The organism is Aliagarivorans taiwanensis DSM 22990, assembly GCF_000429505.1.
GTDB classification, from domain to species: domain Bacteria; phylum Pseudomonadota; class Gammaproteobacteria; order Enterobacterales; family Celerinatantimonadaceae; genus Aliagarivorans; species Aliagarivorans taiwanensis.
Genome location: NZ_AUBZ01000029.1, coordinates 1 through 53,961 on the forward strand (window position 1 = coordinate 1; position 53,961 = coordinate 53,961).

Annotated in this window: 63 protein-coding genes, 1 tRNA gene and 2 rRNA genes; 41 read left to right on the top strand and 25 right to left on the bottom strand. The window is 53.5% G+C overall.

The features are described 5' to 3' along the window. The 20 genes from G462_RS0114105 to rplQ all read left to right on the top strand — a co-directional run. A 23S ribosomal RNA gene (locus G462_RS0114105) occupies nucleotides 1–135 on the top strand; the annotation flags it as partial. A 105-nt stretch (nucleotides 136–240) separates the two neighbouring features. Beyond that, nucleotides 241–356: ribosomal RNA gene (gene rrf / locus G462_RS0114110) — 5S ribosomal RNA — on the top strand. Between the two features lie 44 nt (nucleotides 357–400). Further along, nucleotides 401–476 (top strand) — tRNA-Thr (locus tag G462_RS0114115). 297 nt (nucleotides 477–773) lie between these two features. Beyond that, nucleotides 774–1,142: a 50S ribosomal protein L14 gene (gene rplN / locus G462_RS0114120; protein ID WP_026959568.1), complete on the top strand. Its 369-nt coding sequence runs from the start codon at nucleotides 774–776 to the stop codon at nucleotides 1,140–1,142. A 10-nt stretch (nucleotides 1,143–1,152) separates the two neighbouring features. Beyond that, a complete protein-coding gene (rplX, locus tag G462_RS0114125; RefSeq protein ID WP_026959569.1) occupies nucleotides 1,153–1,467 on the top strand; it encodes a 50S ribosomal protein L24 in 315 nt (104 codons plus the stop codon). A gap of 12 nt (nucleotides 1,468–1,479) precedes the next feature. After that, nucleotides 1,480–2,019 (top strand): 50S ribosomal protein L5, encoded by a 540-nt coding sequence (gene rplE, locus G462_RS0114130; protein ID WP_026959570.1) that lies wholly within the window; start codon nucleotides 1,480–1,482, stop codon nucleotides 2,017–2,019. A gap of 11 nt (nucleotides 2,020–2,030) precedes the next feature. After that, nucleotides 2,031–2,336 carry a 30S ribosomal protein S14 gene (gene rpsN / locus G462_RS0114135; RefSeq protein ID WP_026959571.1) on the top strand — a complete coding sequence of 102 codons (306 nt, stop codon included), beginning with the start codon at nucleotides 2,031–2,033 and terminating at the stop codon, nucleotides 2,334–2,336. Nucleotides 2,337–2,362: 26 nt separating this feature from the next. Further along, complete coding sequence (rpsH, locus tag G462_RS0114140; RefSeq protein WP_026959572.1) at nucleotides 2,363–2,755, top strand: 30S ribosomal protein S8; 393 nt, start codon at nucleotides 2,363–2,365, stop codon at nucleotides 2,753–2,755. A 14-nt stretch (nucleotides 2,756–2,769) separates the two neighbouring features. Continuing rightward, a complete protein-coding gene (rplF, locus tag G462_RS0114145) occupies nucleotides 2,770–3,297 on the top strand; it encodes a 50S ribosomal protein L6 (protein ID WP_026959573.1) in 528 nt (175 codons plus the stop codon). Nucleotides 3,298–3,306: 9 nt separating this feature from the next. Then, nucleotides 3,307–3,657: a 50S ribosomal protein L18 gene (rplR, locus tag G462_RS0114150; RefSeq protein WP_026959574.1), complete on the top strand. Its 351-nt coding sequence runs from the start codon at nucleotides 3,307–3,309 to the stop codon at nucleotides 3,655–3,657. 10 nt (nucleotides 3,658–3,667) lie between these two features. Beyond that, on the top strand, nucleotides 3,668–4,171 hold the full coding sequence (gene rpsE / locus G462_RS0114155) for a 30S ribosomal protein S5 (RefSeq protein WP_026959575.1): 504 nt from the start codon (nucleotides 3,668–3,670) through the stop codon (nucleotides 4,169–4,171). A 6-nt stretch (nucleotides 4,172–4,177) separates the two neighbouring features. After that, nucleotides 4,178–4,360, top strand: coding sequence for a 50S ribosomal protein L30 (gene rpmD / locus G462_RS0114160; RefSeq protein WP_026959576.1), 183 nt, complete (start codon nucleotides 4,178–4,180; stop codon nucleotides 4,358–4,360). Between the two features lie 2 nt (nucleotides 4,361–4,362). Further along, the gene (rplO, locus tag G462_RS0114165) at nucleotides 4,363–4,797 is read left to right on the top strand and encodes a 50S ribosomal protein L15 (RefSeq protein WP_026959577.1); all 435 of its coding nucleotides are present in this window, start codon (nucleotides 4,363–4,365) and stop codon (nucleotides 4,795–4,797) included. Between the two features lie 8 nt (nucleotides 4,798–4,805). Further along, nucleotides 4,806–6,131 carry a preprotein translocase subunit SecY gene (gene secY / locus G462_RS0114170; RefSeq protein ID WP_026959578.1) on the top strand — a complete coding sequence of 442 codons (1,326 nt, stop codon included), beginning with the start codon at nucleotides 4,806–4,808 and terminating at the stop codon, nucleotides 6,129–6,131. A 36-nt stretch (nucleotides 6,132–6,167) separates the two neighbouring features. Beyond that, nucleotides 6,168–6,281 carry a 50S ribosomal protein L36 gene (gene rpmJ, locus G462_RS0114175; protein ID WP_000868186.1) on the top strand — a complete coding sequence of 38 codons (114 nt, stop codon included), beginning with the start codon at nucleotides 6,168–6,170 and terminating at the stop codon, nucleotides 6,279–6,281. A gap of 110 nt (nucleotides 6,282–6,391) precedes the next feature. Further along, complete coding sequence (rpsM, locus tag G462_RS0114180; protein ID WP_026959579.1) at nucleotides 6,392–6,748, top strand: 30S ribosomal protein S13; 357 nt, start codon at nucleotides 6,392–6,394, stop codon at nucleotides 6,746–6,748. 12 nt (nucleotides 6,749–6,760) lie between these two features. Beyond that, nucleotides 6,761–7,150, top strand: a complete 390-nt coding sequence (gene rpsK / locus G462_RS0114185; RefSeq protein ID WP_026959580.1) for a 30S ribosomal protein S11 — start codon at nucleotides 6,761–6,763, stop codon at nucleotides 7,148–7,150. Between the two features lie 26 nt (nucleotides 7,151–7,176). Continuing rightward, the gene (rpsD, locus tag G462_RS0114190) at nucleotides 7,177–7,797 is read left to right on the top strand and encodes a 30S ribosomal protein S4 (RefSeq protein ID WP_026959581.1); all 621 of its coding nucleotides are present in this window, start codon (nucleotides 7,177–7,179) and stop codon (nucleotides 7,795–7,797) included. A 24-nt stretch (nucleotides 7,798–7,821) separates the two neighbouring features. Then, the gene (locus tag G462_RS0114195) at nucleotides 7,822–8,808 is read left to right on the top strand and encodes a DNA-directed RNA polymerase subunit alpha (RefSeq protein WP_026959582.1); all 987 of its coding nucleotides are present in this window, start codon (nucleotides 7,822–7,824) and stop codon (nucleotides 8,806–8,808) included. Between the two features lie 40 nt (nucleotides 8,809–8,848). Beyond that, entirely contained in the window at nucleotides 8,849–9,244 is a 396-nt protein-coding gene (gene rplQ, locus G462_RS0114200; RefSeq protein WP_026959583.1) for a 50S ribosomal protein L17, read from the top strand. An 84-nt stretch (nucleotides 9,245–9,328) separates the two neighbouring features. Here rplQ and G462_RS0114205 read toward each other — a convergent pair whose 3' ends face one another. Next, the gene (locus tag G462_RS0114205) at nucleotides 9,329–10,585 is read right to left on the bottom strand and encodes a cyclic di-GMP phosphodiesterase (protein ID WP_026959584.1); all 1,257 of its coding nucleotides are present in this window, start codon (nucleotides 10,583–10,585) and stop codon (nucleotides 9,329–9,331) included. A 144-nt stretch (nucleotides 10,586–10,729) separates the two neighbouring features. Here G462_RS0114205 and metA point away from each other — a divergent pair, with 144 nt between their 5' ends. The 3 genes from metA (at nucleotide 10,730) to mgtE (ending at nucleotide 16,982) form a co-directional block, all read left to right on the top strand. Further along, on the top strand, nucleotides 10,730–11,671 hold the full coding sequence (gene metA / locus G462_RS0114210) for a homoserine O-acetyltransferase MetA (RefSeq protein WP_026959585.1): 942 nt from the start codon (nucleotides 10,730–10,732) through the stop codon (nucleotides 11,669–11,671). An 81-nt stretch (nucleotides 11,672–11,752) separates the two neighbouring features. Then, nucleotides 11,753–15,415, top strand: a complete 3,663-nt coding sequence (gene metH / locus G462_RS0114215; RefSeq protein ID WP_051326758.1) for a methionine synthase — start codon at nucleotides 11,753–11,755, stop codon at nucleotides 15,413–15,415. 229 nt (nucleotides 15,416–15,644) lie between these two features. Beyond that, entirely contained in the window at nucleotides 15,645–16,982 is a 1,338-nt protein-coding gene (gene mgtE / locus G462_RS0114220) for a magnesium transporter (protein ID WP_026959587.1), read from the top strand. A 5-nt stretch (nucleotides 16,983–16,987) separates the two neighbouring features. Here the strand turns inward: mgtE and G462_RS0114225 are convergent, their stop codons facing one another. Both G462_RS0114225 and G462_RS0114230 read right to left on the bottom strand, forming a co-directional pair. Beyond that, complete coding sequence (locus G462_RS0114225) at nucleotides 16,988–17,335, bottom strand: hypothetical protein (protein ID WP_026959588.1); 348 nt, start codon at nucleotides 17,333–17,335, stop codon at nucleotides 16,988–16,990. A 329-nt stretch (nucleotides 17,336–17,664) separates the two neighbouring features. After that, a complete protein-coding gene (locus tag G462_RS0114230) occupies nucleotides 17,665–19,584 on the bottom strand; it encodes an ABC transporter ATP-binding protein (protein WP_026959589.1) in 1,920 nt (639 codons plus the stop codon). 79 nt (nucleotides 19,585–19,663) lie between these two features. Here G462_RS0114230 and G462_RS0114235 point away from each other — a divergent pair, with 79 nt between their 5' ends. Continuing rightward, entirely contained in the window at nucleotides 19,664–19,846 is a 183-nt protein-coding gene (locus G462_RS0114235) for a YheV family putative zinc ribbon protein (protein ID WP_026959590.1), read from the top strand. A 31-nt stretch (nucleotides 19,847–19,877) separates the two neighbouring features. Here the strand turns inward: G462_RS0114235 and G462_RS0114240 are convergent, their stop codons facing one another. Together G462_RS0114240 and G462_RS0114245 are read right to left on the bottom strand one after the other, a co-directional pair. After that, the gene (locus G462_RS0114240) at nucleotides 19,878–20,081 is read right to left on the bottom strand and encodes a SlyX family protein (protein WP_245579575.1); all 204 of its coding nucleotides are present in this window, start codon (nucleotides 20,079–20,081) and stop codon (nucleotides 19,878–19,880) included. A gap of 8 nt (nucleotides 20,082–20,089) precedes the next feature. After that, nucleotides 20,090–20,989: a WD40 repeat domain-containing protein gene (locus tag G462_RS0114245; protein ID WP_245579576.1), complete on the bottom strand. Its 900-nt coding sequence runs from the start codon at nucleotides 20,987–20,989 to the stop codon at nucleotides 20,090–20,092. Nucleotides 20,990–21,196: 207 nt separating this feature from the next. On the opposite strand from G462_RS0114245, the gene fkpA reads away from it, so the two are divergent. Then, nucleotides 21,197–21,952 (top strand): FKBP-type peptidyl-prolyl cis-trans isomerase, encoded by a 756-nt coding sequence (gene fkpA, locus G462_RS0114250; protein WP_026959593.1) that lies wholly within the window; start codon nucleotides 21,197–21,199, stop codon nucleotides 21,950–21,952. 60 nt (nucleotides 21,953–22,012) lie between these two features. Here the strand turns inward: fkpA and G462_RS0114255 are convergent, their stop codons facing one another. Continuing rightward, a complete protein-coding gene (locus tag G462_RS0114255) occupies nucleotides 22,013–22,477 on the bottom strand; it encodes an Rsd/AlgQ family anti-sigma factor (protein WP_026959594.1) in 465 nt (154 codons plus the stop codon). A gap of 219 nt (nucleotides 22,478–22,696) precedes the next feature. Between G462_RS0114255 and nudC the strand changes: the two genes are divergently transcribed. The 7 genes from nudC (at nucleotide 22,697) to G462_RS0114290 (ending at nucleotide 26,778) form a co-directional block, all read left to right on the top strand. After that, a complete protein-coding gene (nudC, locus tag G462_RS0114260) occupies nucleotides 22,697–23,467 on the top strand; it encodes an NAD(+) diphosphatase (protein WP_026959595.1) in 771 nt (256 codons plus the stop codon). A gap of 224 nt (nucleotides 23,468–23,691) precedes the next feature. Further along, nucleotides 23,692–24,756 (top strand): uroporphyrinogen decarboxylase, encoded by a 1,065-nt coding sequence (gene hemE, locus G462_RS0114265; protein ID WP_026959596.1) that lies wholly within the window; start codon nucleotides 23,692–23,694, stop codon nucleotides 24,754–24,756. Between the two features lie 123 nt (nucleotides 24,757–24,879). Continuing rightward, nucleotides 24,880–25,020, top strand: coding sequence for a hypothetical protein (locus tag G462_RS24525; protein ID WP_157360314.1), 141 nt, complete (start codon nucleotides 24,880–24,882; stop codon nucleotides 25,018–25,020). Between the two features lie 5 nt (nucleotides 25,021–25,025). Further along, a complete protein-coding gene (locus G462_RS0114275; protein ID WP_026959597.1) occupies nucleotides 25,026–25,814 on the top strand; it encodes a sulfite exporter TauE/SafE family protein in 789 nt (262 codons plus the stop codon). Between the two features lie 2 nt (nucleotides 25,815–25,816). Continuing rightward, nucleotides 25,817–26,167, top strand: a complete 351-nt coding sequence (locus G462_RS0114280) for a hypothetical protein (protein ID WP_035477781.1) — start codon at nucleotides 25,817–25,819, stop codon at nucleotides 26,165–26,167. Between the two features lie 28 nt (nucleotides 26,168–26,195). Beyond that, nucleotides 26,196–26,363: a PLDc N-terminal domain-containing protein gene (locus G462_RS24320; RefSeq protein WP_084405077.1), complete on the top strand. Its 168-nt coding sequence runs from the start codon at nucleotides 26,196–26,198 to the stop codon at nucleotides 26,361–26,363. A 178-nt stretch (nucleotides 26,364–26,541) separates the two neighbouring features. Beyond that, entirely contained in the window at nucleotides 26,542–26,778 is a 237-nt protein-coding gene (locus tag G462_RS0114290) for a TIGR02922 family protein (RefSeq protein ID WP_026959599.1), read from the top strand. Here G462_RS0114290 and G462_RS0114295 read toward each other — a convergent pair whose 3' ends face one another. Further along, a complete protein-coding gene (locus G462_RS0114295; RefSeq protein WP_035477784.1) occupies nucleotides 26,779–27,714 on the bottom strand; it encodes a D-2-hydroxyacid dehydrogenase in 936 nt (311 codons plus the stop codon). It lies immediately after the preceding gene. Nucleotides 27,715–27,815: 101 nt separating this feature from the next. Between G462_RS0114295 and G462_RS0114300 the strand changes: the two genes are divergently transcribed. From G462_RS0114300 to G462_RS22875, 4 genes are all read left to right on the top strand, one after another. Next, nucleotides 27,816–28,394 carry a DUF416 family protein gene (locus G462_RS0114300; RefSeq protein ID WP_026959601.1) on the top strand — a complete coding sequence of 193 codons (579 nt, stop codon included), beginning with the start codon at nucleotides 27,816–27,818 and terminating at the stop codon, nucleotides 28,392–28,394. Between the two features lie 162 nt (nucleotides 28,395–28,556). Continuing rightward, the gene (gene hupA, locus G462_RS0114305) at nucleotides 28,557–28,829 is read left to right on the top strand and encodes a nucleoid-associated protein HU-alpha (protein ID WP_026959602.1); all 273 of its coding nucleotides are present in this window, start codon (nucleotides 28,557–28,559) and stop codon (nucleotides 28,827–28,829) included. 61 nt (nucleotides 28,830–28,890) lie between these two features. Next, nucleotides 28,891–29,556: a Dph6-related ATP pyrophosphatase gene (locus G462_RS0114310; protein ID WP_026959603.1), complete on the top strand. Its 666-nt coding sequence runs from the start codon at nucleotides 28,891–28,893 to the stop codon at nucleotides 29,554–29,556. Continuing rightward, nucleotides 29,549–29,917, top strand: a complete 369-nt coding sequence (locus G462_RS22875) for a sirohydrochlorin chelatase (RefSeq protein ID WP_035477786.1) — start codon at nucleotides 29,549–29,551, stop codon at nucleotides 29,915–29,917. Before G462_RS0114310 ends, G462_RS22875 begins: the two co-directional genes overlap by 8 nt. Nucleotides 29,918–29,940: 23 nt before the next feature. Here G462_RS22875 and leuA read toward each other — a convergent pair whose 3' ends face one another. The 8 genes from leuA to G462_RS0114355 form a co-directional block, all read right to left on the bottom strand. Beyond that, nucleotides 29,941–31,608: a 2-isopropylmalate synthase gene (leuA, locus tag G462_RS0114320; RefSeq protein WP_026959604.1), complete on the bottom strand. Its 1,668-nt coding sequence runs from the start codon at nucleotides 31,606–31,608 to the stop codon at nucleotides 29,941–29,943. A 202-nt stretch (nucleotides 31,609–31,810) separates the two neighbouring features. After that, nucleotides 31,811–32,347 (bottom strand): YfaZ family outer membrane protein, encoded by a 537-nt coding sequence (locus tag G462_RS0114325; RefSeq protein WP_026959605.1) that lies wholly within the window; start codon nucleotides 32,345–32,347, stop codon nucleotides 31,811–31,813. Between the two features lie 118 nt (nucleotides 32,348–32,465). Next, the gene (locus tag G462_RS0114330; RefSeq protein ID WP_026959606.1) at nucleotides 32,466–33,404 is read right to left on the bottom strand and encodes a 2Fe-2S iron-sulfur cluster-binding protein; all 939 of its coding nucleotides are present in this window, start codon (nucleotides 33,402–33,404) and stop codon (nucleotides 32,466–32,468) included. A gap of 27 nt (nucleotides 33,405–33,431) precedes the next feature. Then, nucleotides 33,432–33,788 carry a group I truncated hemoglobin gene (locus G462_RS0114335; RefSeq protein ID WP_026959607.1) on the bottom strand — a complete coding sequence of 119 codons (357 nt, stop codon included), beginning with the start codon at nucleotides 33,786–33,788 and terminating at the stop codon, nucleotides 33,432–33,434. Between the two features lie 29 nt (nucleotides 33,789–33,817). Beyond that, complete coding sequence (locus tag G462_RS0114340; RefSeq protein WP_026959608.1) at nucleotides 33,818–34,120, bottom strand: c-type cytochrome; 303 nt, start codon at nucleotides 34,118–34,120, stop codon at nucleotides 33,818–33,820. A 4-nt stretch (nucleotides 34,121–34,124) separates the two neighbouring features. Continuing rightward, nucleotides 34,125–34,706, bottom strand: a complete 582-nt coding sequence (locus tag G462_RS0114345) for a Tll0287-like domain-containing protein (RefSeq protein ID WP_026959609.1) — start codon at nucleotides 34,704–34,706, stop codon at nucleotides 34,125–34,127. Next, entirely contained in the window at nucleotides 34,706–36,049 is a 1,344-nt protein-coding gene (locus G462_RS0114350) for a cytochrome c3 family protein (protein ID WP_026959610.1), read from the bottom strand. The genes G462_RS0114345 and G462_RS0114350 overlap by 1 nt, the downstream gene beginning before the upstream one ends. 10 nt (nucleotides 36,050–36,059) lie before the next feature. Then, the gene (locus G462_RS0114355) at nucleotides 36,060–38,021 is read right to left on the bottom strand and encodes an FAD-dependent oxidoreductase (protein WP_157378629.1); all 1,962 of its coding nucleotides are present in this window, start codon (nucleotides 38,019–38,021) and stop codon (nucleotides 36,060–36,062) included. A 273-nt stretch (nucleotides 38,022–38,294) separates the two neighbouring features. On the opposite strand from G462_RS0114355, the gene G462_RS0114360 reads away from it, so the two are divergent. The 3 genes from G462_RS0114360 (at nucleotide 38,295) to acuI (ending at nucleotide 41,496) form a co-directional block, all read left to right on the top strand. Beyond that, nucleotides 38,295–39,368, top strand: a complete 1,074-nt coding sequence (locus G462_RS0114360; RefSeq protein WP_026959612.1) for a TRAP transporter substrate-binding protein — start codon at nucleotides 38,295–38,297, stop codon at nucleotides 39,366–39,368. A gap of 87 nt (nucleotides 39,369–39,455) precedes the next feature. Continuing rightward, entirely contained in the window at nucleotides 39,456–40,397 is a 942-nt protein-coding gene (locus G462_RS0114365; RefSeq protein WP_026959613.1) for a LysR family transcriptional regulator, read from the top strand. Nucleotides 40,398–40,512: 115 nt separating this feature from the next. Then, nucleotides 40,513–41,496 carry an acrylyl-CoA reductase (NADPH) gene (gene acuI / locus G462_RS0114370; protein ID WP_026959614.1) on the top strand — a complete coding sequence of 328 codons (984 nt, stop codon included), beginning with the start codon at nucleotides 40,513–40,515 and terminating at the stop codon, nucleotides 41,494–41,496. 71 nt (nucleotides 41,497–41,567) lie between these two features. On the opposite strand, the gene G462_RS0114375 is transcribed toward acuI, so the two are convergent. The 9 genes from G462_RS0114375 to G462_RS0114425 form a co-directional block, all read right to left on the bottom strand. Further along, on the bottom strand, nucleotides 41,568–42,530 hold the full coding sequence (locus tag G462_RS0114375) for an NADPH:quinone reductase (RefSeq protein WP_026959615.1): 963 nt from the start codon (nucleotides 42,528–42,530) through the stop codon (nucleotides 41,568–41,570). Nucleotides 42,531–43,196: 666 nt separating this feature from the next. Beyond that, nucleotides 43,197–43,775, bottom strand: coding sequence for a DNA-3-methyladenine glycosylase I (locus tag G462_RS0114390; protein ID WP_026959616.1), 579 nt, complete (start codon nucleotides 43,773–43,775; stop codon nucleotides 43,197–43,199). Nucleotides 43,776–43,789: 14 nt separating this feature from the next. Then, a complete protein-coding gene (locus tag G462_RS23990) occupies nucleotides 43,790–45,211 on the bottom strand; it encodes a succinylglutamate desuccinylase/aspartoacylase family protein (RefSeq protein ID WP_051326761.1) in 1,422 nt (473 codons plus the stop codon). A 51-nt stretch (nucleotides 45,212–45,262) separates the two neighbouring features. After that, nucleotides 45,263–46,471, bottom strand: a complete 1,209-nt coding sequence (locus G462_RS0114400) for a methyltransferase (RefSeq protein ID WP_051326762.1) — start codon at nucleotides 46,469–46,471, stop codon at nucleotides 45,263–45,265. A gap of 132 nt (nucleotides 46,472–46,603) precedes the next feature. Further along, nucleotides 46,604–47,203: a YitT family protein gene (locus G462_RS0114405; RefSeq protein WP_026959618.1), complete on the bottom strand. Its 600-nt coding sequence runs from the start codon at nucleotides 47,201–47,203 to the stop codon at nucleotides 46,604–46,606. 160 nt (nucleotides 47,204–47,363) lie between these two features. Next, nucleotides 47,364–48,650, bottom strand: coding sequence for a phosphoribosylamine--glycine ligase (purD, locus tag G462_RS0114410; RefSeq protein ID WP_026959619.1), 1,287 nt, complete (start codon nucleotides 48,648–48,650; stop codon nucleotides 47,364–47,366). A gap of 63 nt (nucleotides 48,651–48,713) precedes the next feature. Continuing rightward, nucleotides 48,714–50,321 carry a bifunctional phosphoribosylaminoimidazolecarboxamide formyltransferase/IMP cyclohydrolase gene (gene purH / locus G462_RS0114415; RefSeq protein ID WP_026959620.1) on the bottom strand — a complete coding sequence of 536 codons (1,608 nt, stop codon included), beginning with the start codon at nucleotides 50,319–50,321 and terminating at the stop codon, nucleotides 48,714–48,716. A gap of 253 nt (nucleotides 50,322–50,574) precedes the next feature. Further along, the gene (locus G462_RS0114420; RefSeq protein ID WP_035477792.1) at nucleotides 50,575–51,249 is read right to left on the bottom strand and encodes an LrgB family protein; all 675 of its coding nucleotides are present in this window, start codon (nucleotides 51,247–51,249) and stop codon (nucleotides 50,575–50,577) included. Next, the gene (locus G462_RS0114425) at nucleotides 51,246–51,611 is read right to left on the bottom strand and encodes a CidA/LrgA family protein (protein WP_026959622.1); all 366 of its coding nucleotides are present in this window, start codon (nucleotides 51,609–51,611) and stop codon (nucleotides 51,246–51,248) included. Before G462_RS0114425 ends, G462_RS0114420 begins: the two co-directional genes overlap by 4 nt. 137 nt (nucleotides 51,612–51,748) lie before the next feature. Between G462_RS0114425 and G462_RS0114430 the strand changes: the two genes are divergently transcribed. Continuing rightward, complete coding sequence (locus tag G462_RS0114430) at nucleotides 51,749–52,738, top strand: 2-hydroxyacid dehydrogenase (protein ID WP_026959623.1); 990 nt, start codon at nucleotides 51,749–51,751, stop codon at nucleotides 52,736–52,738. 62 nt (nucleotides 52,739–52,800) lie between these two features. Here G462_RS0114430 and G462_RS22885 read toward each other — a convergent pair whose 3' ends face one another. Further along, on the bottom strand, nucleotides 52,801–53,211 hold the full coding sequence (locus G462_RS22885; protein WP_035477795.1) for an META domain-containing protein: 411 nt from the start codon (nucleotides 53,209–53,211) through the stop codon (nucleotides 52,801–52,803). Nucleotides 53,212–53,399: 188 nt separating this feature from the next. On the opposite strand from G462_RS22885, the gene G462_RS22890 reads away from it, so the two are divergent. Further along, nucleotides 53,400–53,870, top strand: a complete 471-nt coding sequence (locus tag G462_RS22890) for a LysR substrate-binding domain-containing protein (RefSeq protein ID WP_051326763.1) — start codon at nucleotides 53,400–53,402, stop codon at nucleotides 53,868–53,870. The last annotated feature ends 91 nt before the right edge of the window (nucleotides 53,871–53,961 follow it).

Below are 53,961 nucleotides of genomic sequence, written 5' to 3' on the forward strand. Positions count from 1 at the left end.
GCCTCGAGATGAATTCTCACTAGACCTTTAAGGTCTCTGAAGGGCCGTCGAAGACTACGACGTTGATAGGCAGGGTGTGTAAGCGTTGTGAGGCGTTGAGCTAACCTGTACTAATTACCCGTGAGGCTTAACCATACAACACCTAAGGGGTGTTGTTGTTCACCTAAACAAGAAATGCTTGTTTGAACTCCAGATTTAAAATCTTATCCTTATCCGAATTGCTAAAGACACCGTTTTTTGCCTGGTGGCAATAGCGTTGTGGAACCACCTGACTCCATGCCGAACTCAGAAGTGAAACGCAACTGCGCCGATGATAGTGTGGGGCTTCCCCATGTGAAAGTAGGTCACTGCCAGGCTCTCAATTTCGTGTTTACCTATATATAGGTGAAGACAAGAGTCCGCTGATATAGCTCAGTTGGTAGAGCGCACCCTTGGTAAGGGTGAGGTCGGCAGTTCAAATCTGCCTATCAGCACCAGTATCGAGAAAGCCCGGCTAACGCCGGGCTTTTTTGTTTGTATTTCACGCTAAATGGAGGAGGCTGCATCCCTTAGCGTGAACGGTGGAGGCCGAAATAGCACCTCTTCGCTTCGAAAGTGCTCTGTTCAAAATTGTTAAGCTACTGTTTTTTATATAAAAACAAATTAAATTAAACAAATTTTAGACAGTTCTACCATTTCCAAAATCGGGGTGGTATAATTTCGCGCCTTTTAAGGGCAGCCAGAGCTTTTGACAGCGTGTCAAAGGCAGTTTTAGTAAAAAGCGGAGCATTCAAATGATCCAAATGCAATCTACTATGGACGTAGCGGATAACTCCGGTGCGCGCCGTGTACAGTGTATTAAGGTCTTAGGTGGTTCGCACCGCCGCTACGCGCGCATTGGCGACATCGTTAAAGTTACCGTTAAGGAAGCAATTCCTCGCGGTAAAGTTAAAAAAGGTGACGTGATGAACGCAGTGGTTGTGCGCACTCGTAAAGGCGTTCGTCGTCCTGATGGTTCGGTAATTCGTTTTGACCGCAATGCAGCGGTTATCCTGAATGCCAACAACCAGCCAGTGGGAACTCGTATCTTCGGCCCAGTGACTCGTGAATTGCGTAATGAGCAGTTCATGAAGATCGTTTCTCTAGCGCCAGAAGTACTGTAAGGGGTTCATAATGGCTAACAAAATCAGAAAAGGCGATGAAGTAATCGTACTTGCAGGTAAAGACAAAGGTAAGCGCGGTAGCGTGACCAAAGTTCTTCCTACCGGCAAGGTTTTCGTTGAAGGCGTTAACTTAGTCAAGAAGCACCAAAAGCCTAACCCACACCTGGGTCAAGCTGGCGGCATCATTGAAAAAGAAGCGGCTATCGACGTATCTAACGTTGCGTTGTTCAACTCTGCCACTGGCAAAGCTGATCGCGTAGGTTTCCGATTTGAAGACGGCAAAAAAGTTCGTTTCTTCAAATCTAACAATGAACTAGTTAAGTAATTGGAGTAAACGATGGCGAAACTGCATGACCTATACAAGGAAACTGTGACGCCTGAGCTCGCTAAAGAGTTCGGTTACAAATCCATCATGCAAGTCCCTCGGATTGAGAAAATCACCCTGAACATGGGTGTTGGCGAAGCGATCAACGATAAGAAGGTTCTAGAGCACGCTATTGCAGATCTTACTGCAATCTCTGGCCAGAAGCCGTTGACCACTAAAGCCCGTAAATCTGTAGCAGGCTTCAAAATCCGTGAAGGATACCCTATTGGTTGTAAAGTAACTCTGCGCGGCGAGCGCATGTGGGAGTTCTTGGAGCGCTTGATTTCAATCGCAATCCCTCGTGTACGTGACTTCCGTGGTCTGAGCGCTAAGTCGTTCGACGGCCGTGGTAACTACAGCATGGGTGTGCGTGAGCAAATCATCTTCCCAGAAATCGACTACGACAAAGTCGATAAGGTACGTGGTCTGGATATTACCATCACCACTACTGCTCAAACTGACGAAGAAGGCCGCGCTCTGCTGGCTGCCTTTAACTTCCCATTTCGCAAGTAAGGTGAAGAGTTATGGCTAAACAATCAATGAAAGCTCGCGAAGCGAAGCGTACTAAATTAGTTGCTCGTTACGCCGAGAAGCGCGCTGCGCTTAAAACTGTTATTAACGACGTTAACTCTTCTGAAGAAGAGCGTTGGGATGCAGTGCTCAAGCTACAATCGTTGCCTCGTGATTCATCACGTAGCCGTCAGCGTAACCGTTGTAACGTAACTGGCCGTCCACACGGCTACCTACGTAAATTCGGTGTTAGCCGCATCAAACTGCGTGAAGCGATGATGCGTGGTGAGGTTCCTGGCCTTAAGAAAGCCAGTTGGTAATCCACTTTATTTCGGAGTAAACGATTATGAGCATGCAAGATCCTATTGCGGACATGTTGACTCGCATCCGCAACGGTCAAGCGGCAAGTAAGGTGTCTGTAGTTATGCCTTCGTCAAAAGTTAAAGTGGCTATTGCTAACTTGCTTAAAGAAGAAGGTTACATCACCGACTATGCCGTTTCTGGTGACACTAAAAAATCACTGGAAGTTACCCTGAAGTATTTCGAGGGTAAAAAAGTTATTGAGAAGATTGAACGTGTAAGCCGTCCTGGTCTGCGTATCTATAAAGGTGCTAAAGACCTACCTAAAGTAATGGGTGGCCTAGGCGTTGCAATCGTGTCTACTTCAAAAGGCGTTATGACCGACCGTGCAGCACGTAAAGCTGGCATGGGCGGTGAGATCGTCTGTTACGTAGCTTAATTGGAGGTAGGAAAATGTCTCGAGTAGCAAAAGCTCCCGTAGCGATTCCTGCCGGCGTTGAGGTTAACCTTAACGGCCAAGAGCTAACGGTAAAAGGTAGCAACGGTGCATTGACTCGCGTTTTCAACGACGCAGTTGTTGTAACCAAAGAAGAAAACGAACTTAAGTTCGCCGTAGTTGAAGGTGGCGCAACTGCTCAAGCAGGTACTGCACGCGCTCTTACCAACAACATGGTACTTGGTGTAACTAAAGGCTTTGAGAAGAAACTTGTACTGCAAGGTGTAGGTTACCGTGCTGCTGTTAAAGGCAAGGTAGTTGACCTGACTCTAGGTTTCTCACACCCAGTAAACTACAACCTTCCTGAAGGTGTAACTGCTGAGTGTCCTTCACAGACTGAGATCGTGCTGAAAAGTGCTGATAAGCAGTTGTTGGGTCAAGTTGCCGCTGACATTCGTGCTTACCGTCGTCCGGAGCCTTACAAAGGTAAGGGTATCCGTTACGCTGATGAGTACGTGCGTCGTAAAGAGGCTAAGAAGAAGTAAGGTAACACTATGGATAAGAAAATTGCTCGTCTACGTCGCGCGACTCGCGTACGTAAAGCTATGCAAGAGTTGGCTAAGACTCGCCTGGTGATTCACCGTACTCCGCGCCACATTTACGCGCAGGTGATCGCAGCTGACGCTTCAGTAGTTGCTACTGCATCTACTGTTGATAAAGCGATTCGCGAACAGGTTGGTACTACCAGCAATGTTGACGCTGCTAAAGCGGTAGGTAAGGCAATTGCCGAGCGTGCTGCTGAGAAAGGCGTAACCACTGTTGCATTTGACCGCTCTGGTTTTAAATACCACGGCCGTGTTGCTGCATTAGCTGATGCTGCACGCGAAGCTGGTCTTCAGTTCTAAGGGGTGACTCATGTCTAAATTTGAAGCACAAACCGGTAGTGATCTGAACGAAAAGCTTATCGCTGTAAACCGCGTTTCTAAAGTAGTTAAAGGTGGTCGTATCTTCAGCTTCACTGCATTGACTGTAGTGGGTGACGGTAACGGTCGCGTAGGTTTTGGTTACGGTAAAGCTCGTGAAGTTCCAGCTGCTATTCAAAAAGCAATGGAAAAAGCACGCCGCAACTTGGTTAACGTTCGTCTGAACGGTAGCACTCTGCAGCACCCTATTAAGGGCCGTCACTCAGGTTCGCGTGTTTACATGCAGCCTGCCTCTGAAGGTACCGGTATTATTGGCGGTGGTGCGATGCGTGCTGTTCTGGAAGTAGCAGGCGTACAAAACGTACTGTCTAAAGCTTACGGTTCAACCAACCCAATTAACATCGTTCGCGCTACCATCGACGCTCTAGAGAATATGCATTCTCCTCAGGACGTAGCTGCTAAGCGTGGCCTAAGCGTAGAAGAAATTCTGGGGTAATAAGCCATGGCGAACAAAATTAAAGTAACTCAGACCAAAAGTGCAATCGGCCGTCTGCCTAAGCACAAAGCGACCTTAACTGGCCTTGGTCTACGTAAGATCAACCACACCGTAGAGCTGGAAGACACTCCTGCTGTACGTGGCATGATCAACAAAGTTTCTTACATGGTTAAGGTAGAGGGAGAATAATCATGCGTTTGAATACTCTTTCTCCAGCGGCTGGTTCTAAGCCTGCTGCGAAACGTGTAGGACGTGGTATCGGTTCTGGTTTGGGCAAAACCGGTGGTCGTGGTCACAAAGGTCAGAAGTCTCGTTCTGGCGGTGGCGTACGCCCAGGTTTCGAAGGCGGTCAAATGCCTTTGAAACAGCGTTTGCCTAAATTTGGTTTTACTTCTCGTAAATCACTTGTTTCTGCTGAAGTTCGCACTAGCGAGCTAGCAAAAGTGAAGGCTGACGTGGTAGATTTGAACGCTTTGAAGGAAGCTGGCATCATCTCTCGCAACATTAAGTTCGCGAAAGTTGTTCTGTCTGGCGATGTTAAAGCGGCTGTAACCCTGAAAGGCATTAAAGCCACCAAGGGTGCTATCGCAGCAATTGAAGCCGCTGGCGGTAAAATCGAGGAATAGTACAAACCATGGCTAAGAATCCAGGAATAGCATCAGCAAATGCGCAAGGTGGCTTGAGTGAACTCAAGAGCCGTTTACTCTTTGTGTTCGGAGCACTTATCGTGTTTCGAGCGGGCTCCTTCGTGCCGCTTCCTGGTATTGATGCCGCTGTACTAGCTGCGTTGTTCGAGCAACAGCAGGGCACCATCCTAGAGATGTTTAACATGTTCTCGGGTGGTGCGATGGAGCGTGCTTCCATCTTTGCACTAGGTATCATGCCGTATATCTCGGCATCGATTATCGTGCAGCTTCTGTCTGTTGTTCATCCGACTCTTGCTGAATTGAAAAAAGAAGGCGAGTCAGGACGACGCAAACTAAACCAATACACTCGTTGGGGGACCTTAGGTCTGGCTACCGTACAAGCGTTCGGTATCGCGACTGGTCTGCCTAACATGATGGAAGGCTTGGTGGTTAACACCGGCCCTGCATTTACCTTCACTGCTATGGTAAGCCTGGTAACCGGAACAATGTTCCTGATGTGGCTGGGTGAACAAATTACCGAGCGTGGTATTGGTAACGGGATTTCGATCCTAATTTTTGCTGGTATTGTAGCGGGATTGCCTTCTGCTATTGGTCAAACAGCTGAGCAGGCTCGCCAAGGCGAACTGCATCTGTTGTTGCTGTTGTTCATCGTTGCATTGGTATTCGCGGTGACCTTCTTTGTGGTGTTTGTTGAACGTGGTCAACGTCGTATCGTCGTTAACTACGCTAAACGCCAGCAGGGTCGTAAAGTGTTTGCAGCGCAAAGTACACATTTACCACTTAAAGTGAACATGGCGGGTGTAATCCCAGCGATCTTCGCTTCAAGTATTATTCTGTTCCCTGGCACGCTTGCTCAGTGGTTCGGGCAAAATGAGAGTCTCTCATTCTTGTCTGATATTTCTCTGACATTGCAGCCCGGACAGCCACTTTATGTGTTACTATACGCCGCTGCCATCATCTTCTTCTGCTTCTTCTATACTGCGTTGGTGTTTAACCCTCGCGAAACAGCAGATAACCTGAAGAAGAGTGGTGCGTTCATTCCGGGTATTCGCCCTGGTGAACAAACCTCGCGCTACATTGACAAAGTGATGACTCGATTGACCTTAGCTGGTGCTTTGTACATCACGTTTGTATGTTTAATTCCTGAGTTCATGATGATCGGAATGAACGTCCAGTTCTATTTCGGTGGCACCTCACTGCTTATCGTAGTGGTGGTTATCATGGACTTTATGGCTCAGGTCCAGACCCATTTGATGTCTCATCAATATGAGTCGGTTCTGAAAAAAGCTAACCTCAAGAGCTACGGCCGCTAGGCCCGCTCTGGTTAGTCAACAACTACGGAGATAGCAATGAAAGTTCGTGCTTCCGTTAAGAAAATCTGCCGTAACTGTAAAGTTATCAAGCGCAACGGTGTTGTGCGCGTAATTTGCAGTGAGCCAAAGCACAAACAGCGCCAAGGCTAATCTAGTAGATTTCAAGACATAGTATTTGCAAACCGGTCATCTGTTGAGTATCCTTACGGGCTTTTCGCAGATGGCCTTCGTTTTACGAAAAAATTATAGGAGTGTGCCTAATGGCCCGTATAGCCGGCATTAACATTCCTGATCAGAAACACGCAGTTATCGCATTGACTGCCATCTACGGCATCGGTAAGACCCGTTCACAAGAAATTTGTGCGGCTGCTGGTATCGCAGAAGATGTGAAGATCAGAGAACTTGACGAAACACAAATTGATAAGCTTCGTGACGAAGTAGCTAAATTCACCGTTGAAGGTGATCTACGTCGTGAAGTATCTATGAACATTAAGCGTTTGATGGACCTCGGTTGTTACCGTGGTTTGCGCCATCGTCGCAGTTTGCCCCTTCGCGGTCAGCGTACTAAAACCAACGCTCGTACCCGCAAAGGTCCACGCAAACCTATTAAGAAATAGAGGTGAGCAGAAATGGCTAAAACTCCGACTCGCGCTCGTAAACGCGTTAAAAAGCAAGTTGTCGATGGCATGGCCCACATCCATGCATCTTTCAACAATACTATCGTGACTATCACCGACCGCCAAGGTAATGCTCTTTCTTGGGCAACTGCCGGTGGTTCAGGCTTCCGTGGTTCACGTAAATCTACTCCGTTCGCAGCTCAGGTTGCAGCAGAGCGCGCAGCTGAAGCTGCCAAAGATTACGGCGTGAAAAACGTTGAAGTATTTGTGAACGGACCTGGTCCAGGTCGTGAGTCTTCAATCCGCGCGCTTAACGCAGCGGGTTTCAAAGTGACTAACATCACTGACGTGACTCCGATCCCTCACAATGGTTGTCGTCCACCTAAGAAACGCCGCGTGTAGTTTCTGGATAGATTGGAGAAAGAATAATGGCAAGATATTTAGGTCCTAAGCTTAAACTTAGCCGTCGTGAAGGTACCGATCTTTTCCTAAAGAGCGGTGTTCGTGCGATTGATTCTAAGTGTAAGCTAGAAACTGCCCCTGGTCAGCACGGTGCGCGTAAGCCACGTCTGTCTGACTACGGTCTACAGCTTCGCGAGAAGCAAAAAGTACGTCGTTTGTACGGCATTTTGGAAAAGCAATTCCGCAACTACTACAAAGCCGCTGCTCGCCTGAAAGGCAACACCGGTGAGAACTTGCTGCAATTGCTTGAAAGCCGTCTGGATAACGTTGTTTATCGTCTAGGTTTCGGTGCTACCCGCGCTGAAGCTCGCCAGCTGGTTAGCCACAAAGCTATCCTGGTTAACGGTAAAGTGGTAAACATTCCTTCTTATAAGGTTTTACCAGAAGATGTTATCAGCGTTCGTGAAAAGTCTAAGAAGCAAGCACGTATTTCTGCTGCTCTTGAGATTGCTGCTCAACGTGAAGCGGCTAGCTGGATTGAAGTTGATGCGTCTAAAATGGAAGGTGTGTTCAAGCGCCTGCCTGAGCGCAGCGACTTGTCTGCAGACATTAACGAACAGCTGATCGTCGAGCTTTACTCTAAGTAAGGCTTAATATAAAGAGAGGACACAATGCAGGGTTCTGTAACAGAGTTTCTAAAACCACGGCTAGTTGAAATTGAACAAGTTAGCCCAACTCGTGCAAAGGTAACGTTAGAGCCTCTAGAGCGTGGCTTCGGTCATACTTTGGGAAATGCTCTTCGTCGCATTTTGCTGTCATCTATGCCTGGTTGCGCTGTAACCGAAGTAGAGATCGACGGTGTATTGCACGAGTACAGCAGCAAAGAAGGTGTACAAGAAGACATCCTTGAGATCCTTCTTAACCTGAAAGGCATCGCTGTTAAATTAGAAGGTAAGGACGAGGTCACTCTAAATCTTACTAAATCTGGCGCAGGTCCTGTTGTTGCAGGCGACATCGTCCACGACGGCGATGTCGAAATCGCTAACCCTGAACACGTTATTTGTCACCTAAGTGCCGGTGCTGACATCAGCATGCGCATTAAGGTTGAACGTGGTCGCGGTTACGTTCCAGCTTCTGTTCGCGTTCACGCCGAAGATGAAGAGCGTCCGATTGGTCGTCTGCTTGTCGATGCAGCTTACAGCCCAGTAGCGCGTATTGCCTACAACGTTGAAGCTGCTCGTGTTGAGCAACGTACTGACCTGGACAAGTTGGTTATCGATATGGAAACCAACGGTACTCTAGACCCTGAAGAAGCAATCCGTCGCTCTGCCACTATCCTGGCTGAGCAACTCGATGCCTTCGTGGATCTTCGTGATGTAAGTGAGCCTGAAGAGAAAGAAGAGAAGCCAGAGTTTGATCCAATCCTGCTTCGTCCTGTCGATGATCTCGAGTTGACTGTTCGCTCTGCTAACTGTTTGAAGGCAGAAGCGATTCACTACATTGGTGACTTGGTACAGCGTACTGAGGTTGAGCTACTTAAAACCCCTAACCTGGGTAAAAAGTCGCTTACCGAAATCAAAGACGTACTGGCGTCACGTGGACTGTCTCTGGGCATGCGCCTAGAAAACTGGCCACCTGCGAGTATTGCTGAGAAGTAAGAGTCATCGGTTTTAACGACTAAATTAGAAGGATAAGGTCATGCGCCATCGTAAGAGTGGTCGTCAATTGAACCGGAACAGCAGCCACCGTCAGGCAATGTTCCGCAATATGGCCAGTTCATTGGTTCGCCATGAAGTTATCAAGACAACACTGCCCAAAGCTAAAGAGCTTCGTCGCGTTGTTGAGCCTCTGATCACCTTGGCTAAGAATGACAGCGTAGCTAACCGTCGTCTAGCTTTTGCTCGCACCCGCGATGCAGAAGTAGTGGCTAAGCTATTTGCTGAGCTGGGCCCACGTTTCCAAGAGCGCGCCGGTGGTTACACCCGCATTCTTAAGTGTGGTTTCCGTGCTGGCGATAACGCTCCAATGGCTTACATCGAGCTGTTGGATCGTCCAGAAGTTGAAGAAGTTGCTGAAGAAGCAGCTGCTGAGTAAGCTTCTGAATGATAAAAAGACCGGGCTTCTAGCCCGGTTTTTTTATGCCTGAATTTCGTGTGCCGAGTTAAGAACACCAAACGTTTATAGCGCTTTACTGTGATCGTAGTAAAACGAGATGCGGGTTCGTGGATTCAAGTATTCAAATACTTCCGGCGGCAAGGCCTTAGGCTTAAGCGCCCGTTCGATGGTGATTTGAGCGGCTTCTAAATCGATGATCGGTGCTTCATTTCGTGGAATAGCGGGGTCATAAACCTGCACCGCTGGAAACAGCAAACGCTCCGAGTTGACCGACATCACCAGACCTATCTGACCGTTACTCAACTGAACCACACTTCCCGGAGGATAGATCCCCAGTAAGCGGATCAGCACACCAAGGTGCTGCGAGTTAAGCTGCTTCTTGCGCTGTTTGTACAGATAGGAGATCACCGTAAACGGGATCCGTGTTTGCTTGGGGTCGGGCGGATGGCAAAGCGAGTCATAGTCGTTTACCAGAGTAATCACTTGGGTGAGCGGGTCAATCTGATTACCCTTTAGGCCAGCCGGATAGCCCGAACCATCAAGATACTCATGGTGCTGAGCGGCGATGGTCTTAACCTGTGCCGGAACCGAGTCGGACAGATTTAGAAACTTCTCTCCGTACTTGGTATGCATCTTTAACAGATTGCTTTCTTGCTGGGTCAGCTTACCCGTCTTGCGCAGGATAGGATCAGGGATCTGCATCTTACCCACATCATGGAATAGTCCACCAAGGCCTAGCGTTTTGATATCACGCTCAGACAGGCCGACGGCCTTGCCCAGCATCATCGCCAGAATCGAGACGTTGAGGCTGTGGTAGTAAAAGTTATCAGCTTCTTTACCATCACTCATCAGATGAAGTACTACGTTCTCGCCATTGATCATGTCGTCGGCAATGGTGGAAATCAGGGTAGTCGCGTCTTGCAGTGCGTTTAATGGTCGGCTCTTTATCTTGCTCATTACCGCGCGCACCTGCGCTACGGAGCGACCGAACTCTTTCTCGATCTTTTGAAGGTTGCGGCGGTACTGTTTAAGTTCTTCGATACGCTGGCGCTTTTCGTCCCACAGCTTGTGTTCGATCTTTGTATCTGCAGCCTCTTGCGGTGCAGGAGAGTCGCCATTAGTCGGAGGCAGCGGTGGCGAGGTGCTCTTATCAGGAACGACGATGACGTGCTTAAGCCCGAGACTGCGGATGACCGCGATTTGCTCGTTGCTCTTGATCTTAAAGCTGGTGAACATAAAGGGGTGCTCGCCCCACTTCACCGGGAGCTTCACAAACACCCCTGGCTGCAAGCGCTCAACGCTTAATTTTAACTCGGCCATACTTCCTTTTGGTGGCTGGGTAAACCCTTTGATTATGAATAAGCTACGGGTGATCTCCAAGTGATTTTTATCAGATCTAGACTTGTAGCAACAACCAACTAAAATAGACCTCTAGATGTCTAAATGGATTAGTTAGGTCAGATCATGCCAATTCGTATACCCGACCAATTGCCTGCAGCGGAAGTTCTGCGCAATGAAAATATCTTCGTCATGCCTGAGTCGCGCGCAGTTAATCAGGATATTCGCCCACTGCAGGTGGTGCTGCTCAATCTAATGCCCAAGAAGATCGAGACCGAAAACCAGCTGCTACGTTTGCTCTCTAACTCCCCCTTGCAGGTGAATGTGGAACTGCTGCGCATCGATCATCGTCCGTCTAAGAACACGCCGCAGGAGCATATCGATAGCTTTTATGCCGACTTCGAGAAGATCCGTGAGCGTAACTTCGATGGCCTGATCATCACCGGTGCGCCATTGGGGCAGGTGCCGTTTGAGGATGTGTACTATTGGGAGCAAATCAAGGAGATCATCGACTGGTCGACGACCCATGTGAACTCCACCCTGTTCTTGTGTTGGGCAGCGCAAGCCGCGCTCTACCACTTATATGGTTTGCAGCGCCAAACTCGTGAAGATAAGTTATCCGGTGTGTACTGGCATCAAACCAAGCACCGCCATAACCCGCTGGTGCGCGGATTTGATGATCGATTTCTGGCCCCGTTGTCTCGCTACGCCCACTTCGACAGCAAGCTAATCGAGCAGGAAACCGACCTGTTGGTGCTGGGCGACAGCAAACATGCCGGCAGCTACCTATTGTGCAGCGAGGACTTCCGTCAGGTGTTTATCACCGGGCACCCCGAGTATGACGCCTGCACCCTACACAACGAATATCAGCGGGACTTGGCGGAAGGAATGGAGCCCCAGCTACCGAGTAACTACTATCCTGACGACGATATCGAGCAGATGCCGTGTGCAACCTGGCGCAGCCATGGTCACTTACTTTATAGCAATTGGCTGAACTACTGCGTGTACCAGACCACGCCGTACGATCTGCAAAAACTGCAGCCTAAATCAGACAATATATTGAAATAATTTCATACAGGGCAGGGTTGGAGATTCCCTGAATAAGGCTATGCTAAACTGCCCGCTCGCAAGACCTAGAAGGAAATAAAGGTGTCACAGATCCAGCAACAACTCGCCGAACGCATTTTGATCATCGATGGCGGTATGGGAACGATGATCCAAGGCCACAAGCTGCAAGAGCAGGACTACCGTGGAGAACGCTTCGCCGACTGGCATTGTGACGTAAAGGGAAACAATGACCTGCTGTCGCTGACTCAGCCCGAGCTAATTAAGGATATTCATCGCGAGTATCTGCAAGCGGGTGCCGATATCATCGAGACCAACACCTTTAACGCCACCACCATTGCGATGGCCGATTACGATATGCAGGAACTCTCTGCTGAGATTAACCTACAATCGGCACGCATCGCCAAACAGGTTGCGCAGGAGCTTAGCGATGCTGAGCCCCATAAGCCACGCTATGTGGCCGGTGTGTTAGGGCCCACTAACCGCACCTGTTCCATCTCGCCCGACGTTAACGATCCTGGCTACCGGAATGTCTCCTTTAATGAGCTAGTTGAAGCCTACAAAGAGTCCACCAATGCCTTGATTGAAGGCGGTGCCGATCTGATTTTGATTGAAACCATCTTCGATACCCTCAACGCCAAAGCAGCGGTGTTTGCGGTTAAAACCGTGTTCGAGGAGATTGGCCGTGAGCTGCCCATTATGATCTCCGGCACCATTACCGACGCATCCGGCCGTACCTTGAGTGGCCAGACGACGGAAGCTTTTTACAACTCGCTGCGCCATGCTGAGCCACTGAGCATGGGCCTGAACTGTGCTCTCGGCCCCGATGAGCTGCGCCAATACGTCGAAGAGATGAGCCGTATCTCCGAGGGCTTTGTAAGCGTACACCCCAACGCCGGTCTGCCTAACGCCTTCGGTGAGTATGACTTGGGCGCGGACGAGATGGCGGCGCAAATGAAGGAGTGGGCCGAGGCTGGCTTTGTTAACCTAATTGGTGGTTGCTGTGGCACCACCCCTGCTCACATCAAAGCGATGGCCGATGCGGTGGCCGAACTGCCACCTCGCAAGTTGCCAGAGATCGAGGTCGCATGTCGCCTTTCTGGTCTTGAGCCACTCAATATTCAAGACGACACGCTGTTTGTGAATGTCGGCGAGCGTAACAACGTGACCGGCTCAGCCATCTTTAAGCGCTTGATCAAAGAAGAGAACTACGACAAAGCCATCGAGATTGCGCTGCAGCAAGTGGAGAACGGCGCTCAGATCATCGATATCAACATGGACGAGGGGATGCTCGACTCCAAGGCCGCGATGGTGCGCTTCTTGAACCTGATTGCCTCAGAGCCGGATATCGCCAAGGTGCCGGTGATGATCGATTCTTCCAAGTGGGACATCCTGGAAGCCGGTCTGCAATGTGTGCAGGGTAAGCCCATCGTTAACTCTATCTCGATGAAAGAGGGCGTTGAGCCGTTTATCCAGCAAGCTAAGTTGCTACGTCGCTACGGCGCTGCGGTGATCGTGATGGCCTTCGACGAGGTGGGTCAGGCCGATACCCGCGAGCGTAAATTCGAGATCTGTAGCAAATCCTACGACATCTTGGTCAATCAAGTGGGCTTCCCACCGGAAGACATTATCTTCGACCCGAACATCTTTGCGGTCGCCACCGGGATTGATGAGCACAACAACTACGCCGTCGACTTTATCGAGGCGGTGAAAGACATCAAAGACAACCTGCCCCATGCGATGATCTCCGGCGGTGTGTCTAACGTGAGCTTCTCGTTCCGTGGTAACAACCCAGTGCGTGAAGCCATTCACGCGGTATTCCTCTACCACGCCATTAAAAATGGCATGGATATGGGGATCGTGAATGCCGGGCAGCTGGCGATCTACGAAGATATCCCGAGCGATCTCAAAGAAAAAGTGGAAGCGGTGGTGCTCAACAGCCACGCCGATGCCACCGATGATCTGTTGGCTATCGCTGAAGACTACCGTGGCGACGGTAAGGCTCAAGAAAACACCCAAGACCTAGAGTGGCGCAGCTGGCCGGTGGCCAAACGACTGGAGCACGCCCTGGTTAAAGGTATTACCGAGTTTATCGAGGATGATACCGAGCTGGCCCGTCAAGAAGCCGACCGTCCGCTACACGTGATTGAAGGCCCGTTGATGGACGGCATGAACGTGGTCGGTGACTTGTTCGGCGACGGTAAGATGTTCCTGCCGCAGGTGGTCAAATCGGCGAGGGTAATGAAGCGCGCGGTGGCCTATCTGCAGCCTTACATCGAAGAAGAGAAAGACGCCGACCAAAAATCCAACGGCAAGATCGTGATGGCAACCGTGAAAGGTGATGTGCACGATATCGGCAAGAACATCGTGGGCGTGGTGCTGCAGTGTAACAACTTCGAAGTGATCGATTTGGGCGTGATGGTGCCCTGCGATCAGATCCTCAAGGTCGCCAAGGAAGAAGGCGCCGACATGATTGGTCTGTCGGGCCTGATTACGCCCTCGCTCGATGAAATGGTCCACGTGGCCAAAGAGATGCAGCGTTTGGAGATGGACCTGCCACTGCTAATCGGCGGTGCCACCACCTCTAAAGCGCACACTGCGGTGAAGATCGAGCAAAATTATCAAGAGCCGGTGGTCTACGTGCCGAATGCATCGCGGGCGGTAGGTGTCTGCCAAAGCCTGCTGTCTAAAGAGCTCAAGCCCGCCTTTGTTGAAAAGCTGCAGAAAGACTATGACATCGTGCGTGAGCAACATGCCCGTAAGCGCCCGCGCTCAGCACCCGTTAACTTGGAGCAGGCGCGCGCCAATGCCTTTGCCACCGACTGGCAGAGCTACCAGCCGCCGGTACCCAAGCAGCTTGGCGTGATCCAGTTCGACGACGTGGCGATCGAAGAGATCGAACCTTACATCGATTGGACCCCATTCTTTATGACCTGGTCGCTGGCCGGTAAGTACCCGCGCATCTTGGAAGATAAGGTGGTGGGTGAAGAGGCCAAGCGCCTATTTGCCGATGCTAAAGCGATGCTCGATAGCCTCAAGCAGAGCAAGAAGATCAAGGTATCCGGCGTCTGCGGCCTGTTCCCAGCCAATAGCGTGGGCGACGATATCCAGATCTATCAGGACGAGTCACGCGAGCAGGTCATTCAAACCAGCTGCCAGCTTCGCCAGCAAACCGAGAAAACCAAAGGCGCCAACTACTGCTTGGCGGACTTTGTTGCACCAAAAGACAGTGGCGTGGCCGATTACATCGGCGCCTTTGCAGTCACCGGCGGCATCGGCGAAGACGAGATAGCCACGGCCTTTAAAGAAGCGGGCGACGATTACAATGCCATCATGGTGCAGGCGGTGGCCGATCGCCTGGCCGAGGGCTTTGCCGAGTATCTGCATGCGCAGGTGCGCAAGCGGTTCTGGGGTTACGCCGCAGATGAAAAGCTAAACAACGACGAGCTGATCCGCGAGAAGTACCAAGGGATCCGCCCGGCACCGGGTTATCCTGCCTGTCCAGAGCACACCGAGAAAGGCGTTATCTGGGAGCTGCTGGATGTGGAAGCGCGCATCGGTATGCAGCTTACTTCAAGCTACGCGATGTGGCCGGGTGCGGCGGTATCGGGCTGGTACTTCTCCCACCCTGAGAGTCGCTACTTTGCGGTTGCCACCATCCAACATGACCAACTGGAAGATTATGCTGTGCGCAAGGGCATGACCTTGAGCGAGGCCGAGCGCTGGCTGGCGCCTAACTTAAACTAGCCTAAGCGCTTGTATTCTAATTGGTAAAAAAAGGGGAGCCGAGCTCCCCTTGCTTTTGCCCTATCTGCTTGAGATTCAACCGCTTTGGGCCTATAATCGCGGCGTTTTATTCTTAGGAAACAATAATGGACCCGGACAGTAGAAACTTTCTTAGTCTCCTTCTTATCTCACTATTTTAATCTCGCGGGTCGTCCAAACTGAGTGTTGACGTTTCCGTGTAGGAGGGTCAATGCTGACACTAGCTGAAAAACTAGAAAAGGGCTTGGTCACGCTCGACAAAGTCGAAGTGCGCGCCACGCTCGAAGATAATCACCATGCCGACGTAGGCAGCACCATTGCCGACTTCGCGGCAAAAGAAGCCCAGCAGCTGCTTGCCTTATTCTCCCTTAATGATCGCGCCGAGCTTTTCGCCTACCTTCCGCCCTATATGCAAGCCGATGTGGCGGCACTGATGTCGCGCACCAAGCTGGCTGCTTTGTTCTCTCGAATGGATGCGGATGAACGCGCCGATTTATACAACGATCTCGATGAAAGCCATCGGGCGATGATCCTGCCGGGCCTTGCCCAGGCTGAGCGTGAAGATCTGCGCCGCTTGGCCAGCTACCCAGAAGGCTCTGCCGGGTCGATTATGACCTCGGACTACGCCACCATTAAGGCCCACTGGCTAGTTAGCCGCGCCATCAAGCAACTGCGTTTGGAAGCGCCGGACAAAGAGACCATCTACCAAACCTATGTGATCGATCCGCAGCGCAAGCTATTGGGTACCGTGTCGCTACGGGAGTTGATCCTGGCCTCGCCGGATGCGCTGATCGCCGACATCATGCGAACCGAAGTGGTATCGGTCCACGTTGACGAAAGCCAGGAGCATGCTGCCGAGCAGATCCGTCACTATGACTTGCTGGCGATGCCGGTGACCGACGAGCAAGACAGCTTAGTAGGTATCATTACCTACGATGATGCGATGGACGCCGTGGTTGAAGAGGCCACCGAGGATGCCCAGAAGAGTGCATCGGTAGGGGTGTTGGAAGAGACGGTGGACCGAGTGAGCCTGCGCGAGCTTTATCGCAAACGGATCTTCTGGCTGATACTGCTGGTATTTGGCGCGATGTTCTCAGGCGCCGGTATTGCCCACTACGAAGACACCATTTCGACCCACGTAGCCCTAGTCTTCTTCCTGCCTCTGTTGATTGGTAGCGGCGGTAACGCCGGCTCTCAGGCGGCGGCACTGATGGTGCGCGCGCTGGCCACCGGCGAGGTGGACAAAAGTGACTGGGCCAAGCTGTTTTCCCGGGAAATGCTGGTAGGCGCTGCGCTTGGTGGCACCATGGCGATTGCGGTGTTTGGTCTGGCGGTGTTCCGCGGCGGTTTTGAGGTTGGCCTGATTGTCGCCATCTCGATGATCGTGATCGTGTTGGCCAGCTCGCTGATTGGCCTGAGCCTACCGTTCATCCTCAACAAGTTCAAGATGGACCCCGCCACCGCCTCGGGGCCGCTGGTTGCAACCATTGCCGACGTGGCAGGTGTCTTGATCTACTTCGGATTAGCGAGCTCGATTCTAACTCTCTAGAGCGTTTATTCTTTGCTTTTCTTGGCTGGGGTAGGGCGTAACAGCTTTACCCCTTCGCGGATAATCATCAAGCCAATAGCTACCAGCTTGAGGCAAGCATAAAGAAATACTAGCAGCACGATGACCTTAACAAAGGTCTGAAATATCTCGAAAAACTCTTCGCCAGCGGAGGCCTGCAGCGCCTCGGTATCGGCCAGTAGCCAGGCGACAAAATCACCCATAAACGGCGCTTCGCTGGGTAAGCTAAGGATCCCCAAGGCGTGGGGGAGTACCAAGGCGATGACACCAATGCCGACCACGATCAGCACTAACGACAGAGCTAAAATCCCAAGGTGTGGCTTTTGCTGTTCCATAATCCTTCCTGAAGCAATAATGAGAGAAGCCCGCAGCATGTGTACGGGCTTGCATCGGTATACCCGAACCTCCTCAAGATGCAGGATTCAGAGTAACTCAATGTTCATAGGACGAGGCGAAAACACGCGGGAATGATGACTCATTTCGAGTGTTTTCAACGAAGAACTATGGACATTGAGTTCCTCCCAAAGGGCGAGCTTTCCAGTCCCTCATACTGCGTTACTGCTGCTTGATTTAGACCACTAGATCGGCGCAGCAGTGCCTTGCCTGAGGGACTGGAAATCTCGCTGAACAAGCATCTTGAGGAGGTTCGGGTATATTAGCCTATTTAGTCGGCGAATTGGGCAGAAAATTGCTGGTTGAGGGCATCAATTTCCTCTTCTAATTCAAACCACTGGCCTTCTGCTTGTTCGAGTTTCTGCTTAGCTTCGCGCTGGCGCTCGAGACTTTCCTGCAACTGCGCCTTGTTTTTCGCCTCGTAGAGGCTGCTGTCCGCCAACTGCTGCTCCACCTCTTCCAGCGCAGTTTGCCAGCGTTCCATCTCTGCTTCGGCCTTATTAAGCTGTTTGCGCAAAGGGGCAAGTGTTTGGCGGTGCTCAGCCTCGAGGCGTTTTAACTCTTTGCGGGATGGGGCCTCGCTGGCGGTTTTGCTCTCGCTAGCGCTTTTGGCGCTATTCGCTTGCGCTTGGCTTAACCAGCGCTGGTAGTCATCCAGATCGCCATTGAAGGGGCTGAGTTGCCCGTCGCTCACCAGATAAAACTCGTCAGTGGTGGCGCGCAGCAGAGCCCGGTCGTGGCTGACCACCACCATCGCGCCTTCAAAGTTTTGCAGGGCCATGGTCAGAGCATGGCGCATGTCCAGATCCAGGTGGTTGGTGGGCTCATCGAGCAGCAACAGGTTGGGCTTTTGCCAGGTAATCAGCGCCAATACCAAGCGGGCTTTCTCGCCGCCGCTAAACGGTGCCACCTTATCCAGCGCTTTGTCGCCATGAAAGCCAAAGCTGCCTAAGTAGTTGCGCAGCTCTTGCTCGGTGTTGTCGGGGGCTAGTCGCTGTAGGTGCTGCAGTGGGCTGTCATCGAGGCGCAGGGTCTCCAGCTGGTGCTGGGCGAAGTAGCCGACTTGCGCCTTGGGATTGATATCCAGCTCACCGCCTTGCGGCGCTAGGTCTTTGGAGAGCAGCTTGATAAAGGTCGACTTACCTGCGCCATTGCGGCCCAGCAGGCCGATGCGGCTGCCCGGCACCAAGTTAAACTGCAGCTTGCTTAAGATCTGCTTATCGCCATACCCGGCGGTCACCTCATCCATGGTTAGCAGCGGCAAGGGCAGACTGTCGGGCTCGCGAAAGCTAAAGCTGAACTGGGAGTCGACGTGGGCTTCACCGATCAGCGTCATCTTCTCCAGCGCTTTTAAGCGGCTTTGTGCTTGCTTGGCCTTGCTGGCCTTATAGCGGAAGCGGTCGACGAACTTTTGCATATGCGCCCGCTCACGTACCTGCTTCTCGTGCAGGGCTTGTTGTTGGGCCAGCTTCTCGGCGCGCTGTTTCTCAAAGTCGCTGTAGTTGCCGGTGTAATCGTTCAGTGTGGCCTGCTCGATATGCACGATCCGGCCAACGATGTTGTCGAGGAAGTCGCGGTCGTGGGAGATCAGCACCAAGGTGCCGGGGTAGCGGCGCAGCCACTGCTCCAGCCACACCACGGTGTCTAAGTCCAAGTGGTTGGTCGGTTCATCGAGTAGCAGCAGATCGGAGCGGCACAGCAGCGCTTGCGCTAGATTCAGGCGCATTCGCCAACCACCCGAGAACGAGTGCACCGGGCTGGCTTGAGCAGGTTCATCAAAGCCTAAACCGGCCAGTAGTTCAGCGGCGCGTGCGCGGATTTGGTAGCCGCCAATGGCGTCCAGCTGGCCGTGCAGCAGCGCAATCGCTTCGCCTTCACCTTGCTGTTCGGCGCGCTCCAGCTTGGCTTGTAACTCGCAGTACTCAACGTCCCCCTCAATCACATAGTCGATTGCTGGAGTATCAAGGGCGGGTGTTTCCTGAGCCACGCTGGCGATCTGCCAGTTGCTGGGGAGGTAGAGCTCGCCTCCGTCCACCTGCAGTTCATTGCGTAGTAATGAGAACAGGCTGGATTTGCCACAGCCGTTCTGACCCACCAGGCCGAGCTTCTGGCCCGGATGAATGGTGAGGCTGGTTGAATCGAGCAGAACCTTGGTTCCGCGCTGCAGGGTGATACTACTGGCTGTAATCATTGGGGCTGGTGCTAAATTTTCGCTCTGTGCAATAATGGCGCAATCATACCTTAGAGGCGTAGTCCAAGGAACAAAGCTCATGCCAAAGTACCGTTTTATCGCAGGCGCGCAGTGTCCAAAATGTCAGGAGCAGGATAGTTTGCGGGTCATCACCGAAGGGGAACGGCGCTGGGTGGAATGTGTTTGCTGCGACTACCAAGACCATGAGCCGGAGGCGGCCAAGCAGGAAGAGTCGGGGATTATTGGGCGCTTTAAACCTTAACCACGTTTAGAAAAACGCCCTCAAAGGTGTACTAGTAATGCGGCGGTGGGGTCTCTTCGCTTTGTGAAGCCACCGGGCTGGAGCCGCCTTCGCGGATCTTCGCCGCCAACAGCTTGAGCTGCTGCTGCACGATATCCAGCTGCAGCTGTTGGCTCTGCAGGGCCTGATTTAGCTGCTCAATGGTATCTTCCTGGAAGGCCAGCTTGGTTTCCAGTTCTTCGATTTGACGCTGCATTTGTTCACTCATTGCTCGATTGGCCACACTTCTACAAAACCCGAGGAGCTTGCGCTCACCACCCCCTGCTTGTCAAGCAGATTGGCGCTATACACCACCGCGCTTTGCGGCCCGGCATTCTGGCTTGGCTTGACCTTCCAGTGTTGTAGTGGTTGGCCGCTGTCGACGTGCCACAGACTAAGTTTACGGGCGGCCGAACCGGTCAGTAACCACTGGCCCTCGTTAACAAAGCGAACATGAGAGAAGATATTCTGGCGGGCGGTGAATTTTAGCTTGCTGTGTTGCTCGCCTGAGGGAATACGCCACAGCTTGGCTTGATCGCCGCTGTCTGCGGTAAATGCCAGGTTACCCTCTGGTGCCAGTGCGACCATGGAGATGCGGCCTTGATGGGGAAAGCGTTGGATGATCTGCGCGCTCTGGGTATCCCACAGCAAGGCTTGGTGGTCGTTGCCGCCGGTGAGGGCAAAACGGCCATTGGCCGACATCGCCACCGCATTGATGCGTTCGCTGTGACCCTGAAACTCGAGTCGGCGGCCAGTGCGCAGGTCGAGGTGGATGACCTTGCCATCCCCCATGCCCAATAACACGTAACGCGCCCCTTTGGAGAGGGCGACATCACGAATGCTGGAGTCGCTGATCAGCCAGTAGCCGATGGGGTCGCCGCTGTTTACATCCCAGATACCGAAGGCGTCGCGGCTGGCGGCAATGGCAAAGTTATGTCCTTCGGCAAACTTGGTGATAAACACCTGATCGTCGAACTCATCGCCGAGATCCCAGCGATGGATCGGTGCTTGCTGCTCAAGGTCCCACAAGCTCAGCCCACGGCTAATATCGGAAATTAGTGCCAGTTTGCCATTGTCGGAGATATCGGCGGCATAGGCGCCGTCTTTGGCGGGCTGCCATTGCACTAGGGGTTTTTGCTCGCCGGTGCAGGCGCTAATTAGGAAAAAGCTGCACGAGATTAATAAAAAACGACTCAACAATCTCATATTCGTGAGAACTCTTGCTAGTTTGTGGTGACTAAATACGGTTAGTATAAGTCTTTCATTGTAAGTCATTCACTTACATAAGACTTGGGGTTCTCCCCAGGTTTCATCCCAAAATGGAGAAATTGAATGAAAAAGTATTTCGCGTTTTCACTATTGGCCGCATCTATTGCACTGGCGGGTTGTCAGCAGCAAGCCCAAGAAGAAGTGAAGCCGGTAAGTTTGGATACGCCTGAGCAGCAACAAGCCTATGCTATTGGTGCTTCAGTTTCCCGTTACATCGGTCGCTCTCTGGAACAGCAACAAGAACTTGGCCTGGAGTTAGATAACGCGTTGGTACTACGCGGTATGCAAGATGGTTTGGATGGCGAAGTTGCAATGTCTGAACAAGAGATGCAAGAAGCGCTACAAGCTCTGGACGCAACCCTGGCAGGTTTGGCTCAAGAGAAAGCGGCTGAAGAAGCAGCTGCAATGCTTGCCGAGAACGAGAAGTTCCTTACTGAAAACGCCGAGCGTGAAGAAGTGAGCGTGACCGAGTCTGGCCTGCAATACGAAGTACTGACCGCCGCCAAGGGCGATAAGCCAGCGGCAGAAGACATGGTGACCGTACACTACGTGGGCAGCCTGCTAGATGGCACCGAATTTGATAGCTCAATCGCCCGTGGCGAACCTACCAGCTTCCCGCTGAACCGCGTAATCCCTGGTTGGACCGAAGGCGTACAGCTGATGTCTGTGGGCTCTAAGTACAAGTTCTACATCCCGTCTGAGCTGGGTTACGGTGAGATGGGTGCAGGTTCTATCCCACCAAACTCGGTATTGGTATTCGAAGTAGAACTGCTTGAGTTCGAAAAAGCCGAAGCGGTTGCCGAAACTCAGCCTGAGTAAGCGGATCTCGCAACAAAAAAGCGATGCCTTGGCATCGCTTTTTTTATGGGTGAAAACTGCTTATTCGCTAGTTTGTTGGGCCTGCTGGTAGAGGGCGTCGAGTAGCTTGTCTTCGATGGCGAAGCGCTCTTCCATGGTTTGTCCGAGCGCCGACAGGTCTCGGTCCAGGTTGGCTAGCTCTAGCTCTTGGTCATCCACCTCGGCATAGCGGTCATTGAAGGCTAGCGCAGTATCGGTGGTGGCAGTGATTTTTGAGATTAAGGCTTCGCTACTACCCGCTTCGCAACGCTCGGCGATCTGGTCATAGACCTCAAAATGGCCGGTTGAGGCGTAATCAACCAGTTGCTCACAAAAACTGACTATTTTGTCATTTTCTGGAAGGCCACGGTCCGCCGACTCATAAGGCGGTAATCCGGCAATCTCGCAGTAAGAGATAAGTAGTGTCTTGCGGGCTTCTAACCAGTTATCAATTGCTTGACTGGCCCCGCCCCATTTGGCTTTGGCTTGCTCTAATCGGGTTAACATAAGCGGCATCCTCAACCGTCTTCTTTACCTCTAATAAGTAAATAAAAAGCGCACAGGGGTCAACTGCTATTTGGTCTAATTTCCCGATAACTTTGAGTTTAAGCGCTTTCTGCGGCGCTTTGAGGCTAACTCGATATGATGTCAATAGTTGCACTCTTGTTACCTATCACGCATCCTGTGTTGCAGGTGGCGACCCAGATTGTTAAGGGAGGTTCAGCTTTGGGATTCGGTTGGTGGTTTTTTACCTGTGGTGACAAGGTGTTAGTGATTCCACAAGGGCAAGGCCTGCCCTTTGGTGAGGTGCACGAGCTACCATTTCCAGCGTTGGATTTCGATACTGCAGAAGAGTTTGCCGAGTATCAAGGCGAGCCCTGCCGGCGGATGGAACTGGCTGAGCCCATCGATATGGGGATCGGCGAGTGGCTAACACTGCGTGAGTCGATGTTCCGTTTGGAACCGGGTCTGTTTGACTTGGTTGGACGGGCCCAGCAGATTGAGCTGTTTCTGAATACTCACCGCTTTTGCGGGCGTTGCGCCGAGCCCATGCAGCGGGTCGATTGGGAGCTGGCGGTGGCCTGCCCAGAGTGTGGTTTTCGTGCCTACCCGCGGATCTCCCCCAGCATCATCGTGCTGGTCACCAAAGGTGATGAGGTACTGCTAGCCAGCCATCGTCGCCATAAACACGGCTTCTATACCGCGGTGGCAGGCTTTGTCGAAGCCGGTGAGACCTTAGAAAATGCAGTGGTGCGTGAGGTGGGAGAAGAGACCGGGATCCGCTGCCACAAGCTGCGGTATTGGAAGAGCCAGCCTTGGGCCTTTCCCCATTCGTTGATGGCGGCGTATTTTGCTGAGTATCAGGACGGGGATATTCAGGCCGACCGTCGCGAGCTATTAGATGCGCGTTGGTTTAAGCGCGATAAGCTGCCGGACTTGCCACCCCATGGCACCATTGCCCGGGCCATGATTGAGCGCTGGCGAGAGGGCAAATAAAAAGGCCCGTCGGTAAACCGGCGGGCCAGAAACAGATTGGGCTCTTATTACTGCCTTCTTGTAAAGCGGGCGGAGAGCGCTGGAATTTGTATCAAATGCGCCAAGGGGCAGCAAACACTTGCTTTCTCTGGGGGCAAAATTTGTGACTGGCTTCTAAGTTAGTCGTAACGATAGACGATTTACTGCTCAAAAGGGCGGTAAGAGGAATAGGAATCAAGGAATTCATGACTGAGCTGAAAAACGACAGCTATCTTCGCGCGCTACTTAAGCAGCCCGTTGACTACACCCCAGTGTGGATGATGCGTCAAGCCGGGCGCTACCTTCCGGAGTACCGTGAGGTGCGCTCTCAAGCGGGCGACTTTATGAGTCTTTGCCGCAATCCCGAGCTGGCTTGTGAGGTGACGCTACAGCCACTGCGCCGTTTTCCGCTAGATGCTGCAATCCTGTTCTCCGATATTCTGACCATTCCTGATGCAATGGGCTTGGGTCTGTACTTTTCTGCTGGCGAAGGGCCACGTTTTGAGCGCCCCATCGAGAGTGCCAAGCAGGTTGAGCAGCTGCCGATCCCCGATCCCGAAGGCGAGCTGGGCTATGTGATGGACGCGGTGCGCACCATTCGCCGCGAGTTAAAAGGCGAGGTGCCGCTGATTGGCTTTTCTGGTAGCCCGTGGACACTGGCTACCTATATGGTCGAGGGCGGAACGACCAAGTCATTTTCCAAGATCAAGGCGATGGCCTTTTCCCAGCCACAGGTGATGCATCAGCTGCTGGATAAACTGGCCGACTCGGTCACCAGTTACCTGAATGCCCAGGTTGCCGCTGGGGCGCAATCGTTGATGATCTTCGATACCTGGGGCGGAGTGCTAAGCGAGCGCGACTATCTCGAGTTCTCGCTGCGCTATATGCAGAAAATCGTATCGGGCCTGACCCGCGAAGCCGATGGCCGGCGGGTACCAGTGACGCTGTTTACCAAGAACGGCGGCCAGTGGTTGGAGCATATCGCGGCGACCGGCTGTGATGCGCTGGGACTGGATTGGACCACTAACCTTGATGATGCCCGTCGTCGGGTCGGCGATAAGGTGGCGCTGCAGGGCAATATGGACCCGAGCATGCTGTATGCACCGATCCCACGGATCGAGCAGGAAGTGGACGCCCTGCTGGCGAAATATGGCGAAGGCAGCGGCCATGTGTTTAATCTGGGTCACGGTATCCACCCGGATGTGAACCCAGAGCACGCCGGAGCTTTTATTGAGTCAGTGCACATTTTGAGCAAAAAATATCACAAATAGTTGTTGATCTGGTTTAAGGTATGGCATAAAACTAGGAAGCCGGAATTATATCTGGCTTCCTATCGGTATTTCTCTTTACGGATGAAGTGTTAGGCAGTAGCCGTAACAGAGGAGACTTAAACCATGTTCAGCCACCTTCAATGGGGCGTAATCGCAGTGCTGTTAGTCTTAGCCATTGCAACCAGTAAGATCCGCGAATTCGGCGAGGCCGATGACCGTGGCTTCCTTCGTCAGTCCATTAGTACCTATCAGTCGAGCTCCTAGTTCTGATGCTAGTCATTGCTATCTACTTGTTGGCCGGTGCCATATCCGGGTTTCTCTCTGGCCTATTTGGCGTGGGCGGCGGCTTGGTGCTGATCCCAGTGTTCCTGGCCAGTTTTGAGGTACTCGGCGTTGCGCCGAGCGTGCATATGCACCTGGCCTTAGGCACCTCCTTATCGGCGATCGTGTTTAACTCCGCCAGCGCCAGTTGGCGCCATTGGCAGCTTGGTAATCTGGATATCGGCACAGTACTGCGGCTATTAGTGGGTATCCTGCTCGGTACCATACTGGGTGGCTCGGTGGCTGCAGCGATGGACAGTGAGCTACTACGACGCGTCTTCAGTGGCTTTATTTTGGTGATTGCCGTGTATATGGCCAGTGGCTGGAAGCCCGGAAGTGGCAACTGGCAACCGGGCAAGCTTGCTCTGACTTCGGCTGGCTGCGGTATTGGCTTTATGTCGGCGCTGTTCGGGGTCGGTGGTGGCACCCTTACCGTACCGCTGATGACCATTATGGGGCGCACCCCACAACGGGCGGTGGCTATCTCATCGGGCTGTGGCGTGCCGATTGGACTGATTGGCGCGCTCACCTATGTGGCGCATGGCTGGGATAACCCGCAACTCCCCGCTGGCAGCCTGGGTTATGTTTATCTACCGGCACTCGCTGGCATCGTGTTGGCGAGCTGGTGGTTTACCGGGTTTGGGGCGAATTTGGCGAATCGTATCCCGCCACGTCGCCTTCGCATCGGCTTTTCGATATTCTTGCTGGTAATGTTTTTGAACATGCTGCGAGGATAGCAATGCGATTAATACGACAGCGAGCGTTAGTCTGTAGCTTATTGACCTTCACCTTGCTGGCTTGCCAAAATACCCAGCCGGATGCCGAGGTGCGCAACGGCTACCCTGAAGTGGCAGGCTTGGGCGAGTCGCTGGTGGCCGCTAAGCTGGCCTTGTACAGTGAGCAGCCTGACTACGATTACAGCGAGTTGATTGAGTATGGCCTGGACACTCGCTATGGGGTGTTTGTCAGGGCCTGGCTGGATCACGAGTTACTGATGATTGCCCAATACCAGCAACTGCGGGATGCGCCTGAGCTGGAGGCTAGAGAGCGCCAGCTACGCACACTCAAACGCGCCATCGATCTGGAATAACACTACAAGAAATTATTAAGGAAGTTGCATGTCTCTTTGGTTAGGAATGCTGATTCTTACCGTGAACTTTATCGCGATCTACAAAACCCTGCGCAGCAGCGCCGAGATTGGCCGTAAGTACCTGTGGGTGTTTTTGATCTGCTTATTGCCGCTGCTAGGCGCGCTGCTGTGGCTGTTTAAAGGGCCGAAAGTTTAATCGTTAATAACTCAATAGACGGGTTTCAGGAGCAAGCTCTGAAACTCAGTGAAATTAGCTGGTATCAACCAAACATTATGCTAAGTTTACTGGAAGGCTGAACTGAGCCGGGCCGATAGGCGGCCCTGTTGGCAGTCCACTGTGGCTGAGTTAGGCCGACCGAACACAAGGATGTGAAATGAAAGTAACCATGCTGTATTACGATGAGCAAAACCCATTACTGCTGCAACAGCAGGTACTGTCGGGCTTGAAGATGAGCGAACAGGGACGGGTTATCATTCCGGTTGGTGAAAAGCTCGGCAAAATCATCATCGCCATATTGGAAGGCGAAGTGCGGGTGCTCAACTCGCTAGGCGATCGGGCGTTCAATGCCTTCGACTTAGATGACCAAGTTTCTTACCAAGACCCCACCTGATCAATACCCCCGGTCAAACTCCACCACATGCTCCAATGCTTCATTTGTTAAGTAACGCTGAAGGTTGCGCTGAAATAGCCCTGCGATATCGGCTACCCGGCTAGGGGCGGCAATATGCGGGGTAATGGTGATGTTTTCCTGCGTCCACAGCGGGGAGTCTTCCGCTAACGGTTCATGTTCAAACACATCCAAGGTTAGCCGCGCTTGCGGGTTGGCTTTTGCAAAGTTGAGCATGGCTTGCTGCTCAACCGTTGCGCCGCGCCCGACGTTAAAAAACCAAGCATGCTTGGGTAGCGCATCAAACACGCGCTGGTCGATCAACTTGTCAGTGTGTTGGGTGTGAGGCAGCACCGCGACTACGATGTCGGCCTTAGCCAGCTGTTCGAGCTGGTCTTCAAAACGAAATACCTGTTCAAAGTGAGGGCGCGCGCTGCCACTGGCACTAAGCGCAAAGCTGCGCATACCAAAATGCCGCGCAGTGCCCGCCAGATGCTGAGCGATACTACCGCTGCCGAGGGTAAACAGCGTCAGTCCTTGCAGGCTGCGCCCGCCTAGTGGTTGCCACTTCGCTTGCCGCTGGGCCGCTGCGTAGTGATGATGCTGCTGAAAATGGGCGAGTAGGTGGGAGAACACATACTCGCTCATCAGTGGGCCAAAACTGCCACGGCTGTTGGTCAGCTGGTAGTGGCGGGGGAGCGAAGGGGCCAATAGCGCATCGACGCCGGCGAAGGTGGAGTGGCACCACCGCAGCTTGGGCATCTTGGCGACCAGTTGAGCAGCATCTTGCGGAGCGGCCAGTAAAACCTCGGCGTTCACCCCCTCCAATGAGAGTTGCTCGGGCGACAGAGCAAGCTGCCACTGTAGTGTGGGGAAATGCGGCGCCAGATGCTGGTGATAATCTGCGGCAAACTCGCTTACAATAGCCACCTTGCACATATTTGGTTCTCCCTCTTCTCCCTGTCCGCTGGTTGAACAGGATATTACGGTCTAGTCTTGATGCTGTCGAGAGCCCCCCACGATACACCCTTGGAGTTACTATGCTTGACGACACGTTCCTTGAACGCCTCTCTCAACTCAGCAAACGGCAGCAGAGTTTGTTTTGTGTTGCTATCTTGCAGCGGATGAGTCCGAACTACCTATTGTTCTGCGAATCTACCGAGTTTGCTGGCGCTGAAGGCTTTGATAAGTACCTGCGTCTGTTTTGGGAAGCCTTGCTCTACCCGAAAACCAAGTTCAATGCGCCGGTTCACCAAGAGCGTTTTCAGGAGCTGATCCCCGATCCTGAGCAGTTCGACAGCTATGGTGTTTACCCTGCGTTGGATTGCTGTGTGGTGGCCGAGTGTCTGTTTGCCAGCTTATCGGAAGCCACCGGTGAGGAAGCGGAGCAGGCAAGCCAAACCTCGATGGGGGCAGTATTGGGCTTTCTGTCGCTGCTGCGCGAGGAACAGGATGAGAGCAAATTACTCGACGAAGAACTGGTGCTGGAAGAGCAGGCTTTTCAGCGTCAATTACTGGATGATCTAGAGCTCCTAGTTGATAATTTGGATAACTTAAAGGAATTGCGGAATTTTGCTCTCAATCAAGGCGTTAGCAACCTTGGTATCAGCCTTGATTAGTCGGGCTTAACGATATGCGGCCAATTTGTGACTTTTCGCCCATAAATTGGTTAAAGCCGCGCCAAATAAGGGCTCAAGGCCAAAAAATACTTTGCGCCGCTATTTTTTTTCTCTTAAAGTGGATGCGGCTAATTTAATACTGACATAAAGGATTTATTACTTATGAACAAAACTGAGCTGATTGACGCTATTGCTGAGAAGGCTGACCTTTCTAAAGCACAAGCTAAAGCCGCCCTTGAAACGACTCTGACTGCTATCAGTGATGCACTTAAAGAAGGCGATCAAGTTCAGCTAATTGGTTTCGGTACTTTTAAAGTTAACCACCGTGCAGCTCGCACTGGCCGTAACCCACAAACTGGCGCAGAAATTCAAATCGCTGCTGCCAACGTACCAGCTTTCGTAGCCGGTAAAGCGCTTAAAGACGCTGTAAAATAATCTCGCCAGGCCCTCGTAATGAGGGCCTTTCAATACCCTCTCCCTAAAAACAAGGATTCCCGTGCGCCGGGTTGTTGTTAGTTGGTCGTCTGGAAAAGACGCCACCCTTACCTTATTGCGCCTATTAGAGCGCGACGATATTCACGTTGTTGGCCTATTCACTACCCATGTTGATCGTTATGTGCCGTTTCAGGGTACTCCGATTGAAGTGGCTGAGTTACAGGCGAAACGCTGTGGTTTGCCACTGATTACGATCGCCCTTCCCGAGGTGTTTCCTGCCAATGAGGTCTACCAACGCTTGGTGGTGGAAGGTCTGGCAAATAGCGGCATCGAGTTCGATAGCCTCGCCTTTGGCGATATCTACTGTAACGGCATCGCCGAGTACCGCCAAGCCTATGTAGAGGCAGCCGGATGGCAGTGTTTGTTTCCCTTGTTAGCGGAGTCCAGTGAGTCGCTGGCCAATGATTTGCTAGCGCGTGGCGTCGATACCGTGCTGATGTGCGTCGACAGTGAGCGCTTAGGGGATGAGTTCCTCGGCCGCTACTACAGCAAGGCCTTGCTCGAGGCGCTGCCTAAAGGCGTGGACTTGTGCGGTGAGGAAGGTGAGTTTCACTCTCTGGTGCTGAATGCGCCTTGCTTTGACCGGGCGATTGCGATCGAATTAGCCGATATTGATACACAAGGACGATTTCATATGCAGCGTTACCGGGTGGTGGAGAATGACTAAGGCTTTACTGGTGGTGGCTCATGGCAGCCGCAGAGCGCAGTCAAATCAAGAGGTGCTGGGGCTGGCAGAGTCTCTGGCGCAGCAGCTAAAACAGCAGAGCAGTGATGTGGCTCTCGTTGAAGCCGCGTTTCTGGAGCTGGCGGAGCCGCTGGTACCCAGCGCAATAGAGAAGCTGTATGCCCAAGGCTGTCGCGAGTTGGTGTTCTATCCACATTTCCTTGCGGCCGGTACCCACGTGGTCAACGATCTGCCGTGCTTAACCGAGCAGGCTAAGCTGCGTTTTCCAGACCTTGAGGTTCACAGCGTTAGCCACTTGGGTGGCATGCCGGGTTTGGCGGGGTTTATTGCGGGTCAGCTATAGCCAACCCGCTCGCAAATAATTGGCTAGGCCGATATCGCCAGTACGTGTTGAGCCTGGTTCACCGCACTGATGCAGGCGCGCAGGCTGGCGCTGAGGATGTCGGTATCGATGGCCACACCCAGATAGCGCTTGCCTTCTATTCTCGCCTCGATGTAACACACCGCCAGCGCTTTTACGCCGCGGCTTAGCGCATGTTCGCGGTAATCGGTAATCTCAATCTCCCAGCCCAACTGCAGACGTAGCCCTTGATGCAAGGCATCCAGTGCCCCTTCGCCTTGGCCATGCACCAGGGTTTGCTGCCCGGCTTCTTTGATCACCGCTTTAAGCTGGTGCTGGTCGTCGCGCTGCACCACATCGAACTGCTCCAAGCTGTAGTGGCCCGCTTGCAGGTAGTGTTTGCGGAACAGCTGCCAGATCCGCTCGGAGTTGATCTCCTCGCCACTGTCTTCGGCATCAGCCTGCACCTGTTGGCTGAATTCGATCAGTGCCCAACGCGGCAGCTTGATGCCGTAGTCGCGCTCTAAGATATAGGCAACACCACCCTTACCACTCTGGCTGTTGATGCGGATTACCTCTTGGTAATCGCGCCCCAGATCAGTTGGGTCGATGGGCAGGTAGGCCACATCCCAATGGGCATCGCTGCTTTGCTGATCGAGACATTTCTTGATGGCGTCCTGATGGCTGCCAGAGAAAGCAGTGAACACCAGCTCGCCCACGTAAGGGTGGCGAGGGTGAACCTTCAGCTGGGTGCAATCTTCTACCACCTGAACAATCTCATCCACGTTGGCTAACTCAAGCTGCGGGTCGATGCCCTGGCTGTACAAGTTCATCGCCATAGTGACGATGTCCATGTTGCCGGTACGCTCGCCGTTACCCAGCAAGGTGCCTTCTACCCGGTCAGCACCGGCTAACAGCCCCAACTCGGCGGCGGCAATGCCACAGCCCCGGTCGTTATGGGTGTGCTGGCTGATAACCACTTGCTCGCGTTGAGCGATGTGCTGGCAGAACCATTCAATCTGATCGGCGTAGACGTTGGGCGTCGACATCTCCACGGTCGCGGGCAGGTTCAAAATGGTCGGATGGGCCGACAGGCCTTGCCACTCAGCCACTACCGCATTACAGATGGCTACTGCAAACTCTAACTCAGTGCCGGTAAAGCTCTCGGGCGAATACTGGAACTGCCAATCGGTATCGGGGTTGGCCTCGGCGTGCTGCTTGATCCAACGCGCGCCTTGTAGGGCGATGTCGATGATCCCGTCTTGGTCTAAGCCGAACACCTTGTTGCGCTGCACCGGCGAGGTAGAGTTATACAGGTGGACGATCGCCTGCTTGCAGCCCTTGAGTGACTCAAAGGTTTTGTCGATCAAGGCTTCACGCGCCTGCACCAGCACTTGAATGGTGACATCTTCGGGGATCTGCTGCTCTTCAATCAACCAGCGAACAAAGTCGTAGTCCGGCTTGGAAGCGGCTGGAAAACCGACTTCAATCTCTTTAAAGCCCAGTTTAACCAACAGCTTAAACAGTCGTTGTTTTTGCTCCACAGACATCGGTTCGATCAGTGCCTGGTTGCCATCGCGAAGATCAACGCTACACCAGCGCGGTGCTTGCTCGATTTGCTTTTCCGGCCAAGTCCGCTGAGCGATCTGCACCTGAGGAAAAGGGCGATATTTGCCGTGGTTGAACTGTGACATGGAGCGTTCCCTATATTTCAACGTCGTTTAGTAGTGATGATTGAAATTATAAGAAGCAAGAAGGGGCTATTGTGTGCAAAGATAGCGCATATGCCGATTATATGTGCAATAACTCTCTCGCTATCGCCACTAATCGAGCAATTGTTGCGTTGCTATAAAAAAGCCAGGCGCTATGGCCTGGCTATTGGGCGGTGGCTGCGGCTTAGAAGCGGAAGCGAGCACCCAGATAAACGCGGTTGTCGAACTTAAGATGATCGGCGCGCTCGTAGTTGAAGCGGCTTAGCTTGTAACCGGTGTACAGGTCCAGGTTGTCCATCATCGCGTAAGAGGCTTTTACGTCCCAATCGTAGTAGCTGTCGATGCTGCTGCTTAGCAACACTGACGGTGCGTAGTGCGCGCTGGTGGCAACGCTTACTTTCGGTGCGATGAAGGTTGAGTAGTTCACACCAAAGGCTGCGCCATTGGCGTTGTCGCCGTGCCGGGCATCCAGACCAACGTACTTCATGCCCACACCAAAGTTGTGCTGATCTACGGTTTTGATCGCGCGTAGCCCGGCATTGATTAGGTTGCCGTGACGTTCGTTGTAGGTGTAATCAGCGAAAAACTGCGCGTTAGGCCCAAGCTGAGCCACAAGACCGGTAGCAACCGAGCGGTTGTTCAACTCAAGGCTAAGTTGTGAAGCATTCGCCGCGCCAGACAGAGCAACGGCGCCGGCGATCATCAGAGCGCGTTTAAACATGGGTACCTCTAAATAATTATATGGGGTTATCGATTTATCGCAGCATAACAAGCCGCTAAATCGTTAGATTTGGGGATAATAACCTAACAATGGGGGATCGGGCAATAATTGCCCAGTTTCATCTCGCGGCAGTGAAGCGATCGCAGTGGATGCGATTCATAGCAGCTCCTGCCAAGAAGCATTGCTTTCGCATCTTTTGCACGAAGCTGTCGGCGCCGCAGATAAACAGCTCCTTAGATGCCAGGTCGTTGAGCTGTTGCGTGACATAGCGGTAGATATCCTCACCATCTTGTTGACTGCAGGGGTGATAGCTGAGCTGCGGGTACTGCTGGCTAAGAGCGCTTAAATAGTCATGCAGATAGATATCTTGCTGTTGGCGCGCCCCCAGTACGATATCGATGTGGCCTTGGTGTTGTTGGCTTAACGCTTCACGCAAGATCCCATAAAGTGGCGAGGCGCCGGTGCCTATGCCGACCAGCAGCAAGTCTTGCTCTGGGGCTTGCGGGTTATAGCTGCATTCGCCAAAGGGGCCAGTGACGGTGATTTGATCGCCCACCTGCAACTGTTCCAACAGATAAGGGCTGAGCAGGCCGTCGGCAAGGGTTTTGATCTGCAGCTCTAGATGCTGATGCTGGCCGGGGCTGCTGGCCAGTGAATAGCTACGGGTGCAGTCGTTGGCGTGCAGGTTGATAAACTGGCCGGCTTGATAATCGAAGGGGCGGCTAAGGCTTAAGCCCAGCACTTGTTGCGAGAGCTGCTGCTTGCCCAGCACGGTTACTGAATAGTGTGCGCTGGGTTGTTCAGCGGGCATTACGTGAAGCCCTGCATCGCTTGGGCACTGGCAGCTGAGCACATAACCGAGCTGCTTTTGCTGCGGGCTAAGCCCTTGCTGGGCCTTGGCCGGGATCTCCCCTTCTACCACCTGCATCAGACAGCTTTGGCATTGGCCACTGCGACAGCCATGGTCGATGCCATGGCCGTGGCGCAGCAGGGTATCCAGTACGCTCTCATCTTGCTGGCTTTCGTGGGCGTGTTGCTGGTAGTAGATGTGAGCCATGCTGGATCCCTCCTGGTGCCGGTTTGCTTAACGGTTTAATACGTCGTCTTTGACAGTGTCGGCGATGGCTGCCACTTCACCGATCTTCTCCTCGCTAACACCGAGCTCGGTGAGGGTGGCTGCCAGGTTCTCCACCACCGCGATATAGTGCTCCTCGGTAAGGTTCATGTGCTTATGGGCCTCACGCATATCCTTACCGGTGTAGCCATTAGGGCCGCCAAAGGCCATGGTCAGGAAGGCCTTTTGCTTCTTCGCTTGGTTGTCCATATCCACGGTATCGAAGAAATGGCTGATCCGATCATCCATCAATACCTTGCGATAGAAGATATCGACGGCGGCATCGACGGCTTCCTGGCCGCCTAGTTGTTCAAATAGTGATGTCATACTCTGCTCCTTGTACTTAGTAGTCGTTATCAGTCGGGAAGTTGCTTCAGCATATAGCGAATCACTTGCTCGATCTGCTGGTCATTGAGCTGGCTGCCGCCACGGGCGGGCATCAAGCCGTAACCCTCGATGGCATGTTGGGCAAGCGTCTCAAGACCTTGCTGTTGTCTGCTCTGCCACATCTTACTATTGCCGACAATCGGGGCTCCGCTGATCCCTTGGGCATGGCAGGCTTTGCAGTTCTGTTGGTAGTCGACGGCGGCCTGTTCTAGCGCGTCATCGCTGCAAGCGATGAGCGCGCCGGCCAGCACGCTTAGGCTGACAAGTCTCATAGGCCTATCCCAGTGGCACTCGGATCACCACACCGCCCATCACCTCACCCACCTTAAAGTCGGTTTTGGGCGAGTCGGGGTGTTCGTTATGGCAGTTCGAACAGGCATCGGACACCGCCACGTCTGGGTAGACTGCTGTGAAGTAGTCCACCCCACCCAGCGACTCGGTGCCATAGAAGTTCTCACCGGGGTTGTCTGAGATGAACTGTAGCCCCTCTTTCTCCATCTCGGTGCGCGGCGCGTTCTGGCTGTTCACTGGCCACAGTGACTGCAATGAGTAGGTGAAATCATCGGTCAGCTCTGCCACCCCTTCGGCGCCAGCGCGGAACATCTGAGCGGGCAGTGGGGTGCCATCTTCCAGATCCTTCCAGTGCTCGTCTGGGCTAATCACCCCGGCGCCCGCTGGGCCAAGGCGCTTGACCACCAACTTGGTGTAGTTGGTGCGGTCGGATTTCATCACTGCAAACAGTGAGTCGGTGTAGATCTTGGGCTCGATACCGACCGTTTCATCGCCACAGGCAACGATACTCAGGCAACCGGCAAGAGCGAGGGCAGTTAGCCCCAGGCGTCGTGTTTGGTACTCCATTACTCATCATCCTTTATTGTGTGTTTTGGAAAGTCTCCAAGCGCCCAATCTATCGATACCACATGCTTGCTGGGCTGTGTGCTGAAGTTGTTGCGGATTAGCTGGGGGTCTGCCAAGGCGTCGATGGCAAAGCCGACACCATGGCACTGGCTGCAGACCGGCCGGATCATCTTCTCGTTGGGTCGCAGATTATCGTTTTGGTTGTGCTGAACGCTGACAATCATCTGCCCATTACGCTTTTGCTCGATGCGCGGTAGGTGGCAGCTGGCGCAGCTGACCGCTTGTTCGAGTGGGATCTCGCCCGCCTGTGCTTGCAGCCACAACTGGCCATGGGGCGAGTCGAGAAAGTGCTGGCTGTGAGAGTCATTATGGCAATCCAAACAGGCCTCTACGGCAGCCGCTTGGCGGTCTTGGCGATGTACTTCATGGCAGCTGCCACAGCTCAGTTCGCTGTCAGCCGCCTCGGCGTGAAAGTCTAAGCTGGATTGGGCGGGGGTCATGGGGCTTAAGCCCGCCTTAAGGCGCATGCCATGCTTGCCGGCGAAGAAGCCCTGCTGCTCTTGCTGGTGGCAGTTGGCACAGACTCGCATCTCGGGTTTCTCTTGCCACGTGGTTTCCGGCTCTGGCTGGTGACAGGCACTGCAGCTAACCTCGGCGTTGGCATGCGCGCTGGCCAGCCAGTCGGCAGTATGCTCTGGGTGGCGCTCCATCATCTGAGCATCGTTCAAGCTTGGTGCGAAGGCTGCCATATTGGCGGCCATCAAACTGGCGTGGTTGGTAATCGGCAGGCTGGGGTTGCTGAGAAGTGCCGGCTCGCCAGCATGTTTAATCAGGAAGTCTTGATACAAGGCCCGGTTATCGTGGTAGTTATGGCAGCCGGCGCTGGCACAGCTGTCGAAGGCGAGATCCTGATGGCTGGGGCGCTCTTCGGCAATATCTTGATGGCACTCAAAACAGAAATCGGCCGGTAAGGTCAGGCCCATGCTCAAGGTTTGCTCTTGTTGGTGCTCCAGGTGGCAAGAGCTGCAGTAGCGGGCATCGATAATCGCCAGCCGATCGGCATTGCGCGGGTCAGTAAACTTCGATTTCGGGTGCGAGTCATGAGCGGCCTCTAGCTCAGCCCCGTGACAAGACATACAAGCATCTTGCAGCACTTCCTGCCCACCAAAGGCCGAGCTGTGGCAGCTCTCGCAAGCGAGTTCTATCTGGTAGTGACCGTGACTCGCGGCCCCGACAATAAAGGCCTGCCGGGCCTCTGGCTTGGGGCCGACCAGGCTCCAGGCGTAGTAACTGGCAATAGCAATCGATATGGCTGACCAGAGCAACCAAAGGGTTCGTTTCACGTTTGGTTCCTCAGAAGTAGTACACGCTAAGCACATGCACCGCCAACAGGATTGGCAGTGGCCAGCTAATCAAGATATGTAGCCAGCTCCACCATTGGCGCAGGCCCTTCGCTTGGCGTAGCGGTAGCTGGTGGGATTGAGCAACGCTTAACCCGGTCAAAGAGCCCAGCAATAATACCGCTAAAAAGTTCAGTACCAGAAAGCGATTCAGGTTGCTGCCCAGATGTAGCCCGGTATGGGCGACCAAGAGGGTGACACAGACAACCCCAATCAGGCCGTGGGCGAGTCGCCAGTAGTTAAAGTCGCCGGGCAGTTTGAACTTGAAGCGCTTGCGTAGCGACAGGCCAAGCCCTAGCACGGTCAGCCCGAGTAGGGTGAAGCCGCTGACTTGCTTGTAGAAGCCATCGTTCCAGATCTTGTCCAAGCGCCAGCTCTGTTGCACCGACTCGGGCGGTTGCAGTCCGGGCACCAGCAGTATCAGCAGTGCGATACAGCAAGCCAGCAGGCTGGAGAGCGTCAAGGTGTTGGAGCCTTGCTCCTTTTCCAATCTGGCGGCTTGATTGTCTGGGGTAAGCAGTTGAGTGAGCAGCGGCTTGCAGCTGCCGCACACGGTGGCTGCTTGTGTTTGCTGTTGCAGCTGCTCGATGCTGCAAGCGCCCGCGCTGATGGCAGTACTTAATTGGCCGCGCGATACCCGGTTGCACTGACAGATCAGCGCTTGCTCGGGCCAATTCTGCGGGCTGTCTTGTTGCTCTGGCCATAAGCGACCGTGATTGGCAAAGCGCAGCCCTTGCCACCAACGCAGCGGACGTTGCTCTAGTATTGCTTCGCGGATCTGGCGGAACTCCGGCCACTCGCCGATGCCGATGGCGGCGGTGATCCGCCCGTTGTGCAGCACCACCTTGCGATAGTGCTCGCTGTCTTCAAAGGTCAGCACTTTGGCTAGCGTCGATGCCGCAGCGCTATGGATATCACCGATACTGCAGACCTGCTCGCCTACCACCTTTAGGCGGCTGACATTGAGAGAGCCTCGGTACTCGGCTGAGCCTCCTGCCAGCGTGTCGGCCACGATGGCTGCTTGCTCTAAGCCCGGCTCCACCAAGCCAAAGCACTGGCCTTCAAACTCACAGCACTCGCCGATGGCAAAGATATCCGGATCGCTGGTGGTCAGCTGGCGATCCACCAAGATCCCTTTGGCCACCTTCAGCAGGGCCTGCTTGGCCAGCTGATGGTTGATACGGATGCCGCTGCACAGCACCACGGTATCCACCTCGAGATGTTGCTGGCGGTGCAGGTGTACCTGCTCAACCCGGCCGAGGCCACTGATCTCGCGCACCCCAGCATTCTCGATAACCGTGATCCCCAAGGCCTCCACGCTTGCCCTCAGGCGCGCGGCGGCTTTGTGATCGAGCTGACGATTCATCAGCCACGGCCCTTGCTGGATGATGGTGACTTGGGTGTTGTTGCGCCGAAGCGCGCGCGCTGCTTCCAGGCCGAGTAAGCCGCCGCCGACCACGGCGATATGCCGGGCGCGAGCTAAGCGCGCTTGTAGCCGCTCGGTATCACGCAAGCTGCGAAACACCAGTACGCCGTCGAGATCGGTGCCGTTGATTTGCGGGACATGCGGCTTGGCGCCAGTGGCCAGAATGAGTTTGTCATAGTGATAGTGTTGGCCTTGCTGATCGGTGAGCCGGTTGAGGCTGCGGTCAACCTCGACGATATGGGCTTGGATATGCTGAAAGTTGGGGTGCCGCTCGCCACCCAGCGGCTGATAGAAGATCTGTTCGACGCCGACCTCGTGGGCCAATAATGCCGAGAGTTGTACGCGGTTATAACTGCTCTCATTGCCAATCAAACTGAGTGTGGCATCGGGTTGGCGTGTCAGTATCTCTTCGGCGGCACGAAAGCCCGCCGGGCCAGCCCCGATGATCACGATCTTCGGGGCCTGCTCCATCCTTGCTTGGGTTATCACTGTTCTTCCTTGAGCAGCTAACGCAGTGCGTATGGTTAACTGCGCTCACGCAAATGCAGTGCCAAAAATGTGATAAAAATCTCAAATGCTTGTGATTGCTGGCTTGAGCGTCGATCGTAAATACCCACAACGAATATAACCCTATAAAAACCAAGGATTACTTTGGTGCAGTAAATGCTGCTAAAGCCTCATTGGGGGGAGACCAATGTTTTTGCTAGGCTGAATAAGTCACAAAAACAAGATGTTAAAAATGTACCCTACCAAGGAAGGTTTATGATCCTACGTTCCCTGCGCAAGCAGACCCTGCTTGCAAGCCTGTTTTGCCTTATCTGCAGCTTCGGCCTTAGCGCCAAAACCTATCAGCTTCGCCTAGCCGAAACTTGGCCCAGTAAACTGCCGCTACTCGATGATAGCGTGCAGCGCTTTGCTCAGATGGCCGAACAGATGTCGGGTGGCCGGCTGCAGATAAAGGTGGATTCGGCCAACAAACATAAGGCGCCACTGGGGATCTTCGATCTGGTCAAAAGTGGCCAGTACGATCTCGGGCATAGCGCCAGCTACTACTACAAGGGCAAGGTGCCTAACACCCTGTACTTCACCACCATGCCCTTTGGCATGACGGCGATGGAGCAGCACGCCTGGTACTACTATGGCGGTGGCAAGGAGTTGATGCAGGAAGTGTACGCCCCCCATGGCCTGCTGACTTTCCCCGGCGGCAATACTGGGGTGCAGATGGGCGGCTGGTTCCGCGAAGAGATCACCAGCGTCGAGGACTTACAGAACCTGAAGATGCGTATCCCCGGTTTTGCCGGTGAGGTACTGGCTGAGGTGGGCGCGACGCCGGTGAACATTCCGCCGGCCGAGCTGTATATGGCCTTGGAGCGCAACACCATTGATGCCTTGGAGTGGGTGGGGCCTTCCATGGACCTGCGCATGGGCTTCCATAAGATTGCCAAGTTCTACTACACCGGCTGGCACGAGCCCGGCTCGGAGAATATGTTTTTAGTCAATCGCGCTAAGTTCGACACCCTGCCTGAGGATCTTCAAGCGATCTTGATTACCGCCATGCGGGTGAGCGCCTTTGACATGTACGTGCAAGCCACGGCCATGTCTACCGAGAATTGGAGTCAGATGCGCGAACAGTTCCCAGACATTCAGGTACGCAGCTTCCCACCCGAGGTGCTGGTGGCGCTTAAACAGGCCAACGATGCCTTACTGGCCGAGCACGCGGCGAATGACCCCTTAGCGAAGCGGATCATTGAGTCGCAGCAGCAGTATCTGGAGAAGGCGCGCGCCTATACCTTGATCTCTGACTATGGCTATCTGGAGACCACCAAGGATCTGTAGTCAACCTCAATTAACATTGAGTGTGCGAAAACAGCACGAAAGCGGTGTAAGGTAAGCCTGTTTTGTCAGTCTTAGATATGGAGTGATATGGATCTCGAGTCGCTGTATCGGCACGACCTCAACCTGTTGGTCGCCTTGGTTATATTACTGGAGGAGCGCTCGGTCAACCGAGCGGCGCTGCGGCTGAAGTTAAGTCAGTCGGCCACCAGTCGCCTGCTTGGGCGCCTGCGCCAGCTGTTGGACGACCCGCTGTTTATTCGCCAAGGGCATCAGTTGGTGCCCACCGAGCGTGCGCTGCAGCTGGTGCAACAGCTGCAAGGGCCATTGTCAGGCCTTGGAGAGCTACTCAGCGAGCAAAGCTTTCAGCCGCAGACCTGCCATCGCCGCTTTAGCATTGCTGCCACCGACTACGCCACCCAAACCATCTTGCCGTTTGCCTTGCCGAGGGTATACCGGGAGGCGCCCAATATCGCGCTGGAGTTTACCCCGGTTCAGCATGAGGCGTTGCGGGCTCAGCTGGGGCCGGGTGGGGCGGATATGGCGATCTGTCGGCCCACTCAAGTTTATTCCGGGCTGCAGTCTGCCAAGCTTGGTCTGGTGAGTGTGTTTTGCTTGGTCTCGCCGAGCCATCCCTTGGCCAACAGCACGATGAGCCTGCAGGATTACCTGAGCTATCCGCATGCCTTAATCGCTATCAGTGATGGGGTCAAAGCACTGCTCGATGAGGCCTTAAGCGATCACCCGGAGCGGCGGGTGGTGATCCGAGCCTATCACCTAGAGGCGGCATTAGCGCTACTGGAACAGCTGCCGTTGATCATCACCGTACCTGCCGATCTGGCGTATTTGGTGGCGGAGCGCTATCAGTTGAAGGTGCACTCGCTACCGTTCGAGTTTCAGCCCTTCGATTATTCGCTGCTGTGGCATCCGCGGGTGGAGCATAGCCCGGAGCAAAGTTGGCTAAGAGATCTCTTGGTTCAGGAGTGCGGTAAGTTAATTGATGAGCGGATCCGAGTGATGGGATTGGCTTAAATGCGTTTGGTGCATGTTGTTGTTGATAACTATTCATTTGAATCATTCGCGCCGGGCGACTAGGATTTGCCCCAACAAAACACGCTAACACGGTGTGACAACAAGTGAGGAAAACATGTTTAAAGCTCTGGTACTAGAACAGTCTGATAGCCATGCACCAAAGGTATCGATTCAGCAAGTAGATGAAGCCCAGCTGCCGGAAGGGGATGTGCGGGTTGCCGTGGATTACTCATCGCTGAACTTTAAAGACGGCCTCGCGATCACCGGCAAGGGCAAGATCGTGCGCTCTTGGCCAATGGTACCGGGGATCGATTTTGTTGGCAGTGTTGAGCAATCAGAGGACCCACGCTATCAGGTGGGTGACAAAGTGGTATTGACCGGCTGGGGTGTGGGCGAAGGCCACTGGGGTGGCATGGCCGAGAAAGCCCAAGTAAAAGGTGACTGGCTGGTACCGCTGACCGATGGCATGAGCGAAGCCCAGTCGATGATGGTGGGCACTGCTGGCCTGACCGCCATGCTGTGTGTACTGGCCTTGCAAGAAGGCGGCGTTACCCCAGAGAGCGGCACGGTATTGGTAACTGGCGCCAGCGGTGGTGTGGGCTCGGTGGCGGTCACCCTGCTGGCCAAGTTAGGCTATCAGGTGGCGGCATTGACCGGTCGAGTGGAGCAAAATGCCGAGCTGTTAAAAGAGCTGGGCGCGTCAGAGGTAGTGGATCGCGCAACCCTGAGCGAGCCGGGTCGACCACTAGACAAGCAACGTTGGGCGGGCGCAGTCGATACCGTTGGTGGCGATATCCTGGCGAACATTCTGGCGCAAACCAACTATGGTGGCACTGTGGCGGCCTGTGGCCTGGCGGCCAGCTTCAAACTGCCTTCTACAGTAATGCCGTTTATCTTGCGTAACGTACGCCTGCAAGGGGTGGACTCGGTCTCTTGCCCACGTGAGCGTCGCATCGAAGCGTGGAAGCAGCTACAAGCACTGCTGCCCGAGAGCTATTACCAGAGCGCATGTAAAGAGGTGAGCCTGGACGAGGTGGCTGAGCAGGCGGAAGCGATTACCCAAGGTCAGGTAACCGGCCGGGTGATTATTAAGCCTTAGCAGCTCGCTTTGGATCTAAAAAACGCTTGGCATGCCAAGCGTTTTTTGTTTTTAGTGCTGGAGCACTGCAGTTAGGGCTGCGCCACCTCTACTACGATATTGCCGCAGGCACCGGACTCAAGTACCGCCACATGCGCTTGCTCCAACTCGGTTAAGGCAAAGCGTTGGCCAATTATCGGTTCAACCACACCACTGGCCATGCCCTCGGCGATGGCGGCGTGGATCGTCTGCAGTTGCTCAGGGTCGGCATTGGCTAAGGCCATCCCGAGTACCGCGGCATCGCGCGCCATTAGATCGCGCGGATTGATCTCCACCGTTCCCCGGTTGCCAATCACCACCACCCGTCCCCCCTTGTTTAAACAAGGAAGATCCTTGCCCAGGTTAATATTGGCCAGCATCTCCAAAATGACATCCGCTCCGCCGGCGTCAATAATGGCCTGAAAGTGTGACTCATCGTGGTGGTTAAGTACGCTATCGGCGCCCAGGCTCTGCAGCAGCTCGGCGCCTTGCTCTGAACCCGCAGTGGCAATGACCTTGCAGCCGTAGGCCTTGGCAAACTGCAATGCTGCAATGCCGACAGCGCCACTAGCGCCGTGGATCAACACGCTCTCGCCTGCTTGCACCTTTGCCCGGACAAATAGCGCGCGCCAAGCGGTAGCGTAGGGCACGCCCAAACACGCGCCCTGCGCAAAGCTTAGCTTGTCGTGGAGTGGATGAACTTGGCCGGCGTTGCAGACACAGTATTCCGCGCTAGTGCCGCTCACTGATCCAGCCAGATAAACGCGTTGACCAAGGCTAAACCCCTGCACCTGCTCACCCACGGCGGCAATGATACCGGCGCCATCCTTGCCGGGAGTGTGGGGAAAGGTGGTGCTGTAGTTATTGCTGCCCGCTGCGATATAGGTGTCCACGGGGTTAACTCCCGCTGCCATGACCTGCACCAATACCTGATCAGCCTGAATCTCTGGCGTGGCCACGTCCTGTAACTGAAGTACACCCTGACTACCGTAGCGTTCGCTTTGCATTGCCTTCATAGGTGATCCTTGTCGTCCTTAACTGGTTGAATCGTCGAATTAACAGCTTAGCTGAAGTGCTTAAAAATGGAGCGGACTGCTTGAAAGGGATTTCAATTTGCACAAATTGAAAAAAAACTACCAAAAAATAAATATCGCAATGTAAATACGAAATATCACAATATAAAAAAGTGATGCAGCGCACATATAATTAAACCCGTAAGATGAATTCGACAGAGAAACGAGATTCAACTCACATAAAAATGTAATCAAATTACACGAGGAAAACATTATGTACGAACTACTAGCACTTTTCGCATTCAGCAAAATCAACACTGCAAAATCTGAAGAAGAGCGTCTGCAAGAACTTAAGCGCTAATCTGAAGCCAAACTAACTTAACTGGAGATAACATTATGTATAACGAATTTATGATTGCCATGGCCCTTCGCCAAGTAAGCAACAAAAAATCAGAAGCTGAGCTGGCTAAGCAACGTAACCGCTAAGCACTGCTGCAACAAGAACCGATCACGCTGGATCTAAAACAGCAACTATCACCAAGACAGAGAGAGAAAAATCGCCGATCAGGCGAAAAACAACGCTCTCACCCAGCTTCCTCATCCTGAGGGGCTATTACCAAACCCTGGCGCATCCGCGCACTTTCTTATCAAAGACTTTAGTCGTACGACTTACGACTGCTTGCACGCCTCGTACACGTGGCAATCTACCAAATGATCGTTCACCATCCCGACTGCCTGCATAAATGCATAGCAAATGGTGGGGCCGACAAAACTAAAGCCGGCTTTTTTTAGCGCCTTAGACATCGCTTGTGACTCGGCGGTTTCGGCTGGGACCTGCGACATGCTCTGCCACTGATTGACGATGGGCTTTCCGCCGACAAAGCTCCACAGATACTCACCGAAATCGATCCCTTGTGCCTCCAGTGCTAAAAAGCCTTTGGCGTTCTTGATGATCGACTGCACCTTCAAGCGGTTGCGGATCACGCCGGGATCCTGCAACAGCCGTTCTACATCCTGCTCGCTAAACTGGGCAATCTTCTCGGGCTGGAAATCGGCGTAGGCTAGGTAGTAACTTTGCTGCTTACGCAGAATGGTAATCCAGCTCAGCCCGGCTTGTTGGCCGTCCAGACAGAGCTTGGCGAACAAATCATACTTATCAAAATTCGGTCGGCCCCATACCGTGTCGTGATATTCCTGATAGAGGGGATCGCTGCCACACCAAGGGCAGCGAATAGGTTCAGCGTCCATGCATGGTCTCCGGGTTAACCGTCTTCATCTTCTGGTTGAGGCATACGCTCAGCAGGAATCGGTTGCGGTTCTGTTGCAGCCTCTTCGGTAGCGTCACTATCTGAGTCAACCGGTTGCGCTGGCTCATCTGTGGTGTCGGAGCTGGTCGATTGCTCTTGGCCGTCTTCCGGCGTCGTTTCCTCACTGTCCTTACGCTGTTCTACGCCCATCTGCTCTGCGCTGCTGGCGGCGAGTTGCTGTTTGATTAGCTCGGCCTCTTGCTCGAGATCCTCAATACTGCGTCGCTCACCCAAGTTATAGATAGCATACCCGGCACTAACAAACTGATTCTGAGCACGGCCAAGTACTTCAGCATCAAAGGGCGCAAAGACCTCTTCTATCTCGTCACTGATCGGGTTGGCGATGGTTCCCAGTAGTTGGCCTTTGCGAACCCGCTGTCCCAAATCGACTTGGCTGATAAGGATCCCACCATCTTTTGAGCGCACCCATTGGGAGGAGTAGAACACCGGTTGGGGGGAAGACCAGAAGAAGGAGCGCGGAAGCATGTTGACCGAACTTAGATAACTTTGGATTGCTTTAACACCGGTCTCTACTTGTGCTTCGTCAACGGTGTAGGGGCCGCCTACCTCCATAACTACCGTTGGAATTCCCGCTGAAGTAGCAGCGCCGCGTAAGCTGCCGGGAGGCGCGATACTCGACAATACCGCTATCGCGCCAAACTGTTTGGCTAACTCTGAGACCTCTGGAATAGTGAGATCCGCGCGTAGCTGAGTGTTGTTTTCGCGAAACATCGAGCCTGAGTGGAGATCCATTAAGGTGTCGCAGTGTTTGATAATGCTGTTAAACAAACTGTAGGCAACGCGACCCGCAGTGGTGCCTTGTGGGTGACCGGGGAAGGCGCGATTGAGGTCACGACGGTCAGACATATAGCGGTCTTTGCGCCATAGTCCGTCAATGTTTACCACTGGCACTGAGATTACCGTGCCCTTAAGGGTCTCTGGCTTCAACTGGCTGACTACCCGGCGGGCAATCTCTACGCCATTTACTTCATCGCCGTGCACAGCTGCAGTAATGCAAACACGTGGCCCTGGCTCAGAGCCATGGATCACAATAACTGGGGTAGCTACATCAAAGCCGCCAGCCAAGTGGCCGGAATACCAATCAAGCGTGGCTTTAGTGTTGGGTTCCAGCTCGGTATTGAGTAGACGGAAGCGTCCCCATGGCTCAGGGCCTTCTAGCTCTTCGGGTTGCTGAGGTTCCAGATCGATGGGATCTGTTGGTTCGATAGGGGGCGGTAAATCAGCCTCTGCTTCTCCGGCCTCTGAGGTATAGGCTTCAGCTAGAGAAGGTTGTTCTTCGAGGAACTCCAGTTGTTCGTCTGCTGCTGCAGTCAAACTCAGGGCGAGAATACATGCGGGTAACACTCGTAGCAGCATACTTACTCCGGATATTAAGCAATCACTCGAGTGTAACAGGATTGTTGAGCCTCAAGCACGCCTTGCTTGTATCAGAAAGTTACGAGGGCTCAAGTTTTGTTCAAATAAAAGCTGAATTTCAACCCGATAGCCTTGCTGTAGTAGAAAAAGTGCACGATCCAGGATTAACCACTGCTCAATGGCGCGAGAAAAGCATCGGCGGACTAGTTCAATCCGCCTGGTTAGATGATAGCGCTGTCGGCCTGTTGCCAAAAAATCATCGAGATGGAGCGAATCAGGCAGGTCAAGCTGGTGATAATCCGCAGCCCACTGGCAGAACTTCTCGAAGCCATCGTCTTGGGTGAACCATTGTTTGTTGATCGATGGCAGTGGGCGGTATTGGTTATTTCCGCTGAGCTGCTGTTGCAGGCTGTCATAGGCTAGACGCCAGGTGACTTCGGTATGGCGCAAACGCTGTACCCGCGCACCGCCGGTGGCGCTTTGCTGCACTGCCAGGCGCAAATCGGTTTTACTTAGCGCCAGCGAGCTGGCCTTTGCCTCGCGGCTCAGCGGCTGATAACGCTGGGCGGGGATCAGATGGTAGCAGCACGGGCAAACCGACAGCGCAGCGACCTCTCGCTCGGCGCCCTTACGCAATAGCTGCAGATGTAGCTCGCCACAGGCATGCAGTGCGACGGCGTGCTGCTCAGGCTTTAGGTGTTGCTCTACGCCCTCGGCCAGCACATCGGCTTCGATAAAGCGTTGCGGCAGCTTGAGCTGTTGGGCTACTTGCTCGCCAGCCTCACACAGGCTTTGCTGCCACTCCAGGCTGAGCACTGGCTGCTGGTGGTGAAAGCTGAGCAGTTTTCCCAAATGCCCCTTACCGGCACACCACTCCACAAAGGGCAGGCCATAGTTGTGAGTCGCCTGACTAAAGCGCTGCACCTGTTCGGCCTTGCGCCCCTTCATGCCACGGCTTAACCAGAATGGCGTCTCCTGTGGTTGCTGTGGAGCGGGTGGGTAGAGCGCTTCGTCGCTTAAAGCGTGCAGTGCGGGGAAGTGCTCCGCGAGTGCGGGCAGCGGCGAGCCTTGCTCTAGGGGGGCAAGCGCCTCATCGCTGATGGACTCGAGGCTGGCGATTAGTGCTTCAGACCAGCTTGTCGGATAGTCGGCGCAGTCGAAGGCTTGCAGCTGCCAGTATGGGCGCTGCGTGGCCAGCAAGCTATCGAGCTGTTGAAATCGCTCAAGATAGCGCTGTTGCAGGCAAGTAGGCTGGCTCATCGACAAGGCTCCGACGCAGAAAAAAGGGAGGCCATTGTAGGTCTCAGGCCTGCCAGTGCCAAGTCTGTGGCTAAAAACACTTAACAAGCCTTCGTTTTAAGTCCGGCTGATGTTGCCATCATCGGACTAAGGTCAGACCGACGCCCCCAAATAACGCTCATGGCGGTGGTTAAACACGATAATCGAGTTTAACAGCAGCGCGCCGCAGACCGATAAGCCCAAGATCGGCAGGCTGACCATAAACACACTGGCGGCCAAAATCAGGCAGTCGAGGGTGAGCTGGACTGTGCCAGCGCGGGCCAGCTTGCGTTTTTGCAAGAATAGCCCAAGGATGTTGATCCCACCCAGGCTGCTGTTGTGGCGGAATAGCGAGAGTAGGCCGATGCCAATTAAGATCCCGCCACCTAGAGCGGCATAGATGGGGTTGAGGCTCTGTAAGGTGAGCACCCGATGCATGTGATCGGTCATCAGCGAGACCATGCTCACGCAGGTTAGGCTGCGTAGGGTAAAAGAGCGCCCCATCTGCCACCATGCCAGTAAGAAGAAGGGCAGATTAACCAGCAAAAACAGTTGGCCGAAGCTTAAGTTAGAAAAACGTTCCAGCAGCAAGGAGAGGCCAGCGGTGCCGCCAATCAGCAGGCCGCTTTCCTTGTAAAAAAACAGACCGAGGGCGACCAGCGAGGTGCCAATCAGGGTGGCGAGTAGATCTTCGATAAAAGAGTGGCGTTGCATGTCCTTAGCTCCACGCTTTCCGTAAATAGTGACAACAGGGTAATTTTATCACTCAAGGGCGTTGCGTGGACTATAAAACTGCTGCGGGAAGCAAAAACAAAAGAAGCCGCTAAATGGCGGCTTCTTGGTAGTAAATATGCGCTGCTCAGCGCAAAGCGTATTAGCTTTCGCGGGCGATCGCTCGGTAGCCGATGTCGTTGCGGTAGAACATACCGTCCCAGCTTACCTTCTTCACCAGCTCATAGGCCTTGGCTTGTGCTTCGGTTACGTTGTTGCCCAGGGCTGTGGCACACAATACGCGGCCGCCGTTGGTGACAACATTGCCGTCTTTCTCGCTAGTACCTGCGTGGAACACCTTGGCATCCAGACTCATCTTTTCGATGCTTGGCATGCTGATCACATCGCCTTTCGGGTAAGAACCTGGGTAGCCGGCAGCCGCCAGTACCACACCCATAGAGGCGCGTGGGTCGAACTTGGCTTCCACGGTATCAAGCTTACGTGCAACCGCAGCTTGGCACAGCTCAACGATGCACGATTGCATACGCAGCATGATTGGCTGAGTTTCTGGGTCGCCGAAGCGGCAGTTGTACTCGATGATTTTCGGGCTGCCGTCAGCCATGATCATCAGGCCGGCGTATAGGAAGCCGGTGTACTCATTGCCTTCAGCGGCCATGCCACGCACGGTAGGCATGATCACTTCATCCATGATGCGCTGGTGTACTTCATTGGTTACCACTGGGGCTGGCGAGTAGGCGCCCATGCCGCCGGTATTCAGGCCGGTATCGCCGTCGCCCACACGCTTGTGGTCTTGGCTGGTGGCCATTGGCAGTACGTTCACGCCGTCTACCATCACGATAAAGCTGGCTTCTTCGCCGTCGAGGAACTCTTCGATCACCACCCGTGAACCGGCTTCGCCAAAGGCGTTGTCGGCCAGCATGTCTTCGATGGCGTCGATGGCCTCTTGCTCGGTCATCGCAACGATAACGCCTTTACCGGCAGCCAGGCCGTCGGCCTTAACTACGATAGGTGCGCCTTGCTCTTTCACGTAAGCAATCGCCGGCTCAACCTCGGTGAAGGTTTTGTAGTAGCCGGTTGGAATATCGTGGCGAGCCAGGAAGTCTTTGGTGAATGACTTCGAGCCTTCCAGTTGGGCGGCTGCTTCGGTTGGGCCGAAGATTGGCAGGTCGGCTGCGCGGAACGCATCCACCACACCAATAACCAACGGCGCTTCTGGGCCTACGATGGTCAGTTCAACTGCTTGCTCTTTGGCAAAGCTTACCAGAGCGTCGATGTCTTCAACGCCGATGGCGACATTTTCCAGCTTTGGCTCCAGGGCAGTACCGGCATTACCCGGTGCGACAAATACGGTTTCAACCTGAGCTGATTGTGCGGCTTTCCAGGCTAGGGCATGTTCGCGGCCACCGCCGCCAATCACGAGTACCTTCATTGTAATTTCTGCTCTTTTATAAAGGGGATAAACAAGGGCCAGCGCGAGGCTGGCCCAAAATTCTTAGTGGTAGAAGTGGCGCATACCGGTGAACACCATGGCCATGCCATGTTCGTCGGCTGCATCAATCACTTCCTGGTCGCGCATTGAGCCGCCCGGCTGAATCACACAGGTGATACCGGCTTCGGCTGCGGCATCGATACCGTCGCGGAATGGGAAGAAGGCGTCAGAAGCCATCACGCTACCGGCCACTTCCAGATTCTCGTCGGCGGCTTTGATACCGGCGATCTTGGCGCTGTATACGCGGCTCATTTGGCCGGCGCCCACGCCAATGGTCATGTTGCCTTTGGCGTATACAATGGCGTTCGATTTCACGTACTTGGCCACTTTCCAGCAGAACAGCGCATCACGCAGCTCATCTTCGCTAGGCTGACGCTTAGATACTACTTTTAGGTCGTCCAGCGCTACCATGCCTTGGTCACGGTCTTGTACCAACAGGCCACCGTTCACGCGCTTAAGCTGTAGGCCGGTGGTCTTGGTGTCCCACTGACCGCACTCTAGCAGGCGTACGTTCTTCTTAGCTGCTACTACTTCAACGGCATCGGCTGCAACACTTGGCGCAATAATCACTTCAACGAACTGACGCGATACGATGGCCTCGGCAGTCTTGGCATCCAGCTCGCGGTTGAACGCGATAATGCCGCCGAAGGCTGAAGTTGGGTCGGTTTGGTAAGCGCGGTCGTAGGCTTCCAAGATGTCTTCGCCCAGTGCTACACCACATGGGTTAGCGTGCTTCACGATGACACAGGCTGGCTCGGCGAACTCTTTCACGCACTCAAGAGCGGCGTCGGTATCAGCGATGTTGTTGAACGACAGTGCTTTACCTTGGATCTGGCGAGCGGTCGACACTGAGGCTTCTTCGATGTTGCTTTCTACATAGAAGGCTGCCGCTTGGTGGCTGTTCTCACCGTAGCGCATGTCTTGTTTTTTCACGAACTGGCTGTTGAAGGTGCGTGGGAACTTGCTCTCTTCGTCGCCTTCTTTGTTATCGCCGCTGCCCTCTACAAAGTGATTGGGTACCATGGTGCCGAAGTAGTTAGCGATCATGCCATCGTATGCGGCAGTGTGCTCAAAGGCGGCAATAGCCAGGTCGAAGCGGGTAGCGTGGGTCAGTGAACCGTTGTTCTCGCCCATCTCGCTCAGAACGCGGTCATAGTCGCTGGCGTTAACCACGATGGTCACATCTTTGTGGTTTTTAGCCGCGCTGCGCACCATGGTAGGGCCACCGATATCGATGTTTTCGACCGCATCTTCCAAGGTGCAATCTGGGTTAGCCACAGTAGCTGCGAATGGGTATAGGTTAACCACAACTATATCGATTGGGTTAATACCGTGCTCGTCCATTACTGCATCATCGGTACCACGACGACCCAATACACCGCCGTGTACTTTCGGGTGCAGGGTTTTCACGCGTCCATCCATCATTTCAGGGAAGCCGGTGTAGTCAGATACTTCGATAACTGCGATGCCTTCGGCAGCTAGCAGTTTGGCGGTTCCGCCAGTAGACAGGATTTCTACGCCTTGTGCCGCTAGGGCGCGAGAAAATTCAACAATGCCAGTCTTATCAGACACGCTGATAAGGGCGCGACGGATTGGTCGAGCGTTTTCCATTAGGGAGTGATCCTCAATAGCAGTGAGTGGCTAGTTGAGTTGATTGAAAATTCATCAACGTCAGTTTGAGGCGCGTAATAATACCTGAAAAATGTCAGTAATTGGATAATTTTTCACAATCTGAACATAATGAAATATTGTTTTACCATGAGGTAAAACAATAACTTGAGGCGCATTAATGCCTTAGCTTTGCGTGTACCCGTGAGGCCTTTATTGTTCAGGTATATAGAAAGTAAACTCGTTCGATTTGGATTTACAGGATAAGTGGCAATATCAAGGGACAAAGTAGGGCGGAGAAGATTGCACTGAGCACCAATGCCAAGGCGCTGTAGGCCCCGGCAACCTGATCGCTGCGGCTGATTTGCGCCGTTCCCAAGGCGTGGCTGGCAACCCCCATAGCCATGCCACGGGCCGGTGAGCTGGTCACGCCGCATAGGCTTAGCCATTTCTCACCAATCACCGCACCTACCAAGCCGGCGATGATCACCGCAATGGCGGTGAGCGCCTCAACCCCACCGGCGGCATCGCTGATTAATACGGCGATGGGTGTGGTGACAGCCTTCGGGGCCAAAGAGATAGCGATCTCCTCTGATGCGCCGATGAGTAGGCTTAGTAGTACTGTAGAGCCGAGCGCTATGGCTACCGCGACCAGAGTAATAGGCACGATGGCGACTAAGGAGCGACGGATCTGTCGCAGCTGCTGGTAGAGCGGTACGCCAAGAGCAACTACCGCGGGCTGCAACAGATCGCTTAGCCATTGGCTGTACTGGTTGTAGCTTTGGTAGCTGATCCCACTCGTTGCCAACAGCAGCAATAGCGTCACCAAGGTGACCAATACCGGATTAAGTAGGGGCGTAGGGAAGCGTTGCTGCAAGCGTTGGGCGGTGACAAACAGTGCGATGGTTAGCAGTGGGTAGAAAAAGCTCATTTGCGTTGCTCCCAACCTTGATAGACGCGGCCAACCAAGGGAAGCAGTGCCAGCGTGGCGAAGATACAACAGACAATAATGGCCGGGAGCGCAGCTTGCAGCAGCTCAAGCTGGTCAATCAGGCCGACACCGATGGGCACAAACAGCAGCGCCATCCAACGCACCAACAGGTTGGCACTCAGTTGTACCCAGTGCAGTGGTACTATCTTGAACTGCAGCGCGGCTAGTAGCAGCAACATACCGAGGATCGAATCAGGCAGAACGTCGCCAACCAGCGGTGCAATCAATCTGGCAAGGCTTAAAAAGCCAAATAGCAGTGCAAAACCACGTAGGTACTGCAATGCGGTGGTGACGAGTCTCATCCGTATGATCCGGTCCAAAGATTACTAATGTTGTAAAATTACAACATATTTAGCGTTAAATCCAACAAATGGTGGTTTAATAGTTGTTAATGGAGTAATATTTCATTGTAAATAAGTAGTAAGCAAGGTGGCTTCAGATGAAAGTTTCGCTATTTAGTGCCAAGAGTTATGACCGACAGTTCTTTTCTGAACACAACCAAGATCCCCAGTTAGAGTTAAGTTTCTTCGATACTCGCCTTACTCCGGAAACGGTGAAGCTGGCAGAGGGCTCGCAAGCCGTTTGTGCCTTTGTGAATGACCAGCTAGACAGAGCCACTCTAGAAGCGTTGGCCGAGCTTGATGTGAAATGCCTGTTGATGCGTTGCGCGGGTTTTAACAACGTCGACCTGCAAGCCGCGAAAGAACTGGGTATTCGCGTGGCCCGGGTACCTGCTTACTCGCCAGAATCGGTTGCTGAGCACACCATCGCCCTGGTGATGACGCTGAATCGCCGGATCCACAAAGCCTACCAGCGCACCCGCGATGCCAACTTCAACCTTGAGGGCTTGATTGGTTTTAACCTGCACGGCCGCACCGCCGGGATTATCGGTACTGGCAAGATTGGTTTGGCGACTTTACGCATTCTTAAAGGCTTTGGCTGTCGCTTGCTGGTGCATGACCCATATGTAAACCCTGAGGTTGAAGCCTTGGGCGCCGAGTATGTGCCGCTGGATAAACTTATCCGCGAATCCAACATCATCAGCCTGCACTGCCCGCTGACCGAAGCCAACACCTATCTGATTGGCCGCGGCGCCTTCCATCAGATGCAGAAAGGCACCATCTTGGTAAACACCAGTCGCGGTAAGCTGGTGGATTCCTCTGCCTGTATTGATGCGCTAAAAGATGGCACCTTGGGCGGTCTGGCGCTGGATGTTTATGAGAACGAACACGACTTGTTCTTTGAAGACTTGTCGGCAGAGGTGATTCAAGATGATGTATTCCGCCGCCTGTCGGCCTGTCACAACGTAATCTTCACTGGCCACCAAGCGTTCCTCACCGAGGAGGCGTTGACTAGCATCGCCCAGACTACGCTGCATAACTTTGCGTGCTTTAGCCGCGGCGAGTGTTCAGGAAACGAAGTTGAGTAAACTTCATCGCTAACAAGCAAAAGGGGCCAAGTGGCCCCTTTTTTAGTCGATATGTTTAGTGCTTAGTTTGAGCTTGGCACTCTGGCCATCACCGCCCCATTGCTAAGTTGCCACTGGCCGTCCACCAAGGTCAGCCCCTCTTCCAGTGCTTGGGTAAACTCAAGCTCAATCTGATAAGACATCTCGCCACAAGCCTTGCGGGTCATCGCCAACGGCGTGGTGACGGTGAGCTTGTCACCGCTAACCGCCGCGCTGGCAAAGAACTCATTGCAGCCGGTAGTACCGGCAATTTTGTAATCGTCACCCTGCTTTTCCAGGGTAAAAGCGGGCAGGGCAATGTCGGCGATACGGTAGTGCTCACCGGTCATATACCAGCGACTGCTGTCGAGGTCGGCATGCGAGTCTTGAGTGCTGGCACAAGCACCAAGTAGGAAGGCAGCGGAGATACTGAGAAAGCGCGCGATGTTTGACATGGATGTTACCTCTTATGAACTACGATTGCCTTATTAGAGTAAGCGATCTGGCGTGAGTTCAGTGGGTCTTTGTAAAGTCATGTAAAGCAACGGCTACTGGACCATTTCGCCGGCTTTTAGCGCGAGTATCCGTAAATCGAATCGAAGTTCATCTCCACAGTAACCTATATCCCTCGGAGGAGCAGGTGGTGGATATCGAGATCATCAACGGCTATGGCAACTGGAGCAATCGCATGGCCGAGCGGCTGACTCAGCACGAAGAGTGGGTGGTAGTGGCGAGCCGCGGCTACATCAGCCGCTACGACTTATCCCAATCGGTGGAGACCATTGCCACCTACCCAAAGATTGGCACCATCGGTTACAGCGAAGGCTGGAAAGATTGGTTTAATCTGCACTCCAGCGGGATGCCGTTCACTGAGCCTTTGTTGGAGTTCGATAGCACCCAACTATCAATGGAGGCGGCAGGCCAAGGGCTGGGCATGCTGTTGGCCAAGACCATCTTGGTGGAGGATGCCTTGAAGGCCGGCGATTTGGTGGTGGTGCACCCACGGCGGATGCAGAGCCAAAGCCACCACTACCTGATAGTGAACCCCAATAGTCAGAACCAGTACAAGGTGATGCAGTTTACTCAGTGGCTGTTGTCGACCTTTGAGGACTAGTGGCAGGTACTGCCGCTTGATGCAAAAAGGCCTGATTATAGTAATCAGGCCTCTACGTGGTTCTTGGGGGGCTTCGCGAATCCGCGGTTGA

Bases quoted from the DNA above. Each gene is read 5' to 3' on its own strand.
- rpmD (WP_026959576.1), top strand. From the start codon at position 4,178: ATGGCGAACAAAATTAAAGTAACTCAGACCAAAAGTGCAATCGGCCGT.
- G462_RS0114335 (WP_026959607.1), bottom strand. From the start codon at position 33,788: ATGACATCACTATTTGAACAACTAGGCGGCCAGGAAGCCGTCGATGCC.
- leuA (WP_026959604.1), bottom strand. From the start codon at position 31,608: ATGTCACAGTTCAACCACGGCAAATATCGCCCTTTTCCTCAGGTGCAG.
- G462_RS0114275 (WP_026959597.1), top strand. From the start codon at position 25,026: ATGCTAGTCATTGCTATCTACTTGTTGGCCGGTGCCATATCCGGGTTT.
- hemE (WP_026959596.1), top strand. From the start codon at position 23,692: ATGACTGAGCTGAAAAACGACAGCTATCTTCGCGCGCTACTTAAGCAG.
- rpmJ (WP_000868186.1), top strand. From the start codon at position 6,168: ATGAAAGTTCGTGCTTCCGTTAAGAAAATCTGCCGTAACTGTAAAGTT.
- rpsN (WP_026959571.1), top strand. From the start codon at position 2,031: ATGGCTAAACAATCAATGAAAGCTCGCGAAGCGAAGCGTACTAAATTA.
- purD (WP_026959619.1), bottom strand. From the start codon at position 48,650: ATGAAGGTACTCGTGATTGGCGGCGGTGGCCGCGAACATGCCCTAGCC.
- purH (WP_026959620.1), bottom strand. From the start codon at position 50,321: ATGGAAAACGCTCGACCAATCCGTCGCGCCCTTATCAGCGTGTCTGAT.
- secY (WP_026959578.1), top strand. From the start codon at position 4,806: ATGGCTAAGAATCCAGGAATAGCATCAGCAAATGCGCAAGGTGGCTTG.
- rplN (WP_026959568.1), top strand. From the start codon at position 774: ATGATCCAAATGCAATCTACTATGGACGTAGCGGATAACTCCGGTGCG.
- rplE (WP_026959570.1), top strand. From the start codon at position 1,480: ATGGCGAAACTGCATGACCTATACAAGGAAACTGTGACGCCTGAGCTC.
- rpsD (WP_026959581.1), top strand. From the start codon at position 7,177: ATGGCAAGATATTTAGGTCCTAAGCTTAAACTTAGCCGTCGTGAAGGT.
- fkpA (WP_026959593.1), top strand. From the start codon at position 21,197: ATGAAAAAGTATTTCGCGTTTTCACTATTGGCCGCATCTATTGCACTG.
- G462_RS0114360 (WP_026959612.1), top strand. From the start codon at position 38,295: ATGATCCTACGTTCCCTGCGCAAGCAGACCCTGCTTGCAAGCCTGTTT.
- G462_RS22875 (WP_035477786.1), top strand. From the start codon at position 29,549: ATGACTAAGGCTTTACTGGTGGTGGCTCATGGCAGCCGCAGAGCGCAG.
- mgtE (WP_026959587.1), top strand. From the start codon at position 15,645: ATGCTGACACTAGCTGAAAAACTAGAAAAGGGCTTGGTCACGCTCGAC.
- G462_RS0114235 (WP_026959590.1), top strand. From the start codon at position 19,664: ATGCCAAAGTACCGTTTTATCGCAGGCGCGCAGTGTCCAAAATGTCAG.
- G462_RS0114280 (WP_035477781.1), top strand. From the start codon at position 25,817: ATGCGATTAATACGACAGCGAGCGTTAGTCTGTAGCTTATTGACCTTC.
- G462_RS0114330 (WP_026959606.1), bottom strand. From the start codon at position 33,404: ATGGCTCACATCTACTACCAGCAACACGCCCACGAAAGCCAGCAAGAT.
- G462_RS0114390 (WP_026959616.1), bottom strand. From the start codon at position 43,775: ATGGACGCTGAACCTATTCGCTGCCCTTGGTGTGGCAGCGATCCCCTC.
- G462_RS0114225 (WP_026959588.1), bottom strand. From the start codon at position 17,335: ATGGAACAGCAAAAGCCACACCTTGGGATTTTAGCTCTGTCGTTAGTG.
- G462_RS0114420 (WP_035477792.1), bottom strand. From the start codon at position 51,249: ATGAGCTTTTTCTACCCACTGCTAACCATCGCACTGTTTGTCACCGCC.
- G462_RS0114205 (WP_026959584.1), bottom strand. From the start codon at position 10,585: ATGGCCGAGTTAAAATTAAGCGTTGAGCGCTTGCAGCCAGGGGTGTTT.
- G462_RS0114375 (WP_026959615.1), bottom strand. From the start codon at position 42,530: ATGAAGGCAATGCAAAGCGAACGCTACGGTAGTCAGGGTGTACTTCAG.
- rplX (WP_026959569.1), top strand. From the start codon at position 1,153: ATGGCTAACAAAATCAGAAAAGGCGATGAAGTAATCGTACTTGCAGGT.
- rplF (WP_026959573.1), top strand. From the start codon at position 2,770: ATGTCTCGAGTAGCAAAAGCTCCCGTAGCGATTCCTGCCGGCGTTGAG.
- G462_RS0114430 (WP_026959623.1), top strand. From the start codon at position 51,749: ATGAAAGTTTCGCTATTTAGTGCCAAGAGTTATGACCGACAGTTCTTT.
- G462_RS0114425 (WP_026959622.1), bottom strand. From the start codon at position 51,611: ATGAGACTCGTCACCACCGCATTGCAGTACCTACGTGGTTTTGCACTG.
- rplQ (WP_026959583.1), top strand. From the start codon at position 8,849: ATGCGCCATCGTAAGAGTGGTCGTCAATTGAACCGGAACAGCAGCCAC.
- metA (WP_026959585.1), top strand. From the start codon at position 10,730: ATGCCAATTCGTATACCCGACCAATTGCCTGCAGCGGAAGTTCTGCGC.
- G462_RS24525 (WP_157360314.1), top strand. From the start codon at position 24,880: ATGTTCAGCCACCTTCAATGGGGCGTAATCGCAGTGCTGTTAGTCTTA.
- G462_RS0114345 (WP_026959609.1), bottom strand. From the start codon at position 34,706: ATGGAGTACCAAACACGACGCCTGGGGCTAACTGCCCTCGCTCTTGCC.
- hupA (WP_026959602.1), top strand. From the start codon at position 28,557: ATGAACAAAACTGAGCTGATTGACGCTATTGCTGAGAAGGCTGACCTT.
- G462_RS0114300 (WP_026959601.1), top strand. From the start codon at position 27,816: ATGCTTGACGACACGTTCCTTGAACGCCTCTCTCAACTCAGCAAACGG.
- rpsK (WP_026959580.1), top strand. From the start codon at position 6,761: ATGGCTAAAACTCCGACTCGCGCTCGTAAACGCGTTAAAAAGCAAGTT.
- rpsE (WP_026959575.1), top strand. From the start codon at position 3,668: ATGTCTAAATTTGAAGCACAAACCGGTAGTGATCTGAACGAAAAGCTT.
- G462_RS0114290 (WP_026959599.1), top strand. From the start codon at position 26,542: ATGAAAGTAACCATGCTGTATTACGATGAGCAAAACCCATTACTGCTG.
- rplR (WP_026959574.1), top strand. From the start codon at position 3,307: ATGGATAAGAAAATTGCTCGTCTACGTCGCGCGACTCGCGTACGTAAA.
- G462_RS0114365 (WP_026959613.1), top strand. From the start codon at position 39,456: ATGGATCTCGAGTCGCTGTATCGGCACGACCTCAACCTGTTGGTCGCC.
- acuI (WP_026959614.1), top strand. From the start codon at position 40,513: ATGTTTAAAGCTCTGGTACTAGAACAGTCTGATAGCCATGCACCAAAG.
- G462_RS0114405 (WP_026959618.1), bottom strand. From the start codon at position 47,203: ATGCAACGCCACTCTTTTATCGAAGATCTACTCGCCACCCTGATTGGC.
- rpsH (WP_026959572.1), top strand. From the start codon at position 2,363: ATGAGCATGCAAGATCCTATTGCGGACATGTTGACTCGCATCCGCAAC.
- G462_RS0114295 (WP_035477784.1), bottom strand. From the start codon at position 27,714: ATGTGCAAGGTGGCTATTGTAAGCGAGTTTGCCGCAGATTATCACCAG.
- G462_RS24320 (WP_084405077.1), top strand. From the start codon at position 26,196: ATGTCTCTTTGGTTAGGAATGCTGATTCTTACCGTGAACTTTATCGCG.
- G462_RS0114400 (WP_051326762.1), bottom strand. From the start codon at position 46,471: ATGAGCCAGCCTACTTGCCTGCAACAGCGCTATCTTGAGCGATTTCAA.
- G462_RS0114230 (WP_026959589.1), bottom strand. From the start codon at position 19,584: ATGATTACAGCCAGTAGTATCACCCTGCAGCGCGGAACCAAGGTTCTG.
- G462_RS23990 (WP_051326761.1), bottom strand. From the start codon at position 45,211: ATGCTGCTACGAGTGTTACCCGCATGTATTCTCGCCCTGAGTTTGACT.
- G462_RS0114325 (WP_026959605.1), bottom strand. From the start codon at position 32,347: ATGTTTAAACGCGCTCTGATGATCGCCGGCGCCGTTGCTCTGTCTGGC.
- G462_RS22885 (WP_035477795.1), bottom strand. From the start codon at position 53,211: ATGTCAAACATCGCGCGCTTTCTCAGTATCTCCGCTGCCTTCCTACTT.
- rplO (WP_026959577.1), top strand. From the start codon at position 4,363: ATGCGTTTGAATACTCTTTCTCCAGCGGCTGGTTCTAAGCCTGCTGCG.
- rpsM (WP_026959579.1), top strand. From the start codon at position 6,392: ATGGCCCGTATAGCCGGCATTAACATTCCTGATCAGAAACACGCAGTT.
- G462_RS0114340 (WP_026959608.1), bottom strand. From the start codon at position 34,120: ATGAGACTTGTCAGCCTAAGCGTGCTGGCCGGCGCGCTCATCGCTTGC.
- G462_RS0114240 (WP_245579575.1), bottom strand. From the start codon at position 20,081: ATGCAGCGTCAAATCGAAGAACTGGAAACCAAGCTGGCCTTCCAGGAA.
- G462_RS0114255 (WP_026959594.1), bottom strand. From the start codon at position 22,477: ATGTTAACCCGATTAGAGCAAGCCAAAGCCAAATGGGGCGGGGCCAGT.
- G462_RS0114195 (WP_026959582.1), top strand. From the start codon at position 7,822: ATGCAGGGTTCTGTAACAGAGTTTCTAAAACCACGGCTAGTTGAAATT.